Here is a 56,636-nt window from a genome sequence, read left to right on the forward strand (position 1 = left end):
CCACCGTGAGGATCTGCCAGGGCTGGTACCAGGCCGGGCGGAAGGCGAGCACGAGCTCACCGCGGGCGCCGTCGGGGATCGAGAACGCCTGCTGCCAGCCGGAGTCCACCGCGCGCAGCGCCGTGCCGCCCAGCCATGCGCGCCACGAGGGGTCGCTGCGTTCGGCGAGGACGACGGTGCGGCCGGTGCCCTCAGCATCGAGGGTGTCGCGGATCTGACCGTCGGTGCCGCTCACGTTGGCCACGAGGGCGCCGCCGGAGTCGCGGATCTGCGCGCGGGCGATGTCGGCATCGCTCGACTCCTCAGAGGTCCGTACCCGCCAGATCACCCCGGACTCGTTCTCGGTGACCCGGTCCAGTCCGACCACCGAGTCCAGCAGCGGGATCAACCGGGTGCGGGCCGCAGCGTCCAGCGGGGCACGCGTGACGTCGGAGGTGGCCGGGACGACGATCACCGAGATCGCATGGCCGGCGAACGTCTCCGCGACCTCGGTGGCGGTGCCCTGGGTGAGCCGGGCGACCACGGCCGCCAGTTCCTGCGCCGCCGGATCGGAGGTGCCCCCGGCCGTCTGCTGCCACTGCCGCAGCGCTGCGACCGTCGAGCTCTCGGTCAGCTGCGGGCCCGGTCCACGCCAGATCTGGGCGTCGACGCCCTCACCGGTGGCGGTCAGGGCGAGCACCCGGGCCTGCTGTTCCGACCCCTGCAGCTCCTCGGCGAGAGCCGGCACAGGGGGTGCGCCGCGGTCGTGCAGCAGCATCGCCTGGGCATCGAGGCCGCCGTCGCGCTCTGAGACCACGCGGGCACCGTGGGTCAGGCCCGTGGTCAGCAGCGCCAGCGTGATGGCGAGGGTCCCGACGGCCACGCCCAGCTGCCGCCACCCGAAGCTGGCACCCGAGAGCGCGCCCCGCAATCCGTCCACGCCGCTGGCCGCGGCGATCAGCAGCCCGGCCAGTGCCAGCGAGGCGCCGGGGCCCGCCCATCCGGTCACCGCGGCGATCTCGCCACCGGCCTCACGCCCCAGCCCGACGACGACCCGGCCCGAGAGCTCGGCCGTCACCACGCCCAGGCTCACCAGCAGCCAGCCGAGCCGGACCGCGCGGGAGCGTCCTGCGCCGCGCAGCAATGCCAGCAGCGCGATGATCACCAGCACCCCCGAGGCCGCCAGCGGCAGGTAGGCCCCAGCACCGCCATCCATCACCACGCCGCCCTCCCAGGCCGGCGGTTGCGGCCAGCCGAGCAGCCGCAGCCAGGCGGGACCGTGATCGATGGCCAGGCCCGCGCCGGGGTCGGCGAGCAGCGCCCGCCAGCCGTCCGTGGTAGCCAGGGCATGCACCCCGAGCGGCAACATCACCACCACCGCCGGCACCAGCACCAGCACCAGGCGCCCGCGGCCCACCGGCAGCCGGCGGCGCCGGCCCAGACCGGCAGCGAGGATGAGGATGGCCGGCACGGCGGCTGCGAGCAGCACCGGCGCCCCCGCCACCACCACGGCGAAGGCGAGTCCGGCCGCGGCGGCGGCGCCGAGCGAGCCGGCGCGGGAGATGCGCGAGACCACCGAGGCGCGGGGCGTCTCCTCCTCCGGCGCCGGGCGGCTGCGGGGAGTGCGCGGCGTGCGCGGAGTGCGCTGCGGCACCTCCTCGGCCTTGGCCTCCTCCGACCCGACCTCGGCCAGGGCGGCGAGCCGGGCCCGCTTGGCCTCACGTGCGGAGACACCCTTGGCCACGCGCGCCCGGGGCAGGCGCTGGGCTCCGACCATGCCGGAGACGATGACATCGCGCCGGTCCAGGCCCAGAGAGCGCACCACCCCGAGCAGCACCAGCGGCAGCAGCAGATGGGCGAGCACGCCGCCCACCCGGCCGGCGCCCAGGCCCAGCAGCAACGACGGCCCGAGCGCCCACGTCAGGGCCACCCACGCACGCACCAGCACCGAGCGGGTGGCAGCCCCGGCGGCGAACCAGGCGGAGAGGGCCGCCAGCGGTACCGCCAGCACGAGCAGCAGCGAGATCGAGGTGTGCAGGGGCACCCCCCACAGTCCGCCGGTGAGCAGCGAGAGCGCGCCGAGCACCAGCAGGAACGGGTCCGGCGGCCCGGGCTGGCCGTCACCCGCGGCGATCCACGCGGAGGTGGCCGCGTGCCAGACACCGGCGAAGTCGGCGTCAGCCGGCAGCAGCGCCCCGCCGATCAGCGGTCCGGTCAAGACCGTGGGCAGGATCGTGACGGCGGCCAGCGCCGAGGACAGTAGAAGCACCCCGGCCAGGGCGAGGCGCCGCCGTCGGGCGACGGAGGCCCGCTCGGCCATCTCCAGCTCGCTCGGCGTGCGGGCGGCCCGGCGGGCGGCGGCGCGCAGCAGCCGGCGGTCGCGCCGCAATCGCCACACGTCCCGCCAGCTCGCCTGCAGTGGCCGTAACCGGCGCCGGGGCAGCCGCCGGGTGCGGCCGGCGTGCCGGCGTGCCCGCGCGATCGCCCCCGGCCGGGCCAGCACCGCCAGCGGTGCGAGGAGCTCCTGCACCGTCAGGGCCAGCTCCTTGGTGCTCACGCGCCACAGCGCACGCACCACCCCGACGACGACGGCGGCTACCGCAAGCACGGGCACGAGCGGCGCGGGGGCGCTGACCAGTCGCAGGTGCAGTGCCGCCCTGCGGCGCTCACGGAAGGAGCGGCGCGGGTCAGGCCGCCGGTGCCCGTCCTCGCGCAGGCCCCGGTAGGAGAGCCGGGCGTGGCGGATCACCGCGGTGGGCGCCACCACCACGCGGTGGCCGGCGAGGCGGGCGCGCTGGCACAGGTCACGGCCGTCCTCGAACGGTCCCAGGGCGGCGTCGGGGCCGCCAAGGAGGTCCCACAACTCGGTGGCGATCAGCATCCCGGCGGTACCGACGGCCAGGACGTCCTCGCGCCCGTCGTGCTGGCCCTGGTCGATCTCCCGGTCCTCGATGCCGGTGAAGCGCAGTCCCCCGGGGGTGGCGCGCACCCCGACGGAGATCAGCCGCTCGGGGCGGTCCCAGTCGACCTGCTTGCAGCCCACCACGGTGATCGCCCGGGAGGCCTCCACCGTGTGCAGGAGCTCGGCGGCCGCCTCCGGTGCGGGGGCGGAATCGTCGTGCAGGAGCCACAGCCACTGCGGTTCCTGGCCGGACACCGGGCTCGATCCAGGGCCTGACCCGGGGCCGGGCGTCCCGTCCGCCTTCTGCTCCGCCTTCTGGGCCGCCGCGAGCGCGCGGCGCACGGCCGAGCCGAAGGTGTCGGCATCGGGCACCGGGACCACGCGGACGCGGCTGCGGTCGAGCCCGGCGTCGGCGACCAGCCGTTCCCACTCCTGCGAGGTGGCGGCGCGGCCCGTGCCGAGCGCCGCGATCAGCACCTCATCCACCGGCCGGGTCTGGGCCGCCAGGGCCGCCAGGGTGTGCGGGAGGTAGCGAGAGGCCACCGGTGCGACGACGACGGCGCGCAGGCGGACCTCGCTGGTGGTCATGAAGGCATCGTGAGTCCGGGTGCGATCAGATGGCGCGGCGCTTCAGCTTGCGCCGCTCCCGCTCGGAGAGCCCGCCCCAGATACCGAACCGCTCATCGTGGGCCAGCGCATACTCCAGGCACTCCGACCTCACGTCACAGGAGACGCACACGCGCTTGGCCTCGCGGGTCGATCCGCCCTTCTCGGGGAAGAACGCCTCCGGGTCCGTCTGCGCGCACAGGGCCCGCTCCTGCCACGACAGTGCACCTTCGTCCTCGAAGGGCTCACCGAATGTGAGGGGATGCTCAGGCCGCGGCGCGGGTTGCGGCACACCGGAGGTCAGCGGCCCCTCGCCTAGGATGTTCCACACAGCTGCCCCAATCGTCCGACATGCAGTGCGCGGGGCCGGTGAGCCCGCACTGACTGCTTGACCTAAATTACACGCGTGTCATCCGTGGAAAGTCAAGCCCGGAGGTGATATCCAGCGAGATCGGCCCGGGCCGCGTATCCTTCCCGGATGCCAGGAATCGCAACGCTTCTCGATCAGTGGACCAGCGAGCCGGGGCAGCCCCGGCTGACCTGGTACGGACCCGATGGGGAACGCGTGGAGCTCACCGGCCGGGTCATGGCGAACTGGGTGGCCAAGGCCACGAACCTGCTCGCCGAGGAGGCAGACCTGCAGGCCGCGGGCCATCTCGAGCTCGACCTGCCGGTGCACTGGCGCACCGCCGTCTGGGCCCTGGCCGCCTGGACCTGCGGGGCGAGCGCGGGCACCGGCCCGGGCGGGGCTCCCGAGGCCCTCGTGACCACGGTGGATCGGCTCGGCGGGCCTCCCCCGGCGGAGGTCACGATCGTGATCGCGCTGCCGGCGCTGGCGATGTCGGTCGACGACGCCCCGCCCGGCACCCTCGATGGCGCGGCGGAATTGATGAGCCAGCCGGACGTCCTGATCCACCCGGTGCCCGCCCCCGGCACCGGTCCCGCCGCGGGCTGGCGCACCGACGGCGAGACGGTGGATCTGCTGGCCGGCACGGCCGGCAGCAGCCGGGTGCTCCTCGACGCCACCACCGTGAGCGTGACGGAGTTCCTCGCCTCCGCGGTGCGGGCGTGGGGCGGCGGTGGCTCGGTGGTCCTGGTGGGCGACCCGGAGGCCGACCTCGAGCGGATCGCCCAGCAGGAGGGCACCGACGGCGGCCCACCGGCAGGGTGAGTCCGCGCGCCTGGCGGCGTGCCGGGTTTGCCTCAGGGCACCCCGGCCTGCACCAGGCGCCCGGTACCGGACAGGCGCACCAGTGCCTCCTCGGCGCTGAGGAACAGCGCCTCGCCCTGGCTGAGCGCGTGGGCGGACCCGGCGGTCTCGACCGTCAGCTCGCCCGCCAGGCCCACCAGGATGCGCGGACCGCGACCGCGGAGGGCGCGGCCGTCGGTGCGGTCGACGGTGGCGACCGAGAGCTCGAAGTCGTCGACCGGGGCGTAGAAGACCTCCGTCCCGGCGCCGTCGGTCTCGGCGGCGATGCGGATCGGCGGGGCGGCCACGGGGTCGACGGTGGCGAGCAGCTCGTCGACGTCGATGCGCTTGGCCGTCAGGCCGGCGCGCAGCACGTTGTCGGAGTTGGCCATCAGCTCCACGCCGAACCCGCTGAGGTAGGAGTGCACGCACCCGGCCGGGACGAACATCGCCTCCCCCGGCTGAAGCGTGACAGGGTTGAGGAGCAGCGCGGCCACGGCGCCCGGGTCGCCCGGGTGCTGCTCGTCCAGGAGGCCCACCAGGCGGTCGGCACGGGGCGAGGGCGAGCGGCCTGAGGCCAGGCGCTGCCGGCATCGCTGAGCCAGGGCACTGACCTCGGTGTCGCAGCTGCCGGAGAGGACCCGGGTGAACACGGCGTGCACCCCCGGCGCGGCCGGGGCCGAGCGCAGCACGGCCGCCAGCTCCTGGGCGAGCGGGGCGTCGAGGCCCTCGAGCAGCTCGGCCACCCGACGCGGTGCGCGGAAGCCGCACACCGCCTCGAACGTGGTCAGCGCGTAGACGAGCTCGGGTTTGTGATTGGCGTCGGGATAGTTGCGCTGCCCGGCGGGCACGCCGGCGCGCTCCTCGCGCGCGAACCCGGCTCTGGCCTGGTCGAGGTTGGGGTGGACCTGCAGGGAGAGCGGACGCTCCGGGGCGATCAGCTTGAGCAGATAGGGCAGCCGGCGGCCGAACCGGGCGATCACGTCCGCGCCGAGCAGGCGCTCGGGGTCGCGCTCCAGCAGGGCGGCCAGGTCGGAGCCCGCTCGCAGCGGGGTCGGAGCGCTGGGGTGCGCACCGAACCACAGCTCGGCCACCGGATCGGCCCCCGGGGGGCCACCGAGGAACTCGGGGATGACGCGGGTCGAGCCCCAGGGGTAGGTCCGGGGTGCGGGCAGCAGCGGGTACACGGTCAGCGCGAGACCTCGGCCGGGGGCAGGTGGATCACCGGCGCCGCGTCACGGCCCTCGCGCAGGTACCAGGTGACCATCTGCTCGATGCCGTCGGGCAGGCTGACGGCGGGGGTGAAGCCGGCTTCCCGGATCCGGTCCGCGGCGAAGGCGGTCTCGGCGTCGGAGAGCTTGCGCACCCGGGCGGAGGTGATCGGCAGGTCCTTGCCCGTCACCTTCCCCACCAGGTCGAACGGGCGGGCCGCGAGCAGCACGGGCGCGAGCGGGAGCCGCAACCGTGGCTCGGTGCGGCCCAGGGCGCGGTAGACGGTCGAGACGGTCTCGCGGGAGGTCAGGTCCGGCTTGTCCGCGTAGTTGTAGACCTCCGCCGTGCCCGCGGCCAGGCGGGAGGGGGCGCTCCACAGGTAGCCGATGGCCTGCACCAGGTTCGTCACGAAGCACATGCTCTTGCGGTTGCGTCCCGGGCCCACCGGGAGGAACCGGCGGGTGTCGATCTGGTGGATCAGCTTGTAGAGGTTGGCGAAGTTGCGCGGTCCGAACACCACGGCCGGGCGCACGATCAGCGCCCGGCGCTCGGCCGGGGCGGCGGCCTCCCACTCCCGGTAGACGGCCTCGGCGGCGAGCTTGGTGCGGCCGTAGTCGTTCACCGGTGCCGGGGCGGTCGTCTCATCCGGCGGCTCGGTGTGCTCGCCGTAGACCGCCACCGAGGAGTAGAAGCACAGGTTGGTGATGCCGTGGTGCTCCATCGCGGCCACCACCGCCCGCGCCCCGCCGACGTTGACCGACTCGAAGGTGGCGGTGGCGATCCCGAAGTCGTGGTGGGCGGCGGCCAGGTTGAGCACGGCGGTGCAGCCGGTCATCGCCCGGGTCAGCGCCTCCACGTCGCGCACGTCACCGAGGATCGTCTCGTCGCGGCCGGCGGGGTCGGGGTGCAGGTCGAAGCGGACCAGCTCGGCACCGAGGGCGGTGAGGACTGCCTCGAGGTGGGAGCCGACGAAGCCGGAGCTGCCGATGACCAGGATCTTCGACCCCGGACCGATCGTGTTGGCCACCCCTGTCTCCTTCCGACTGGCACTGGCGTTGGACTGGCACTGGGCGCCCTCACGCTACCGTGGCTGCAGGCCGGTCCCGAGCAGGAGGGGCCGCGCTTGTCGCTGATGGAGGAACGAGGTCCGATGCCCCTGGTCTCAGTGATCATGCCGGTCCACGACGCCGTGGCGACCGTGGGCGCCGCGATCCGGTCGGTGCAGGAGCAGTCCCACACCGACTGGGAGCTGCTGATCACCGACGACGCCTCCACCGACGGCAGCTGGGATCTGGTGCAGCGCCTCGCCGAGGAGGACTCGCGGATCAAGCCGGCGCGTGCCGAGGTCTCGGGCGGGGCGGCGCGGGCACGCAATGCCGCGATCGACCGGGCAGCCGGCTCGTATGTCGCCTTCCTCGACGCCGACGACCAGTGGCTTCCGCGCAAGCTGGCGCGCCAGCTCGCCTTCGCCGCGGACACGGCCGCCCCGCTGACGTTCACCGCCTACTACAAGGTGGCCGCCGACTTCGAGGGCGAGGCCGGGCAGTTCGCGCCCAACGACCGGGTCGTGCACGCCCCGCCGCAGCTCGACTACCGGGCGATGCTGCGCCAGAACCACATCGGCTGCCTGACGGCGATGTACGACGTCGGCGCCCTGGGGCTGCGCCGGATGCCGGACCTGCGCAAGCGCCAGGACTACGGGCTATGGCTGTCGATCCTGCGCGAGGGCGGCAGCGCCCACGGGCTGGACGAGCCGCTGGCCCTCTATCGGGAGGCACGCCCGGGCTCACTCTCGGGTGGCAGCCGATTGCGGCTGGTGCGCTACAACTGGCAGCTCTACCGCGAGATCGAAGGCCTCTCGCTGCCCCGGTCGGTGTGGGCACTGGGGCAGGTGACCATCAACTCGACGCTCAAGCGCCGGGTCTGAGGCTCTACGCCCGGAAGCGTTCGCTGCGTTCGACCACCCGCGGCCCGCCCTCGCCCGGGACGAGCACCGGCGTGCCGCCGATGATCACCTGCTCCACCCGGGACTCGAGTTCGAGCGGGTCACCGGACCAGAGCACGACGTCGCCGTCGCGGCCGGGCTCGAGAGCGCCCACCCGGTCGTCGAGGCCGAGGATGGCGGCGGGGTTGCGGGTCAGGGCGGCCAGCGCGGTCTCGCGCGGCAGGCCCTCCTTCACGGCGAAGGTGGCCTGGTGGACGAGGAAGTTGATCGGCACCACGGGGTGGTCGGTGGTGATGGCGACCTGCACCCCGGCCCGGTCGAGGGCGACGAGGTTGGCGATGTCGCGCTCGCGCACCTCCACCTTCACCCGGGAGGTGAACATGGGGCCGTAGATGACCGGGATCTGCTTCTCGGCCAGCACATCGGCGATCTTGTGGCCCTCGGTGCCGTGGTTGACCACGAGGCGGTAGCCGAACTCCTCGGAGATGCGGATCGCGGTGGCGATGTCGTCGTGGCGGTGGCAGTGCTGGTCCCAGGCGAGGGTGCCCTCGAGGACGTCGGCGAGGGTTTCCTTGGTGAGGTCGCGGGCGAACGGCTTGCCGTCGGCGGCGGCCGCGGCGCGCTCCTCGGCGTAGGTGCGGGCAGCCACGAACGCCTCCCTGAGCACGGCCGCCACGCCGAGGCGGGTGGAGGGGGTGGTCTTCTTCTCGCCATAGACGCGCTTGGGGTTCTCCCCCAGCGCCGACTTCACGGACACGTCGGCGCTGAGCACCTGCTCGTCGACGGTGCGCCCACCCCAGGTCTTGATGGCCACGGTGCGCCCACCGATGGGGTTTCCCGAGCCGGGCTTGATGACGGCGGTGGTCACCCCGCCGTGCAGGGCGTCGCGGAAGCCGAGCTCCTCGATGTCGATCCCGTCGATCGCGCGGAAGCGAGCGCCGTTGGGATCGGTCATCTCGTTGGTGTCGTTGCCCGACCAGCCCTCGCCGTCCTCGTGGACGCCCAGGTGGCCGTGGGCCTCGACGAACCCGGGCAGCACCCAGGAGCCGGTCGCGTCGATCACGCGGGCGCCCTCGGGCACCGCCGTGTCCGATCCGCCGACGGCGGTGATGACGCCGTCACTGACCACGACCGTGCCGCAGTCGATGGCGGGGCCGCTGACGGGGACGACGTGGCCGCCGGTGATGGCGAGGACGGAGGGGGCGCTGGTGCTCATGCCCCCAGGGTAGGCATGCCCGGGCCTCAGCTGGGCGTGCCCACTCCGACGGTCAGGTGCTGCACGCCGGGCCAGCTCGCGGCCGCGGTGATGCGGCGGCCGTCGACCATCACCTGCACTCCCGGCAGGTCGGCGGGGGTGAGGCCGGCGTAGTCGCGGTGGTCGGCCTGGACGATCGCGGCGTCCACGGGCTCGCCCAGGTGGTAGGCGGTGAAGCCGTAGCCGGCCAGCTCCTCGTCGGAGTACATCGGGTCGTGCACCAGGACCTCGGCGCCGGCCTCGCGCAGGGCGTCGACGGCGGGGAAGACCCCGGAGAAGGCGGTCTCCTTCACCCCGCCCCGGTAGGAGGCCCCCAGCACGACGACCCGCTTGCCCTCGAGCCCGCCGAGGGCGCCGGCCGCCAGGCCGACGGTGTAGGCGGGCATCTGCATGTTCGCCTGCCGGGCGGTGCGCACCACGGTGGCATCCGGATCGGTCCACAGGTACAGGCGCGGGTAGACCGGGATGCAGTGGCCCCCGACGGCGATGCCCGGCCGGTGGATGTGGGAGTAGGGCTGAGAGTTCGAGGCGTCGATCACCTGGTGGACGTCGATACCGTTCGCGGCGGCGAAGCGGCCGAACTCGTTCGCCAGGGCGATGTTGACGTCGCGGTAGGTGGTCTCGGCGAGCTTGGCCATCTCGGCCGCCTCGGCGCTGCCCAGGTCCCAGACGCCGTTTGCGCGCTCGAGGTCGGGCCGGTCGTCGAAGCTGAGCACCGCCTCGTAGAACTCGCGGGCACGCGCCGCGCCGGCCTCGGAGAGGCCGCCGATGAGCTTGGGGTACTTACGCAGATCGGCGAAGACGCGCCCGGTGAGCACCCGCTCCGGCGAGAAGACGACGTGGAAGTCCTCACCCTCGCGCAGGCCGGAGATCTCCTCGAGCATCGGCTTCCAGCGGGTGCGGGTGGTGCCCACCGGCAGGGTCGTCTCGTAGGAGACCAGGGTGCCCGGGGTCAGGTGCTCGGCCAGGGAGCGGGTGGCGGAGTCCATCCAGCCGAAGTCCGGCTCCCAGCTGGCGTCGTCGACGAAGAGCGGCACCACGAGCACCACGGCGTCGCTGCCCGGCACGGCGTCGGCGTAGTCGGTCGTGGCGCGAAGCCGGCCGGCCGGAACGAGTTCGGCCAGCCGGTCGGCGAGCTCGGCCTCGCCGGGGAACGGCTCGGTGCCGGCGTTGACGAGGTCGACCACGCGTGGTGAGACGTCGAGACCGATGACATCGTGCCCGGCACCCGCGAACTGGACCGCCAGCGGTAGACCGATCTTGCCGAGACCCACGACGGTGATCTGCATGATTCTCCTCGCACGTTGGGGAACCGGTTCGGCCCGGGCCCTCACGATAGTAGTCAGCGCCGGCGGGGCGCCTCACCGGTTCAGCAGCGACGCCCCCATCACCCGCGCCGGCGCCTCCCGGGCGAGCAGCTGGGCCGGGTCCCGGGTGAGCAGCGTGCGGGGGCGGCCATGTTTGCGCCGCGCCACCGCGAGCGCCAGCATCCGCTCGGTGGGCGCGCCCTCGATAATCGCGTCCAGCAGATCGCGATCCGCCATCGACAGGACCGACTCCGCTCCTGGCGCCGCGCGCAACAGCCGGGTGGCGGTCTTGGCCAGGGCCTGGCGCTCCTCCTCGGTCCAGAACTGCGGGTCCTGCCTGTTCCACACCGCTCCGAAGAGGTGGATGCGCAGGTACTTCACCACCGCCGAGCGGCGCTGCAGGAGGCTGAGGCGCTCGAACCACGAGGCCTCGACGATGGTGCGCAGGAAACGCAGCTCGACGGCGATCGGCCGGGGCGCGTAGGTGACCCGATCGGTGGCGTCCTCCCCGATCACGTAGGCCGGGCCGGTGCGGTCGTAGGCGATCCGGCCGAGGAACCACAACCGGGTCACGAAGCCGACGTCGCCGCCGACCGGTGCCCCCTCCTCCAGGCGCAGGCCGAGGCGTTCGATCGCCTCCTTCGACACCACGCCCAGCGGAGCGCTGCGGTAGCAGAGCCGGTCGGCCACGCCGTCGAGGTTCGTGCGCCGCAGCGGCCGGGTGGGTGGGGTGGGCACGATCACGCGGCCATCGCCCCGCTCCAGCCGGGCGATCACGGCGTCGGCGCCGGAACGCTTGGCCAGCCAGTACCAGGAGGCCACCGCGCCGGGGGCGAGGACGTCGTCGGAGCCCATGATCGAGACGTATTCACCGGTGGCGGCAGCGATCCCGGCGTTGAACGGTCCCGAGGCGCTGCGATGGGAGTCGCGGTGCTCGAGGAAGTGCACCTGCTCGCGGTGGGCCGGGTCCAGCAGCGGGCGGATCTGGTCGGGTGAGATGTTGTGGCAGACGATGGTCAGCCGCGCGCCCCCGCCGTTGTGGTCGAGCACCGAACGCACCGCGCGGGCGATGGGGCGCTGGGTTGAGTGGACGGCGATGACCACGTCAACCCCGGGCCGGAGCGGAGGCTGCGGCTCGGTCGACTCCTGCTGCGGCGCAGTGGGCTCCTCAGGGCCGGGCACGCCGGTAGGCCTCGAGGTAGCCGTCGGTGACCCGAGCTGCGGAGAACCGCTCGGCCACGGTGGCAGCCACGTCACTGGCGTTCAGGTGCAGCGTGCTGTGCTCGAGGTCGATCACCGCATCAGCGTACGCGCCGGCGTCCTGCACGTGCACGAGCGAGCCGACCCGCGGGTCGATGTACTCCCCCTGCCCGCCGGTGGCTCCGACCACCACGGGGCGGCCCTCCACCAGCGCCTCGGCGGCGGAGACGCAGAAGTTGTCCCCCCGGGTGGGCAGGAAGAACAGGTCCGCATCGGCCAGGGCGGACCGGACGCCGTCGGAGTCCTGCGCCCCGCGCAGCCGGACGAGGTGCTCCACCCCGCGCTTGCGGGCGCGGCGCTCGACCTTGGTGCGCAGCGGGCCCGAGCCGATCCAGGTCAGGCGGGCCGGGTGACCGCGCCGGTCCAGCTCGGCCACGGTGTCCACGGCCAGCAGCGGGTCCTTGCGTTCCACCAACCCCCCGACGGCGACCAGCCGCATGGGAGTGCGGGGCCGCATCGGGCGATCCTGCAGATGGTCCGGGGAGGGCACGATGCAGGGCACCACGGTGGTCGGTGCACTCCGGCGCGCGCGGATCGGGGTGGCGAGGTAGTTGCAGACGGCGGTGACGACGTCCGGTCGCCGGACCAGCGGCCACAGCAGCGGCAGGGCCGCCCTCCACAGTAGCGGCAAGGTGCTGGGGGTGGTCAGGCCAGACCAGTGCTCGGTGTGCACCCACGGCACCCGGGGGCGCCACCACGCCATCGGCAGCAGCGCCGGGAAGGCCATGCTGTGGACGACGTCGGCGCCCTTGACGGCCGCGCGCAGCGCGCGCCCGGCCCGCAGCACCGACAGCGGCGAGCGGGGGTTCATGGGGATGCGGCGCACCCGGACGCCGTCGTGGGTGAGGGCCTGCTCGCCGTCGTCCTGGGCCGGCGGGACCAGGTGCACCACCTGGATCTGGGTGACCTCCGGGCGGTCGGCCAGGGCGGCTACGTCCCGGGCGACGAAGCTGCCCATGGTGGGGGCGTCGTCGGTGGGGAACCAAGGGGTGACGGCCAGGACCTTCATGCGTGTGCTCCCCTGCCGATCGCCACCTGTTTCATCCGCACCCCTCGAGTATGGCGCAGGCCGGGTGGCGGTTCGACTCGGGCCACGGTGACGGCGGCCACACGCCTCCGCGTGCCAGACTCGCCATGTGCGCATCGTCAGTGTGGTCGGGGCCCGGCCCCAGTTCGTCAAACTCGCCCCGGTGGCGGCTGCCTGCCGCGCGGCCGGGGTGGAGCACGTGATCGTGCACACCGGGCAGCACTACGACGCGCTGCTCTCGGACGTGTTCTTCAGCGCGCTGCACATCCCCGAGCCGGACGTGCAGCTGGGGATCGGATCGGGCGGTCACGGGGAGCAGACCGGGGCGATGCTCGCGGCGCTGGCGCCGGTGCTGAGCGCGCAGGACCCGGACTGGGTGCTGGTCTACGGGGACACGAACTCCACGCTCGCCGCCGCGCTGGCGGCGGTGAAGCTGCACCTGCCCGTGGCGCACCTGGAGGCGGGACTGCGCTCGTTCAACCGGCGCATGCCCGAGGAGCACAACCGGGTGCTGACCGACCACGCGGCCGACCTGCTGCTGGCGCCGACGGAGGTGGCGGCCTCGCACCTGGCGCGCGAGGGGCTGGCCGAGCGGACCGTGGTGGTCGGGGATGTGATGACCGATGTGGTGCATCAGGTCGCGGCGAACGTGGCCGATGCCGGGGAGCGGCTGCTCGGGCAGCTCGGGGTGAGGGCCGGCGAGTTCAGCGTGGCGACCCTGCACCGGGCGGAGAACACCGACGACGCCGCTCGGCTGGCAGGGATCGTGGCCGGGCTGGGCGCGGTCGATCATCCGGTGCTGCTGCTGGCCCATCCACGGCTGCGGGCCAAGGCCGGCGAGCACGGGGTGCCGCTGGAGTCGGGCGCGGTGCGGGTGCTCGATCCGCTCGGCTACCCGGACCTGGTGGCGCTGGTCTCCCGGGCCCGTGGGGTGATCACCGACTCCGGCGGGCTGCAGAAGGAGGCCTTCGAGCTGCGCGTGCCGTGCACCACCGTGCGGACGGAGACCGAGTGGGTCGAGACCGTGGAGCTGGGGTGGAACGTGCTGGCCGGCCCCGGGGAGATCGCGGCGGCTGCGACGCGGGAGCGGCCGGAGGAGACCGATGCGGCGCCGTACGGGGACGGGCATGCGGCGGAGCGGGTGGTCGAGGTGCTGGTGAACGAGACCGGACGCACGGCCTGACCGGACTCGCAGCCGTCGCATCCTCATGCTAATGGTCGACATAGCGACCTTTAGACGACATAATGGTTGCTACACCGACCCTTAGGAGCAACCATGGCTACGCGGCCTCTCCCTGTTGCGGTCCGGCGCGCCGCCGAGGAGCTCGGCGAGAACTTGACGGCGTGGCGCAAGCTCCAGGGGCTGACCGCGCAGCAGGTCGCCGAACGTGCAGGCATCACCCGGAGCACCCTGCGTCGCCTCGAGCAGGGCGACCCGGGCGTGGGCATGGGCTCCTTTCTCTCCGTCGCGCGAGCGCTGGGACAGCTGCCCAGGGTCGCCGAGGCGGTCGACCCGTACGAGACCGACTTCGGACGTGCCCGCTCTGACCAGCTGCTCCCTCAACGCGTGCGCTCATGAGGGCGCCGTCACGCGAGTTCGCGGTGCACGTCGAACTCGGGGTCGGCACGGTCCACGCCGGCACGGCGTACGTCACCCAGGGCCGCGGCACCGTCACCACCGCGTTCACCTACAGCACCGGCTACCTCCGGACACCAGGCGCATACGCGCTGGGTCCTGACCTTCCGCTCGACCAGCGCAGTCACGCCATCTCCGGCCTTCCAGGCGCTCTCTCGGACACCGCACCCGACCGGTGGGGCCGCACCCTCATCGCCAAACGACTCCGTGCACTCGACCGGGGCGCCGAACGAACGACGCGTACCGTTTCCGAGGTCGACTACCTGCTCGGAGTGAGCGACTACACCCGGCAGGGCGCGCTGCGGTACTCCTCGAACGGCGACGCCCCATTCCTGGCCGACGACCACGAGGTTCCACCGCTGATCGAGCTGCCGGCACTCATGCACGCTGCCGATGCCATCAGTAGGGACGACGATGACCACGCAGCGGTGAAAGCCCTGCTGCGAGCCGGGACCGGCTCGCTCGGCGGCGCCCGCCCCAAAGCCTCGGTGCGCGACGGCGACCAGCTTCTGATCGCCAAGTTCTCCCACCCGAACGACGACTGGGATGTCATGGCATGGGAGAAGACAGCGCTCGACCTGGCGGAGACAGCCGGGATCGAGGTACCTGCGCGGCGACTGGTCACGATCGACGCTCGTCACGCTCTCCTACTCACCAGGTTCGATCGAGCGCAGCGACGCCGCATCCCCTACATCAGCGCGATGACCCTCCTCGGCGCGGACGACGGCGAGCCCCGGGACTACTTGGAAATCGCCGAGGCGCTGGCCGAGCACTCATCGGCTCCCAGCGCCGACCTCCGGCAGCTGTGGCGCCGCGCGGTATTCTCCTGCGCAGTCAACAACACCGACGACCACCTGCGGAACCTGGGGTTCCTTCGCAGCGGCGCGGGCTGGGCGCTGTCGCCCGCCTTCGACATCAACCCCAACCCGGACCCGGCCGCCGGCCATGCCACGACGGCCGGCTGGGCACCTGCGCAGTCAGCAGCGACGTACGACTCGTTGATGCAGAACCGAGCCGAGTTCGGTCTCGACACCCGACAGGCCGAGGCGATCGCCAACCAAGTGATCGCTGCCACGGCGAACTGGACGGAGGTCGCCACCAGGAACGAGGTGCCCGAGCGACAGCTCGAAAGATTCCGCCGCAGCTTCGCGCGCCTCGCGTGACCCCGCCGCCCCGCATGTCGGCACCTTCCGCAGCTGACGGGCGTGGACGGCATCGGACTCGGCGTCGCGGAGAAGTGGAGCTCCTGCCCTCACATCCCAGGTGCGCACGCGTTCGGGAAGTCGCGTCTTCGGCGTAGCCGGCTTCGGCATCGGCATGGGCATCGACGGGCATCAGCTGGCCGAACCGACCGGACGGAGCACGATCCGCGAGGCAGCCGCACGCAGGGGTCCGAAAATCAGGGTGACCCAGGTGAAAGGGTCAAATATTCGGCCCGGGGGGCGGGGCGAGCGCGCGGACGGCGTCCACCCATCCCCCCGACCGGCGCTCGGCCGAGACCTGCGGCGCCAGCGCGTGCGCGGCCGCCTTCCACCCGGCCACGACCTCCGGGTCGAGACCCTCCAGCGCCTGGGTGAGGGACGCCGTCGTGAAGTCCTCGGTGACCTGCCCGAGGCCGTGCTCGCGCACGAGCGAGGCCATCTCCGGGGAGGGCCCCACGATGATGCCCAGGCGCGCCTGCACGAAGTCGAAGAACTTGTTCGGCAGCGTCCACCGGTAGTTGAACGTCAGCGGCGGCAGCACGAACACCCCGACGTCGTAAGCCACTAGGGTCCGCACCAGCTCGGCGTAGGGCACCGGATCGAGCACCCGGACGCGCTCGCCGTCGGCACGCTCCTTCAGCTCGGCCAGGTACGCCGGGTCGTTCGGCATCAGGTACAGGTCCAGCGTCACGTCCGCGCTGGTGGCTGCCACCGCGTCGATCATCAGTTCCAGAGTGCGGTTGCGCCGGGCGTTGCCCGAGTGCACCAGCCGGATCGGGGATCCGACCGCCCCCGGCTCAGTCTCATGGAAGGCCGTGGCGTTCTCCACCACCCCCGTCTCGATACCGAATTCGCGCCGGTACTCCGCCGCCAGGCCCTGCCCGACCGTGGTCACCGACGCCGCCCGCGCGACGTACCGGCGCACGATCCACCGGTAGTACGGGGCCACGAACAGCCGCCACCGCCAGGACTCCTCGTTCTCGCGCGGGGCGTACTCGTGCAGGTCCGCGTGCACCCCGCGCCGGGGCTGAAGGGCGAACGCCAGCGGCACCGTGTCGGCGTCGTTGGCCACCACCACGTCCGCCTCACCGACCGGCAGGGTGGCGCGCAGGTGCGCGATCACCGCGTTGTGCGCCTGCACCCGGGAGTACCGGCGCAGGATCAGACTCAGGCGATCCTTGTGCCAGGCCACCAGCTCAGCGGGGATCTCGTGGTGGGCCACCGCCTCGGCCGGGGCGGGCCCGTAGCCGACCGTGGTCACCTCGTGCTCGGCCGCCAGCACCCGCACCTGCTTGAGCACGCGCGCATCCTCGGTGATGGTCGAGAACGAGACCACCCAGACCTTCACTGCAGTACCCGCTCGTACTCGCCCAGCAGTACCTCCGCCTCGCCCTCCCAGGTCAGCTCGCGCGCCGCGGCCTGCGCCGCCTTGCGGAACGGCTGCGGATCGGCCAGCACCCGCTCGATCGCCGCGGCCAGATCGGCCGCTCCCCCGGTCACGCTGAACACCGCGCCGACGCCGTACCCGGTCACCACGGCCTCGGTGTCGGGCAGGTCGGCGGCCACGATCGGCAGCCCGGCGTGGATCGACTCGAACAACTTGTTGGGCAGCGAGAACCGATAGCTCAGGCAGGTGGGGCGCACGTAGACCACCGACACGTCCGCGTCCGCGAGCGCCGTGGCCACCTCGTGCGAGGCCACCGCTCCCACCAGGTGCACCCGCGCGCTCACGCCCGCCTCCGCTGCCCGACGGCGCACCACGGCCAGGTAGTCCTCTTCGCCGTAGCCCAGCAGCACCAGATGCACGTGGGCCGGCAGGTGCACCAGTGCGTCGATCGTCTCCTCGATGCCGCGGCTGGTGGTCAGGCGCCCGCCGTAGGCGATCACCTGGTCACCGGCGGCCAGGCCGGCGCGCTCGCGCAGCACCCCGGTGGCCGGGTCGGGCACGGGGGCCGCGGGCGGAATGTTGCGCACCAGCTGCGGGCGGCGGGGCAGCCGGTAGGTGCGGTGCAACCAGCCGGCGATGCTCGGCGAGACGGTGAGCACCGAGGCGGCCCGGGCGATGCCGAGGCGCTCGAGCAGGTGTTCCACGTGCGGGGCCACCGGCCGGGGCCGGACGTTGCGGTGGCGCCAGAGCTCGTGGGCGTCGTAGACGATCGCGGCACCGGTGTGGCGGGCGATGCGCAGGGCCGGGGCGAGGGTGTTGCCGTCGTTGGCGTGGATGACATCGGGATGGAAGGCGATGCCGTCGGCGATCGCGGCCCGCCAGTAGATGGCCAGGCTGACGGTGCGGTAGGTGCGCAGCCACACATCCAGCAGGGCCCCGACCGGCTTGGCCGCGGCGGCCGGCGCCGGACCGGCGGGCTCGGCGGCCGGGGCAGTGGACTCGGCAGCCGGGGCAGTGGCCGGCGCAGTGGCCGGTGAGGCCGCGGCATCACTGGAGCCGGCCACCCGCCGCATCCGGGCCAGCACCCACCGGTAGGCGCCGGCCAGCCACGGCGCCGAGCGCGCCAGCTGGAACTCCGGCAGCCGCACGATCTGCACCCCGTTCGGCAACGTCTCGCTACCCTCGGGGTAGCCGGCCCGCTCACGCGCGACGGCGAGGATGCGCACCTCGCAGCCGGCCTCGCGCAACGTGGCGGCGGTCTTGAGCACCCGGGAGTCGGCGTGGGCATCGTTGTAGACACAGATCGCCACCCGCGGGGTGTGCCCGCCCCGGCTCCGCAGCAGCGGGGCGGCGACCTCGCCGGGGTCGGCGTCGCCGTCGGGGATCTGCTCGGGCGGGACAGTCTCGGGCTCGGTCACGCTGATCCGTTCTCGTCACGGGGTTCATCGGCACGGTGTTCGTCGGCACGGGGGTCATCGAGCAGCCCGGCCAGGGCCGCCTGCTGGGCGAAGTCGGGTTCGGCGGCCACCACCTGCGCGAAGCTGCCGTGCGCCACCAGCTCACCATCGCGCATGAAGCACACGGTGTCGCTGTGGCGGATCGTGGCCAGGCGGTGGGCCACCACCACGATCGTCACCTCACCGGCCAGGTCGTTGATCGCGGAGGTCACCGCGGCCTCGGTGGAGGTGTCCAGCGCCGAGGTGGCCTCATCCATCACCAGCACCAGCGGGTCGGTGTACAGCGCCCGCGCGATCCCCAGCCGCTGCCGCTGCCCGCCCGAGAGGGCCAGCCCACGCTCGCCGACCCGGGCGTGGATGCCCCCCTCACGTGCCTCGATCATGTGCAGCAGCTGTGCCCGCTCCAGCGCCCGGCGCACCCGGTCCTCGTCCACCTGGGCGGGATCCCAGGTCAGCGCCACGTTCTGAGCCACCGTGGAGTCGAAGAGCGAGACCTCCTGCGGCACATAGCCCACCCGGGAGCGCCAGTCGGCGAGCACCTCGGCCATCGGCGCCTCCCCCACCAGCAGCCGCCCGGCCGTGGGCTGCAGCAACCCCAGCAGCAGGTCCACCAGGGTGGACTTGCCCGATCCCGAGGCCCCCACGAGCGCGAGGGAGCGCCCGAACGGCAGGTCGAAGCTCACCTCGTGCACCGCATCGACGTCACTGCCGGGATAGCGGAAGGTGACCTCGCGCACGGCAAGCGAGCGGGCGCCGTCGGGAATCGTGCGGCCCTGCGCCGGGGGCGTGGCCTCCCGGCGGGAGGCGGCCGCGCGGATCTCGTCCAGCACCTGCTGCGCGAACGGCATCGAGGCCCCGGTCTGGGCCATGATCGACTGGAACCTCGTCAGGGAGGGCACGATCCGGAAGCCGGCGACGGCGAACAGCGCCACCGCGCTCAAGGCGCCCTGGATGGCCGCATCCGTTCCGCCCCCGCCGTTCTGCAGATAGCCCACGCCGGCCCCCAGGGCCAGGCCCCCGATCAGACCCGCCTCGAGCACGTAGCGCGGGACCACCCCGAGGAAGGACATGTTCGCCCGGGCGCGGGAGGATATGACGCGTTCGGCGCGCACGACCTTCGCCACCTCCGGGCCCTTGCCGCGCAGGGTGATCTCCTTGAGGGAGTGCACCATCTCGCTGACCAGGCGCACCGAGCGGGTGGAGTGCTCGCGGTTGCGGCGCCCGGCGGCCACGGCCTTGCGCAGCACCCACAGGTAGAGCACGGCACCGATCAGACCGAAGTAGGCGATCGCCACCAGCGCCATCACCGGCTGGGCCACCAGGAGCACGCCGAGGACCGCGACGAAGGTGACCAGCTCGCCGGAGAGCATCGCGGCGGGGATGAGCACCCCGGTCACCGTGGTCGCCACGCCCACGTCGGTGGCGCGCACCAGGTCGGTGGAGTTGCGCCCGAGCCGGTCGGTCCACGGGGCGTCGAAGAAGGAGTCGAGCAGCTGGGCGCCGAGGTCCTGCTCGAACCGGGCGAAGCGGCGGGTGGCCAGCCACTGCAGCGTGATCGCGAAGACGCTCTTGGTCACGATCAGCACGCCGACCGCGCCGAGGAGCCACGGCAGCTGGGTGTTGGAGATCTCCAGGCCGACCACCGGGACAGTGACGCTGGTGCCCGAGAGCAGCGGGGTCAGCGTCAGGGCGAGCAGACCGAGCGCGAGCACGTCCAGGATCGCCAGCGCGGAGGAGGCGATCGCGAAGGCGACGATGAAGCGGGTGCTGCCGGCGGGCAGCACGGTGAGGAGCTCACGAACGGTGCGCCACAGCGCGCCCATCGGTGCTCACCTCCCTCTCGCCGGACTGGGACGAGCCTAAACGGTGCGGAGGTGAGAACCGGCAGGCGCAAGGACCGGGGGGCCACCCTGCCTAGAGCTGGAGGCGGCCTTCCACGACGTCGTCGGCAACCTCGCGCACCTTGCGACCGTTGTTGCGCGCGTTGCGCCGGAGCAACTCGTACGCCTCGGTGAGCGTGAGGGCGTGCGTCTGGGTCAGGACGCCCTTGGCCTGTTCGATCAGCACCCGGGAGTCCAACGCGTGCTGCAGCTGGTCCGAGAGCTGGTTCTGCTGGCTCAGCGTGGAGGAGTGGATGAGGTAGGCGGTCGCCATGTTGCTCAGGGCACGGGCGGCGAGCAGGTCACTGTCGTCCCAGATGTGCGGCTCAGCGTGGTACATGTTCAGGGCACCCACCGCGTTGCCCGCGAGCTTCATCGGCATACCCGCGACCGCCCGCACACCGACATCGGCAGCGATCGTGCGATAGCCGGGCCACCGCGTCTCCTCCCTCAGATCGGAGACGGCAACCACCTCGCCGGTGTGGTAAGCGCTGACGCACGGACCCTCCTGGTGCTGCTCCTGATAGTGCTCCAGGGCTGCCAGGTGCGGCGGCACGGCCGTGGCCGCCCGCAGCCGCTCCTCCAGACCGAGGGTCACGCCGCTGCCGGCGAGAGCGAGGAGATCGGTGAGATTCTCGGCGAGCGTCCGCAGTGCCTCGTCGACGTCATAGGGCGCGACCAGCTTCTCGGTGAACGCGGCAGTGAGCTGGACGAACTTCTGCTCGTCGTACATGGCGGTGGTTCCTCGGATCGGCGCTGGGGCATGGAACTCACCGACGTTTCGTGGACCGACGGTCGGGATCCAGCTGATATCACCAGCCTACGCGGGTGAGCAACAGTATGGACGCGCCCCGGCCGAGCGCAGTGAGCAGGGTGATCTTAATAGTCCACGAGCGGAACCGGCGTCTGGTCCGGATACCAACCGTCCCGGCCGGTGAGCGGACACGTGTGGCTGGTGCAGACCGGCGGGTCACCCTGGACCGGCCAGCCACACCGCGGGCACACCATCTGCTGGCCGTCCGAGCCCAACTCGGCGAAGGAGTCCATCAACTGGTTCCAGCGCTCGGCGCACGGCCCGGTCGCGGCGCCGTCGGACAGGGTGTGCTCGACCCTGACCACCGTCTCGTCCCCGTCCTCCTCATTCACGGCGAAGGTCACCGTCACCAGGCCCTCCGGCGCCGGGCCGTGCTCGTCGAGCCACCGCCAGCGCAGCACGAGCCGCCGCGGGCGGTCCACCGTGACGAACCGTCCCCGGGCGCCGAGACCCCGTCCCGCGGAGTAGATCCGGCAACCGGCACCGACGTGCGGATCGATCGTGCAGGTGAAGTCCTCGTCGTGGGTCCACCACCAGGACCGCAGCCCGCCGGGGGTGGTCCAGGCGTCCCACGCCTCATCGCGCGAGATGGCGACGGCGCGGACCGTGCACACCGTCGGTTCGCGGGTCGGTGCCGCGGCGGGCCGATCGATCAGGTCAGTCATGGTCAACTCCTTCTTCTCGGAGCTGCCGGGGGCAAGGGCAACCGGTGTTCTGGTGTGGTTACAGCGGTTCCGGGACGGCGTCGTCGGAGACGAACGTCACCAGGTCATGCAGGTGGGTCACCTCGAGCAGGAAGCGCACCGTGTCCGGGGCGCCGAAGATGGTCAAGGGCGCAGGCGTGCGCGCCGCCAGGCGAGCCACGGCGCTGATGCCGGTCGAGTCGAGTGAGACCAGGCCGCAGGCGTCCACCTGCACCGGCGCAGCAGCTGCTTCGGCCTTGTCGATCGCCCGATAGAGCTCGTCGGTGACAGTGGCGTCGAGGTCTCCTTTGAGGATGACGATGGTGCGCGCGCCGCCGCTGAACACCCACACCTTGCCGCGGGTCACCGCGGGGCGCCCACTTCCCGGGCCTCCTCCTCGGCACGGTGCAGCAACGACGCCACCGACTCGTCGCCCTCAGCGATCACGACACCGATCCGCGCGGCGAACGCCGGGACATCCCCCGCCTCGGACAGGCACCGCACGTGCCACCCGAGTTCGTCCGCCACGTGCATCACCTGACTGAGTGATCCCGTGTACCGGAGGAAGAATGAGGCGGGCCCGCGCCCCCCCACTCGTGTGCCGGGGAACGTCTCGTCGACGAAGACGGCGATCCGCTCAGCGGCCACGGGGGTCGCACTCTGTTCGTCGCCCGGGTCGCGGCTCTCGATGCCGATCCAGATGGCTGCCTCGCACGTCATCGGCCCACGGACGCGGCGGGGAGGACGATCTGCTACGACCTCGCGGTGACCAGCGGGCGCACCAGGGCTGACCGGCTCAGGTTCGCGTACTCCAGTGCTGACTCCCACGACACTCCTTCTACAGACGGAGTCGCCGGGGGCAGGGGCAACGATCGCAGCAAGCGGAACGGCTCGCTGCTATGAAACGAGTGTACGCATCAGCCGGCGCTTGCGTCCACCGACGGTGGCGAGCGCCGGCTGATGCGCCCGAATCGGCGATGGAGCAGGTACAGCACGAACCCGACCATGATCAGCCCACCACCCAGCGCCCAGGCCTGCCAGCTCTGCTGGGAGAGCAGCGCCACGCAACTGATCAGAGCAGCCACCGGAACGGCGGTCGCGACCCGGAAGTGCTCGTGGCCGGGGTCGTCCCGACGCAGCACCAGCACGGCGACGTTGGTGGAGATGAAGACGAAGAGCAACAGCAGCACCACGGTCTCGGCCAGTAATGCCAACGTGCCCACCGCCGCCAGCAGCGCCGAGAGCGCGGTGGTGACCAGGATGGCCACCCACGGGGTCCTCCGAGCGGGGAGCAACCGGCCGAAGATCCCCGGCAACAGGCCCTCCTCGGCCATGCCGTAGGTCAGCCGCGAACTCATCACCGAGGTGAGCAACGCGCCGTTGGCAACCGCCACCAGAGCCACCGCGCTGAACGCCCAGCCCGGCACAGCCACGCCGCTCGCGGCCACGACCTCGAGCAGCGGCCCACTGGAGCCGGCGAGATCGTCGGCGGGCAGCATGGCCGAGGATGCGAGCGCCACCAGCAGATACACCACGCCCGCGGCTGCGAGCGCACCGAAGAGGGCACGAGGGTAGACCCGCGTGACCCCGCGCACCTCCTCGGCCACGTTCGCGGACGTCTCGAACCCGACGAAGCTGTAGAAGGCCAGCAGGGCGGCCCCGAACAGGGCCCAGGCGGCGCCGGCCTCCGGCGGCTGCAGCACGCGCCCGGGCTCGCCCTGACCATCGGCGAGGGCCAGGCCCACCACGATGAGCACGAGCACCAGACCGCTCACCTCGATGACCGTCATCACCAGGTTGGAGCGCACCGATTCCTTGATGCCGCGCAGGTTGATCAGCGCCAGTACCGCCAGGAAGATCGGGGCTGCCACGGCGACGGGCACCGTGAAGAACGTCCCGAGGTAGTCACCGCTGAAGGCCACGGCCAGGCCCGCCACGCTGACGATGCCGGCGCACAGCATGCAGAACCCGACGAGGAAGGAGATCAGCGGGTGCTTGAATGCCCGTTTCGCGAAGACGGCCGAACCGCCCGCCCGGGGATACTTGGTGACGAGCTCGGCGTAGGACCCTGCGGTCAGCAGCGCCATGGCCAGCGCGATCGCAATGGGAAGCCAGGTCATCCCGCCGGCCTGACCGGCCAGCTCGCCGGTCAGCGCATAGACGCCGGCGCCCAGGACGTCGCCGAGGATGAACGCGAACAGCAGGCCACCGCCCATGCCCTGCCGCAGCCGGGACTCCCCGGTGGGCCGGCTCATGCCAGGCCCAGGCGGGCCGATGACATCCCGGTGGTGGCCGGACCCTCCCGCAGCTCGCCCGTCGCCGTGGACCGCGAGCCGTGCAGGGAGCAGTCCCAGGTGCACTCGGCGTCGTTCCACGACAGGACGCCCCCCAGATGGGGGCAGGAGGCGGACACTTCGTGCGTGCGGCCCCCCACGCGGGCGCGCGCCACGAGCATGGCCCCCTCCCGCCCGACGACGCCGGAGCCCTCCTCCGGATCGCCGGCCGGGCGGGCGTAGCCCTCGGCCCGCGGGCCTACGACGTTTGCGGCGGCATGCAGGTTGTGCGAGAGCCCCTTCGGGGCGCCTGCGGCCTCGTGTGCGCTCCCGCTGGTGAACGCCCCGACCCGGTTGCCGGCTACGTACTGGGCCACCGTCTCGGCCGGATGCCGGGAGACGATGGCCGACAGCCGCGTGCCCTGCAGCAGGCTGATCTTGGCGGTGGATCCTCCCGTGGTCCCGGCCCCCACCTCGCGGGCCTCCAGGACGATCACCCGGGCGCCGTGGCGCGCCGGCATCACGGCCGTGCTCAGGCCCATCAGGCCTGCACCCACGACGGCGACGTCGTAGTGGCGCGTCAGGGGCGCCAGGTCGGTAATCGGTCCGGCTTCCTCAGCGCGCCACGGTGACGGCATCGCTCAGACCCTCGGGTCCAGGACAACCTTGATGCACCCGTCGTCCTTCTTCTGGAACATCTCGTACGCGGCGGGCGCCTCCTCCAGGGAGACCCGGTGCGTGCGCAGGTCGAGCACGCCGAGCGGGTCGGCGGAGTCGGTGACCAGCGGGAGCAGGTCGGGAACCCAGCGGTGCACGTTGGCCTGGCCCATGCGCACGGTGAGTTGCTTGTCGAACATCTCCAGCAGCGGCATCGGGTCGGCGGCGCCGCCGTAGACGCCGGACAACGAGACCGTGCCGCCGCGCCGGACGGTGGAGATGGCGGTGTGCAGTGCGGCGAGCCGGTCGACGCCGGCATGCTTCATCATCGGCTGGGCGACGGCGTCGGGCATCCGGTCGGCCAGCTTCTGGATGCCCTCGGCCACCGGCGAGCCGTGCGCCTCCATCCCGACGGCGTCGATCACGGCGTCCGGGCCGCGCCCGCCGGTCAGCTCCCGCATCGCCTCGGGAAGATCGTCGACCTGACGCAGGTCGATGGTGCGGATCCCGTGGCGGCGCGCCACCTCCAGGCGCTCCGGGACGCGGTCTGCGGCGAACACCTGCTCCGCCCCGCGATGGGCGGCGACCCGCGCGCTCATCTGACCGACCGGCCCGAGTCCGAGCACGAGCACCGTGGCGTTCTCCGGCACGCCGGCGTACTCGACGGCCTGCCACGCGGTGGGCAGCACGTCGGAGAGGTACAGGTAGCGCTCGTCCGGCTCCCCGTCGTCGGGAACCAGGATCGGGCCGTACTGGGCCTGCGGCACCCGCAGGTACTGCGCCTGCCCGCCCGGGATTTGCCCGTAGAGCTTGGTGTAGCCGAACAGTGCGGCGCCCTTGCCCTGCGCCCGGGTCTGTGTGGTCTCGCACTGGGTCTGCAGTCCGCGCGAGCACATCCAGCACGCGCCGCAGGCGATCGGGAACGGGACGACCACCCGGTCACCGGGGCTGATGTGGTGCACATCCGCACCGACCTCACGGACCACGCCCATCGTCTCGTGGCCGAGCACATCACCGGGATCGAGGAAAGCACCCAGCACCGAGTACAGGTGCAGGTCGGAGCCGCAGATGGCGGTGGAGGTCACCTCGATGACCGCATCCGTCGGCTCCTGGATCCGCGGGTCCGGGACGTCCTCGATCGAGACCTTCTCGTGTCCTTGCCAGGTCAGTGCGCGCATGAGTGCCTCTCGTCCGTGCTCGTCCGTGCCTCGGTTGATGACGCGTCGTGCGCTCCCAACGCTAGGTTCGCCTGGACCGTGCGCAACTCGAACGCGTTTACGATGTGCTCACGCCGGACGGAAGGGTGGGATGGGCAACCAGGACAAGCAGCACATGCAGATCGGTGCCGTGGCGGAGCGCACCGGGCTGTCCCTGCGCACCATCCGCTACTACGAGGAGATCGGGCTGGTGAGCCCGTCGGCACGCACCGGCGGCGGCTTCCGGCTCTACACCGACGCCGACGTCGCCCGGCTACGGGTGGCGATGGGGATGAAGCCGCTGGGCTTCAGCCTCGAGGAGATGCGCGAGCTGCTCGAGGCACGCGACGCCGTCGCGAGCAGCGCGGTGACCGCCCACGAGCGCGAGCGCGCGCTGGCTCGCCTGGCCGCCTTCCAGGCCGATGCCGAGACCCGGTGCGCGACGATGCGCCGCCGGCTCACGAACGCCGAGGCGTTCACGCGGACCCTGGCCGCCGAGCTCGATCCAGCCCGACCCTGACCCAGCGCAGGGCGGCGTCCAGGGAGCGAGACAGGGGTGCAACCCTCCCCGAACGTGAGAGTATGCTCATTCCGGCGCCAGCGGCTGCCGTCCGCCCGCCCGTCCCCGCCCCTCGTACGCAGCGTCGCGTGCACCGTACCCGTCCCAACCTGCCCACGGTGCCGGCGCACGCCGGTGCCACGGGGCCCTGCTGCCCCGCGACTCTCTGAAGGAACTGCTGCGTGTCCGACGACACCCCCGCCCACCTGTCCGATCCCGCCCCTGAGCCACGACCGGTGCCGGCCCCGCCCGAGGCCGACGAGTCCTACTCCGTGCTCGCGGCGCTGAAGTCCCCGCGGCGGCTGCGTACCGAGGTGCTGGCCGGACTCGTGGTGGCCCTCGCCCTCATTCCCGAGGCCATCTCCTTCTCGATCCTCGCCGGGGTGGATCCGCGGCTGGGGCTGTTCGCCTCGTTCACGATGGCGGTCACCATCGCCTTCGTCGGCGGGCGCCCGGCGATGATCAGCGCGGCGACCGGTGCCATCGCGCTCGTCATCGCGCCGGTCGTTCGCGATCATGGCATCGACTACTTCATCGCCACGGTCATTCTCGCCGGCGTCCTGCAGGTGCTGTTCGGGGTTCTGGGCGTGGCCAAGTTGATGCGGTTCATCCCCCGGATGGTGATGGTCGGGTTCGTCAACGCGTTGGCGATCCTGATCTTCATGGCCCAGCTCGAGCACCTCATCGGGGTGCCGTGGGCGGTCTACCCACTGGTCACCGTCGGGGTGGCAATCATCGTGCTGCTGCCGCGGTGGTCGAAGGTGGTGCCCGCACCGCTGGTGGCCATCGTGGCGATCACCGGCGCCGTGGTGCTCGCCGCGATCAACGTGCCCACGGTCGGCGACCAGGGCGAACTGCCCGAGTCGCTGCCCGAGCTGTTCTTTCCGGACGTCCCGCTGACCCTGGAGACGCTGCAGATCATCGCCCCGTACGCCGTCGCGATGGCGCTGGTGGGCATCCTGGAGTCGCTGATGACAGCCAAGCTGGTCGATGACATCACCGACACCCACTCCAACAAGACCCGCGAGACCTGGGGTCAGGGCGTGGCGAACATCGTCACCGGGTTCTTCGGCGGTATGGGTGGCTGCGCCATGATCGGGCAGACCATGATCAACGTGAAGGCCTCCGGGGCCCGGACCCGCATCTCGACCTTCCTGGCCGGGGTGTTCCTGCTGATCATGGTGGTGGCACTCGGTGACATCGTCGCGATCATCCCGATGGCGGCGCTGGTGGCCGTGATGATCATGGTCTCGGTGGCCACCTTCGACTGGCACTCCATCAAGCCGAACACCCTCAAGCGACTGCCCAAGACCGAGATCGTGGTGATGGTGGCGACCGTGGTGGTGACGGTGTGGAGCCACAACCTCGCCTACGGCGTGCTCGCCGGTGTGGTGATCGCGGTGATCGGCGTGGCCCACCGGGTGGCGCACTTCACCACGGTGACCCGCCTGGACGCCAGCGACAGCGAAGATCCTGCCGACACCGCCGTGTATTCCGTGACCGGGGAGCTGTTCTTCGCCTCCTCGAACGACCTGTACTACCAGTTCGACTACACCGGGGACCCGACGAACATCATCATCGACGTCTCCGAGGCCCACATCTGGGACGCCTCCTCGGTGGCGGCCCTGGATGCGATCACCACCAAGTACGAGGCCCGCGGGAAGAACGTCCGGATCGTCGGGATGAACGAGGACAGCGCCCGCCGGCACGAGCTGCTCGCCGGGCACCTGGGCGGGGACCACTGAGGACCCACTGACCGGACCGACACGGCTGCGCCGGTCTGCAGAACGACCCTGCCGCAGATCCACACAGCCGTGTCGCTCCCGTCAGCGCTCGCGGCTCACCACGCCCAGCACCGCCGCGGCAGCGCGCTCCCCCACCGCCGCCAGGGACCGGTGCTCGCGCACCCAGGCCACGCGGCGCTCCGGCTCGCCGGGCTCATCCGGAGCCTGCAGCGCGGCGATCATGGCCTGCGCCACCTCGGCGGGGTCTTGGTCGGTGACCCACCCGAGCCGTTCATCCTCGACCAGCCGGGCCGCGGGGCTCTGGGCAGGTCCGGCGAAGAGCACCGGCGTCCCGCACGCGAGCGCCGCGAACATCTTCGTCGGCATCGCGAAGTCGTACCCGATCCCCGGGCGCAGGCTCACCAGCGCGGCACTCGCCCGCTGCTGCCAGATCGCCGACTCGGCGGCGCTGACCGGGTCACGCAGCGTCACCGCTGCCTCGGGCAGACCGGCGGCCAGCAGGCTGAGCCGGTCCCACGAGCTGCCCTGCCCGAGGAAGACCACCTGCGCGCTGGGCACCTCCTCGAGCACGCGGGGCATCGCCTCTGCGAACACCTCCGCGCCCTGCCATTCCGAGGCCGTGCCCGCGTACAGCAGGAACGGGCCATCGGGGATCTGGGACCCTCGTCGGAATCCACCTTCGCCGTCGGAATCCGCTTCTGCACGCCCGGAACTGGATTCCGATGACGAAGGTGGATTCGCATGCGTGGGGCTCGGCGTGAACACCTCGGTGTCCACCCCGTTGCCGACCGTCACCACGTGCCGCGCCCCCAGCGCCTCGACCCGCTCGGTGACCCCCTCGTTCACCGAGAGCACCACCGCGGCCCCGCGCAGGACCCAGGACTCCAGCGCCCGCACCAGCCGCACCACCACATCCGGAGCACCGGTTGAGGCCGAGGCATCACTCCAGACGTCGGCCGCGTAGTAGACATAGGGCACGCGCCGCAGCGCCGAGATCACCCGGACCACCGCGCCGGTGGTCGGGGGCGGCTCCACCACGTAGACGTCCGGGCACCGGCCGCGCAGCAGCCGCCACAGCAGCGGCACGTCGAAACTCAGATAGGGCAGATACCCGCGCACATAGCCCGACGCATCGCGCAGCACCGGGGCCCGGCGTATCCGAGCGGGGATGTCACCGGGCCGGCCCGCCGGCGAGTGGGCGCCGTCGGGGGCCTGCGCGGTGACCACCTCGAGGCGGGCGCCCTCCCCCGCCAGCGCGCGCACGAGCGCGCCGAGCCGGAACGTGGCCGCGGAGGGCTCGGGGGCGAAGATCCGCGAGACCAGGGTGACGCGGGCCCTCACCACGCTGCGCGCCTCACAGCGTCACCGTCGTCCCCGTCCGGGCGGACTCGAGCACCGCCTCGGCCACGGCCACCGTGTTCAGGCCCTGCGCCATCGTGACGATGTCGGCGGGCTTGCCGAGCACGGCATCCCGGAAGGCCTCGTGCTCGGTGCGCAACGGCTCCGGCTTGTCGATCGCGTACCTGACCATGTCCCCCTCGGAGACACCCCGGAACTGGGCCACATCGTCCCAGCGGGTCTGGATCAGCCCGTTCGCGTGGAAGGTGAGATCGGCCAGCAGCGTGTCCGCCACGAACGCCCCCTTCTCCCCCGTGACCACCGTGACGCGTTCCTTCATCGGCGAGAGCCAGTTCACCAGGTGGTTGGTCACCAGGCCGCCGCTGAGCATGCCGGTCACCGCCACCAGGTCCTCGTGCTCGCGGCCGGACTTGAACGCGGTCCGTGCGGAGACGCTCGCGAACTCCTGCTGCGCCACCCAGGCGGTGAGGTCGATGTCGTGCGTGCCGAGGTCCTTGACCACGCCGACGTCGGCGATCCGCGACGGGAACGGACCCTGCCGGCGGGTGGCGATCTGGTAGACATCCCCGAGCTCACCGTGCTCGAGCCGCGCGCGCAGCGACTGCAGCGCCGGGTTGTACCGCTCGATGTGCCCGACGGCGCCCACCAGCCCGGCGGCCTCGAAGGCCTCGGCGAGCCGGCGTGCCCCCGCGCTGTCGGTGGCGAGCGGCTTCTCCACCAGGGCGTGCACCCCCGCCTCGGCCAGCGCCAGCCCGGTCTCGGTGTGGAACCGGGTGGGCACGGCCACCATCGCGTAGTCGATGCCGGCCTCGATCAGCGCGTGCACGTCCGGCAGCACGGGAAGGTCTCCGGCCACCCCATGCGGGTCGCCGCCCGGGTCGGCCACGGCCACCAGGTCCACGCCGTCGAGCTGGCGCAGCACCCGCGCGTGGTGACGCCCCATCATGCCCAGGCCGATCAGGCCCGCCCGCAGGTTCGTCATGCCCCACCCCCGACGGCGTCCGCGACCCCGGCCACGATCCGCTCCAGGTCCGCCTCGCTCAGGCTGGGATGGACCGGCAGCGAGATGACCTCGCGCGCCGCCTGCTCGGTGACCGGCAGCTCCAGGTCCGGGGCGTACGCGGCGAGTGAGGGCAGCCGGTGGTTGGGGATCGGGTAGTAGACCCCGCACCCCACGCCCTGCTCGCGCAGGCGGGCCACGACGGCGTCCCGCTCCTTCCCCGAGGCACCGTCCAGCCGGATCGTGTACTGGTGGTAGACGTGCGTGGCCCCGGGCTTGACGGTGGGCGTGACCACGCCGGGGATGCCGGCCAGGCCCTCGTCCAGGGCGGCGGCGTTGGCCTGCCGGGTGGTGGTCCAGCCCGCGAGCTTGGCCAGCTGCGCCCGGCCGATGGCGGCGTGCACATCGGTCATCCGGGCATTGAAGCCGATGATCTCGTTCTCGTAGGGCCGGTCCATCCCCTGGGTGCGCAGGAGCCGCAGGTACCGTGCGATCTCCTCAGTGGCCACCGAGACCATCCCGCCCTCACCGGAGGTCATGTTCTTGGTGGGGTAGAGCGAGAACATGGCGAAGTCACCGAAGGTGCCCACCGGGTCCCCGTGCAGGGAGGCGCCGTGCGCCTGAGCGGCGTCCTCGAAGACGCGCAGCCCATAGGAGTCCGCCACCGCCTGCAGACCGGCCATGTCGGCCGGGTGGCCGTACAGGTGGACCGGCATGATCGCCGTCGTCCGCTCCGTGACGGCCTCGGCCACGGCGCTGGGGTCGAGGCAGAAGGTCTCGAGGTCGATGTCGGCGAAGACGGGGGTGGCGCCGGCCAGGGCCACCGAGTTGCCGGTGGCGGCGAAGGTGAAGGAGGGCACGATCACCTCATCGCCGGGCTTGACGCCGGCGGCGAGCAGCCCCAGGTGCAGGCCGGAGGTGCCGGAGCTGACGGCCACGCAGGTGCGTCCACCGAGCAGAGCGTCGGAGAACTCCTGCTCGAAGGTGGCCACCTCCGGGCCCTGGGCGAGCATGCCCGAACGCAGCACCCGGTCGACGGCGGCGCGCTCCTCCTCACCGATGAGCGGCTTGGCAGCGGGGATCGGCTCAGTCACGGTACTCCTGGTGCTCCGGGGGCGGCTGCTGTCTCGCGCAGGCGGGCTGCGCCGTCGGGGGTGGTGTACTCCTCGTAGCGCTCACCGGTGCGCGGGCACGTCCACTCGTCGGGGGCGGATTCGGTGAGCGGGACGCCGGCGCGCCCCACCCATCGGATGCGGCGGGCGGGCACCCCGGCGACGAGCGCGAAGTCGGGGACGTCGGTGGTGACCACGGCGCCGGCGGCCACGGTGGCCCAGCGGCCCACGGTGACCGGGGCGATGCACACGGCGCGGGCTCCGATCGAGCAGCCCTCGCGCAGCGTGACACCCACCGGCTCCCAGTCGGTGCCGGACTTGCGGGTGCCGTCGGGGTTGATCGCGCGGGGGAACTGGTCGTTGGTGAGCACGGCGGCGGGGCCGACGAAGACGCCGTCCTCCAGGTGCGCCGGCTCGTAGACGAGGGCGTGGTTCTGCACCTTGCAGTTGGCGCCGAGGTGCACGCCGGTGCCGATATAAGCACCACGGCCGATGATGCAGCCCGGTCCGAGGCGGGCGTTCTCGCGCACCTGGGCGAGCTGCCAGATGCTCGTGCCCTCGCCGACCTCGGCGCTGGGATCCACCTCGGCGGACTCGACGATCATGCCTCGCACACTACTTGGTGGACGGCTCCTCGCCCACGCCCTGCACCCGCCCCGGCCGCACGCTGGGGCGCCGCACCTGCCAGAATGGCGGTCATGCCCACCGCCGACGACACCTGGCTCGTGGTGCCGCTGTACAACGAGGCACGCGTGGTGGGTGAGGTGATCGCCGGGGCACTGCCCACCTTCGGCCACATCGTCTGCATCGACGACGGGTCCACCGACGACTCCGCCGCCGCGGCCCGTGCCGCCGGCGCCACGGTGATCCGGCACGCGACCAACCTGGGCCAGGGGGCGGCCCTGCAGACCGGGATCGATTTCGTGCTCAGCCAGACCGGGGCGCGCTACCTGATCACCTTCGACGCCGACGGTCAGCACCAGGTCTCCGACGCCGCGAGCATGCTCCAGCGGGCGCGCGAGGAGGACCTCGCGGTGGTGTTCGGCTCCCGCTTCCTGGACAACCGCACCAAGGCCGGCCTGCTGAAGCGGATCGTGCTGAAGACGGCGGTCTGGGTGACCAACCAGTCCACCGGGCTGCGCCTGACCGACGCCCACAACGGCCTGCGGGTGATCCGCCGCGACGCCGCGCAGGGGGTGCGCCTGCGCCAGGACCGGATGGCGCACGCCTCCGAGATCGTGCTGCAGCTGGGCCGCACCCGGCTACCGTGGGCCGAGCACCCGGTGCACGTGCTCTACACCGACTACTCCAAGGGCAAGGGCCAGTCCTTGTGGAACGCGGTGAACATCCTCGTGGAGCTGATGTTCAAATGACCGATCAGATCTGGATCCAGCTGCTGCTCCTGCTCGGCGTGGCGGTGGTGACGGTGCTGCTCACCCGTTCCACCGCCGACGCCCGCCACCAGGCGATCCGCCGGGTGCTGCTGGTGCTGTTCGTGCTGGTCACCGCGAGCGCCGTGCTCTACCCCACCTGGCTCTCGCAGCTGGCGGCGCTGGTAGGCGTGGGCCGAGGCACCGACCTGCTGCTGTACGGCCTGGTGATCGCGTTCCTGTCCTTCATCGCCACCAGCTACCGGCGGATGAAGCAGCAGGACCGGCGTATCACCGAACTCACCCGCACCATCGCGCTGACCCAGGTGCGCCAGCAGCGCGCCGGGCTGCCGACGTCCGATTCGGCCACCGGCCGCGACGAGGAGCCGGACCGGCCCTCATGATCGTGCTGACCGTGCTGTGGGCGATCGCGGCCTTCGCCTTCGGCGCGCTGCTGCTGTACGCGCCCGGCACCCTGACGCTGCGGCTGGTGGGTGTGCGGGGCCTGTCGTTGTTCGCCGCGGCGCCCGCCGTGACCTTCGCGATCTACGGGGTGGTCGCGGTGGCCGCCGGCGTGCTCGGCCTGGACTGGGGGCTGCTCGCGGCCGCCGGCGGGTCGATCGCGGCGATCGCGGTGGCCCTGGGCATGCGCGCGCTCAACGCGATCCTGCCCCGCACCGACGCCCCTCAGCCCGGCCGCATCGGGGTGACCGTATGGGCCGCGATACTGGCCGGGGTGCTGCTCGCGCTCATCCCGGTGTGGGTCGGGGCCGGGAGCCCGGAGCACGTGCTGCAGCGCTGGGACGCGGTCTTCCACCTCGGGGCCCTGCAGCTGATCGAGGAGACCGGCTCGGCCTCCTCCCTCACCGTCGGTGCCCTCTCCTACGGTTCCGGCGAGGCCGCGGTCTACCCGGCCGCCTGGCACGCCTTCGCCGCGCTCATCCCCGCCTCCGCCCCGACGGCGGTGCTCACCGTCTGCGCCTCGCTCACCGCGGCGATGACGTGGGTGGTGGGCATGGTCGCGCTGGTGCGCGAGCTGCGGCCGGGCAGCGGAGCTGCGATGGCGGGGGTGGCCGTCGCGGCCGGGTTGGTGACGGCGTCACCGATGAGCCTGTGGGTGGGGTGGGGGCACGTGCCCAACGCGGCGGCGCTGGCGATGGTGCCCGGCGTGCTCGCGCTGGCGCTGCGATGGCTGGTACGGGACCGGCCTCGTTCGACGAGCTCGGCGGCGGGCGCGCTGGTGGTGCTGCTGGCCGCGGCTGCGGGACTCGGTCTGGCGCACCCGAACGCCACCCTGGCGCTGGTGGCGCTGCTGGCCCCGGCCGCGGTGTGGGTGCTCGGGCGAGGCGTACGGCACTGGTGGCGGCAGGGGCGGCGAGCGGTCGCCGTCGGGGGTCCGGTGGCGATGGTGGTGCTGGGTGGCGCCGCGGCGGTGGGACTCTCGCGCTCGCCGCTGGCGGCGATGGTGGCCGGCTACGAGGGGCTCGCGGCCGATCCGGCAGGCGTGGCTCTCGCCGAGGCGGTCACGGGCTGGTACGACCTGTGGGCCCACCCGGTCACCGCGGTGCTGCTGATCGGCGCGCCGGTGGGGGCCTGGCTCATGCGGCGGCGCCCGTGGGTGGCCGGGATGCTCCTGGTGGCGTGGGCGCTGTACCTGGATGCGGCGCTGGGCGGGCCGCTGGGGATCTCCGGGCTCTGGTACACGAGCACCGCGCGACTGAGTGTGGTCACGGCGATGGTCGCCATGCCGCTCGGGGTGGTGGCGCTGCTCGCCGGGGCGGGCCGGGTGCGGAGGCTAGTACAGGGCCGGCGGGGCGCGGCGCTGCTCGCGGCCGGGATGGTGCTCGTGCTCGTGGCGGTGATGGTGGTGGCCTCCTCGGTGCACACCGCGCGGCGCACGGCCGACGTGTACGGGCTCGAGGCGGGCGTCCACCCCCGGTTCGTCACCACCGAGGAGCTGAGGATGCAGCAGCAGGTGGGGGCCAGGCTCGGCCCGGGCGCGGTGCTGGCCAACCCGTTCTCCGGTGCGCCGCTGCTGTATTCGATGCACGGGGTGGACGTGGTCTTCCCGGTGGCCGGGCAGGTGCTGACCGACGATCAGGAGACGGTGCTGGAGGGGGTCGCCGCGATCACGCAGGGCGCGGCGTGGGGCGATGCAGCGGGTCCGGGCTTCTGCGAGGCGCTGGATCGCCTCGACGTGGCATACCTGTATCAGGACTCCGAGCCCTACCAGGTGGACCGTCGCTTCCAGGTGCTCGACCAGGTGGAGGTGCCGGGCGCCGACGTCGTCGGCGAGGGGAGCACGGCTCGGATTCTCGAGCTTCCGGAGTGCTGAGAGGTACGTCTGCACACAACCTCCCCAGATCGATTGCGACCTGTTCGCCCAGGTGGGCGCGTCATTGCTTACGATCGTGGGGATGGCTACCACCGAGAACCGAGCCGCACGGGGGCCGCGGCACAGCAGGCGAGCACCGGGCGCTCATCGCGCGCTGCGCGTGACGCTCGTGGCGGCGCTGTTTTTGGTGACCTTCACCGGCACCGGCGCCGCACTCGCCTACCAGAACCTGCAGGGCGGGATCGATCGGCACGACTTCGACGACGTGCTCGGCACCGACCGCCCGACCATGGACTCCGGTGAGGCGCCGAACCCGGACGACTCCATGGAAGGCCGGGCCGTCAACCTGCTGGTGATGGGGACCGACTCCCGCGCCGGGGACGACAACCAGGATCTCGGCGGCGGCGACGTCGACGGGATGCGCTCGGACACCACGCTGCTGATGCACATCTCCGCCGACCGCTCCCGGGTGGACGTGGTCTCCATCCCGCGTGACCTGCTGGTGACGATCCCCAGCTGCCCACGGCCGGACGGGACCTCCACCTACGAGCAGTACGACGCGATGTTCAACGCCGCTTTCGCCCTCGGGGGCGGCAGTGGTGACGTCGGCTATGCCGCCGCCTGCACCATCAAGACCGTCGAGACCATGACCGACATCCGCATCGACGACTTCGTGGTGGTCGACATGTCCGGGTTCAAGGACATGGTTGACGCCATCGGCGGAGTGGACATGTGCTTCGAGCAGGACCTGTACTCCGAGCAGGCCAAACTCGACATCACCGCCGGCTGCCACACCCTCGATGGCGAGACCGCCCTCGCCGTGGCTCGGGCGCGCAAGGGCGTGGGCCTGGGCGACGGCTCCGACATCGGCCGCATCGACCGCCAGCAGGAGCTGCTGAGCAACATGGCCGAACAGGTGCTGGACCGCAACGTCATGACCGAGACCACCGAGCTCTACCAGTTCCTGCAGGCGGCGACGTCCTCGCTGACCACGAGCGAGCGGATCGGCAACCTCACCACCATGGCCGGCCTGGCCTACTCCCTGCGCAACATCGAGCTGGACGAGGTCAGCTTCGCGACCATGCCCTTCGACTGGGCCGGCAACCGGGTGCGCCCCAACTACCTCTCCGAGGAGCTGTGGGCCTCCATCCGTGCCGACGAGCCGATGGCCCTGCCGGAGGATCCGGAGGCCTCGGAGGAGGCCTCGGGCGGGGCGGACATGGGCGAGACCGCGGACGAGCTCGCGTCCTCGGACGCCACCGGATAACTGCGGCCTCGGCAGCGACCAGCGCGCCACGGCCCCGCACCCAGCCCGGCCCGCTACTCTCGTGCTGCCGCGGGACGGGAACGATCGAGGAGCTGACCCACGATGACTGACGATCCGTTCGCCGACGAACCCCGGCGCGCCCCCGGGCGGCGGCCTCGCACCGGCGGCAGCCGGGCCCGCGACGGCGGCTCGGCCCGTCCGGTGAATGGCTCGCCCCAGCGCGAGACCCCCGCGGATGCCCCGCAGGTGCGCCGCACCTCCGCCCGGCCCCCCAGTTTCGCCCCGGGAGGGCAACCCCACGACGGCGGAGCCCGCCCGCCGGTGGACCGCACCCGGGTGATGCCCGCTGGGCAGGCGCCCCCGCCCGCCCGGCCGGTCCACCGTCCTACCTCCGGCGGTGGGCAGGCTCCCCCGCCCGGCGGGCCCGGCGGCACCGGTGGCCCGCCCTCCGGCGGCAGCCCCCGACGACGCCGCGTGGCGCGCCGGCGCGTCCTGACCGTCCTCGCCGTGCTGCTGATCCTCGCCCTCGCCTGGCCGGTCGGGCTGCTGATCTGGGCGAATGGGCAGATCACGCACGTCGCCGCCACCAACGACGATCTGAGCACCGAGGGGACCACCTACCTGCTCGCCGGCTCGGACTCGCGTGACAACTCCGGCCTGACCGGGGACACCACCGGCGGGGAGCGCACCGACACGATCATCCTGCTCACCGCACCCCCGAGCGGCACCGCATCGCTGATCTCCATCCCCCGAGACACGTTCGTGGACATCCCGGGCTTCGGCCCGAACAAGATCAATGCCGCCTACGCCTACGGCGGGCCCGAGCTGCTCGTGGACTCGGTGCAGAGCCTGACCGGGATCGAGGTGGACCACTACGTCGAGATCGGGATGGGCGGCGTGGCCGATGTGGTCGACGCCGTCGGCGGTGTGGAGCTGTGCCTGGACTACGACGTCGACGACGCCGACTCCGACCTGGTCTGGGACGCCGGCTGCCACATGGCCGATGGCGACACCGCACTGGCCTTCGCGCGGATGCGCAAGGCGGACCCGCTCGGGGACATCGGCCGGACGCAGCGCCAGCAGCAGGTCATCAGCGCCGTCTCCGACGCCGTCGTGGAGCCCTCCCTGGCAGTGCGGCCCGCCGACCAGGTCCAGCTGATCGACGCCGGGCTCGGCGCCCTGCTGGTCTCCGAGGGCACCGGCATCATCGACCTCGGGCAGATGGCGCTCGCGTTCCGGTCCGCCACGGGGTCCGACGGCGTCCGCGGCACTCCCCCGGTGGCCGACCTGAACTACCGGCCCGGCGGGGTGGGCTCCACGGTGCTGCTCGACCCGGACCTCGCACCGGCGTTCTTCGAGGCCGTCGCCGACGGCACCGTCACCGAGGGCGATCTGCAGGAGTACTGAGCCTGCCGACCCAGGTTCCACGCACGGACCGAGGGTGCGGGCATCGACCGGGCTTGCACCGTCGGTCCGTGCCGGGAACCTGGGTCCGCCTGGGACGGTCGCGGGAATCGACCGGACCACCGGCGGCGTTGCACCGGCATGAGCACCCACACCAATGACCCGGCCACGATCGAACGGCTCCTGCGCACCCCCGGCCGGTGGGCCGTCGTCGGACTCTCGGACAACCCCGCCCGGACGGCGTATCGCATCGCCAGCTACGTGCAGGGGCTGGGTCACGAGATCGTGCCCGTGCACCCCAAGGCCGAGACCGTGCACGGGGCCACCGGCTACGCGAGCCTCGCCGAGGTGCCCGGTGAGATCGACGTCGTCGACGTCTTCGTCAACTCCGACCTCGCCGGCGGCGTGGTCGACGAGGCGATCACCCGCGGGGCGAAGGCCGTCTGGCTGCAGCTGGGCGTCATCGACGAGGCCGCGGCGGCGCGGGCCCGCGAGGCCGGGCTGGACGTGGTGATGGACACCTGCCCGGCGATCGAGGGACCGCGCCTCGGCCTGGGCTGACTCAGAAGCGGTTGTCCCCGCCGAGCAGGTTCCCGAACCCGCCCAGCACCGACCCCTCACCCCGGTCGCGGCCGCCGGTCTGCGGCGCGGCGGCGAGCATCCGGCCGGCCATCCGGGAGAACGGCAGCGACTGCAGCCACACCTTGCCCGGGCCGGTCAGGGTCGCGAGGAACACGCCCTCCCCGCCGAAGAACATCGACTTCACCCCGCCGACCGGGCGCACGTCCATGTCGACGGTGTCGTGGTAGGCCATGACGCAGCCGGTGTCGACGTCGATGCGCTCCCCGACCGCCAGCTCGCGCTCGATGATGGTGCCGCCGCCGTGCACGAAGACCCAGCCGTCGCCCTCGAGCTTCTGCATGATGAAGCCCTCGCCACCGAACAGGCCGGTCATCACCTTGCGCTGGAAGTGGATCCCGATCGAGACCCCGCGCGCTCCGGCGAGGAAGCTGTCCTTCTGGCAGATGAGCCGGCCGCCGTGGTCGGAGAGCTTGATGGGCAGCACGGTGCCGGGGAACGGTGCGGCGAAGGAGACGTGCGCCTTGCCCTGGCCCTCGTGGGTGAACATCGTGGTGAACAGCGACTCCCCGGTCACCACCCGCTTACCGGCGGAGAGGACCTTGTCCATGAAGCCGCCGCCGGCACCCTCGGCCGCGGACCCGTCGCCGAAGACGGTGTCCATCCGCACGCTCGCGTCCTTCATCATCAGCGCACCGGCTTCGGAGATCGCGGTCTCACCCGGGTCGAGCTCGATCTCGACGAACTGCATGTCCTCGCCGATGATCCGGAAGTCGATCTCGTCCGAACGGCGCCCGGCCTGGGCCGGCGCCGGTGGCGGCGGGGGCGAGCCGGCCGATCCGAGCTCGGCGATCGACTGGATCGGCAGCCACTCGGCGAAGCCCTCCCGCCAGGCGTGCCCGTTCGGGTTCGCCGCCGCCTGCGCGCGGGCCTGCTCGTCCTCGAACGGCCCGGTCCGCTCCCCCTGATAGGTGAAGTACCACTGACTCATCGATGCTCTCCCTGATCGCTCCCACGGCGCCCGTCGCGACGCTCCGCGCGCAGCCTATCGACACCGGCAACCGGCGCACCGGCCGCCGGCGGCTCCCCCAGCAGCCGCAGCACCCCGTGCTTCATGCGCGGCGCCAGCGGCCGCTCCACGCAGCGATGCACCAGCCAGGCGAGCGTCAGCGACAGCGCCGTCGCTGCCACCACGCTCACCACCGGGCCCACGCTCTCGCGGAGCCCGGCGATCACCCACCACCCCCAGTACTGGTGCAGCAGGTACACCGGATAGGTCAGCGCCCCCACGGTGGTCAGCCACCGCCAGTCGATCTGCGCGGCCGGGGTCAGCGAGATCAGTCCCACCGCCACGAAGCACGCGGTCACCAGCGAGCCCAGCAGCCACGGGTTCAGGGCGTACGGGGTGTTCTGCTCCACCTGCTCGCTCAGGCCCGGCACCGTGTGCCACACCGCGAGCGCCGCATTCCCGAGCAGCACCAGCCACCGCCAGGGCGTGTGCCCGCGTGAGTAGAGCAGGTACAGCACCATCCCGCCGGCGAAGAAGGGCGCGTGCCGGTAGATCAGCCAGTCCCAGAACCACTCCACCCCGGATTCGGCCAGCGCCCACCCGGCCAGCGGCCACAGCACGGCCAGCCACATCACCCGGCGGGTGGTGACGCCCCAGAGCACGAGCAACCCCATGAGCAGGTAGAACTTCAGCTCCACCCACAGCGTCCAGTAGACGCCGTCGACGTGGGGGACCTCGAAGGCGGCCTGCACCATCGTCAGGTTCACGGCCACCTGCTCCAGGCTGGGCGCCCGGCCGGGGTTCCACATGAGGATCAGCAGCGCACTGGTGAGCAGCACCGCCGTCCAGTAGCCCGGATAGAGACGGCTGATCCGGGAGGCCACGAAGTAGCGCCAGCCCCGCCCCTGCGCCGTCATGAGGATCACGAACCCGCTGATGACGAAGAACAGGTAGGGCGCCAGCGCCCCGTACCCGAACCACACCCCCACCCGGGCGGTGGCGTCCTCGATCGGCTCCCCCCACACGGGGCCCTCGACCTGGTCGAAGGCGGCGTAGTGGTAGCCCAGGACCGCGACCGCGGCGAAGAACCGCAGTCCGTCCAGCAAGCGCAGCCGCCCGCGCGGCACCGCCCTCAGTCCTTGCTGCTCAGTCACCCGCGGAACCTTAGCGGTTCCGCCAGTAGGGGCTGCCGTCGCGAGCGGTGTATCCAGTGCGTACATCGCAAGGCGGAGGAGGAAGGTGTGGCGGAGCCACGTCGACCGACGACAACGCAGCGAGGTGCGCGCTGGGGCATCGCGTAGCAGGCATCGACCTACTGGCGGAACCGCTGAGCCGGATCGGCTGGGCCGGCGACGTATCCTGAGCCGATGACCGCACGGATCCGACTGCTGCTCGTGGCGCTGCTCGCCATGACGCTGCCGGTCTCCGGCTGCCAGTTCGTCCAGGACCAGGCCGGGGACGTGGTCGAGCACGCGATCGAGGAGGCCGTGGCCGGACTCGACCTGACCGACGGCGTGCCCGAGTCGTTCCCGAGCGGTGTCCCGCTGGTGGAGGGGCCCGCGCGCGGGGCCAGCCGCTCCACCGACACCGGCACCGAGTGGGTGGTCCTCATCGAGGCGGACGATCAGGGCGAGGCCGCCCAGGAGGCTGTGGAGGGCGCCGGGTTCGAGGAGAAGCACGCCGTCTCCACCGAGGCCGGCCTGATGGCCGAGTACTCCGACGGCGCCCATCACCTCACGCTGATCGCCTCCGGCACCCGCGTCGTATACGTGATCCGCGGGGTCTGAGTCCGGCCGGGTACCGAACTGACGCCCCTCACGGCACCGGTGCCATTTCTGGCACGGACCTCGCCCCAGCCGTCAGTTCCGGCCCGCCTCAGCGACCGAAGCCGGTGCGCTGGCTCCGTGAGGAGCGCAGCCGGGCGCCCTTCGCCTGGGCGCTCTCACGCAACCCCTGCTGGAACTGACGCATCGTCTCCCGCAGCTGGGCTGCGCCGTCGTCGGCTCCGGCGCCGAGGATGCGGGCGGCGAGCAGGCCGGCGTTACGCGCCCCGCCCACCGAGACGGTGGCCACCGGTACGCCCGCGGGCATCTGGACGATGGAGAACAGCGAGTCCATCCCGTCCAGATGCTGCAGCGGCACCGGCACGCCGATCACCGGCAGCGGCGTGACCGAGGCGAGCATGCCGGGCAGGTGGGCGGCTCCTCCGGCGCCGGCGATGATCACCCGCAGCCCACGATCGGCGGCCTGCTCTCCGTAGGCGATCATCTCGTGCGGCATACGGTGCGCGGAGACCACATCCACCTCGACCTCGACGCCGAACTCGGCGAGTGCCTCCACGGCGCCGGTCATCACCGGCCAGTCCGAGTCCGACCCCATCACCACACCGACCACTGCGCTCATCTCAGCGTCCTCCCAGCAGCGCTGCTGCCTCTTGGGCCCGACGGCGCACCGTGGGCAGATCCGACCCGGCCACGGTCACGTGGCCGAGCTTGCGTCCGGGGCGCACCGACTTGCCGTACAGGTGCACCTTGGCGTCGGGGTACTCGGCCATCAGGCGCGGGTAGGCGCTCGAGGGGTCCTCCAGCGCGGAGCCGAGCAGGTTCACCATGACGGCGACCTCGGAGGTCATCGCGGTCTCCCCCAGCGGCAGGTCCAGGACCGCCCGCAGGTGCTGCTCGAACTGGCTGGTCACCGAGGCGTCGATGCTGAAATGACCGCTGTTGTGGGGCCGCATCGCGAGCTCGTTGACGAGGATCACGCCGTCGTGGGCCTCGAACATCTCCACGGCCAGCACACCGGTCACTCCGAGCCCGGCGGAGATCTTCTCGGCCACGTCCACCGCGTCCTGGGCGACGTGATCGGGGATCTCCGGCGCGGGGGCGACGACCTCGGCGCACACCCCGCCGGTCTGGATGGTCTCCACCACCGGCCACGAGCGCACCTCGCCGGAGGGACGGCGGGCCACCAGCACGGCGAGCTCGCGACGAAAATCGACCTTCTCCTCCAGCAGCACCTCACCGCGCGGGTGGTCGAACCAGGTGGCCACGCGCTCGGCGTCGGCCGGGGACTCGAGGACCTGCACCCCCTTGCCGTCGTAACCGCCCACCGGGGTCTTGGCCACCAGCGGCCAGGCCACGACGTCCTGCTCGCGCAGCTCGGCCACCGAGGAGACGGCCGTCCAGCGCGGGCACGGCACCCCGAGCTCGGTCATCCGGCGGCGCATGACGATCTTGTCCTGGGCGTGACGCAGCGCCTGCGGCCCGGGCTGGACGTTGACCCCGCGGGAGACCAGCTCGGCCAGCACCGGCTGCGGGACGTGCTCGTGCTCGAAGGTGAGGACGTCGGCGCCGTCGGCGATCTGCGCCACGGCGGAGGCGTCGTCGGCCCTGCCCACCCGGGCGTGCGGGACCACCTGGGCGGTCGCGCCGTCGCCGGCCTCCACCAGCGCCTGCAGCCGGATCTGCAGCGCTCCGGCGGGCTCGGCCATCATCCGGGCGAGCTGTCCGCCCCCTACCACGGCTACGACTGGTCCCATGGGGGCTCACCCTACCGACTCCGCGCCGGCCGTCGGCGAGGTCGGCCGGCCGGATCGACACGGATGCGCAGGTCTGCGACAACTGGCGGGCGCAGAGGTGCGCAGCCGTGTCGATCCGGTCAGCGGCCCGGGATGGACCGGGCCGTTATCCTGACCCGATGGCCACCCCCACCTCCCCCGACGGCGTCACCTGGCGCGCCCGGGTGGCCGACCGCCGGCGCCGGCTGACCGCCTGGCTCGGTGAGCTGCTCCGGTTCGGGACCGTGGGGCTGATCGCGTTCGTCGTGGACACGGGGCTGATGAACCTGCTGCGGTTCGGGCCCGGTGAGCTGCTCGGGCACAAGCCGCTGACCGCGAAGGTGATCTCGGTGAGCGTGGCCGTGCTCGTCGCCTGGCTGGGCAACCGGTACTGGGCCTTCGCCGCCAAACGCAGCGAGGAGACCCCGACGGCGCGCAGCAAGGAGCTCGTGCAGTTCGCCGCCGTCAATGTGGTGGGGATGGCGATCGCCGTCGGCTGCCTGGCCGTGTCCCACTACCTGCTCGGGTTCACCTCCCCGCTCGCCGACAACATCTCCGCCAACGGGGTCGGGCTCGTGCTCGGGACGGCGTTCCGGTACCTCGGCTACCGGTACTGGGTGTTCACGGGGGCACCACCTCCATCGAATCCATATCCGTCATCGGAATCCGTTTCTGCACGTTCGGACGTGGATTCCAACGACAGAAGTGGATTCCGATAGGTCCCCGCCCCGACGCCCCCACATCCCCAGCCCCACCCCGTGGCGGCACGCTCCCGGGAGCGCCTGTGCTGAGGTGCGGCCCATGGACATCTCGAACTCGTCTCACCCGGGCCCAGCGAATCGGCCTGCGGACCGGCTGATCCGGTTCGGTGACGCCGCTGCTACCGGCCAGGGCGGCACGCTCCGCAAGGCGCACCGGGAAGGTCGGGTGCGTCGGGTGACCCGGGGCATCTATGCACCGGTTCAGCCGGAGAAGGACCTCTCGGCAGCGCAGATCACCGCCGCGCGCTATCGCGAGCGGGTTCTCGCGATCGCATGCCGCCGCCGGGAACCCATATTCACCGGCCCCTCGGCACTGGCGCTCCTCGAGCTTCCGATCATCGGGCCCTGGCCCAGTGACGTGTTCGTGGTCTCCGCCACGCGGCAGGGACGACGACGATCCGGTGTGGCGGAGATCGCGCGCCGGTTCGAGGTGACGACGACGATGGCGAACGGCTGCGTGATCACGTCCGTCGAGCTGACGCTGATCCAGGCAGCTCGTCGGCTACCGCTGCTCGGCAGCCTCGTGGCGGCCGATGCTGCCTGCCGCGTGCCGCGATCCGGGCCGGACGGGCCGCTGACCACCCCGGGTGCGCTGTGGACGGTTCACGATCGCTTGATGCCGTATCAGGGGTCCGCGCGGGTGGTCGCGATGCTCGAGCGGGTCTCGACCGGTTCCGAGTCCCCGCTGGAGACGCTGAGTGGCCTCATCATCGAGTCGCTCGGCTTCCAGGCGCCCCGCCAGCAGGTCCGCTTCCAGCTCTCGTCCCACGCGGAGGCGTTCGTCGACTTCTACTGGGAGGGAGTCAATGCCGCCGGGGAAGCCGACGGCGACCTCAAGTACCGCGCCATCGGCGAGGGCCCCGGAGCCGCCGAGCGCGTGATCGCCGAGAAGCGTCGGGAGGATGAGCTGCGCGAGCAGCTCAGCGCGCTCACACGCTGGGGATGGAGCGACTGCTGGCAGCGCGTGCGCGGAAGCGACGGCCGCATCCGTGGTGCTCCCCGGCTCGATCGCCTCGGAGCGAAGCTGCTGCGCGCCGGCGTTCCGCAGACCCGCCTACGACGGCGCCTCCTCTGAGCCCAGCCCGTGTGCGCGTAGGAATCCACGTCGGGCATAGGAATCCGCTTCTGCGCTCCCAGAAGTGGACTCCGATGACGGAGGTGGATTCCCAGGGGTCAGCACGCCGGCGGACGTGGACGCCCGCTCAGCGGCGCCGTCGCCGGCGCCCCACCACCACCAGCGAGCCCGGCGGCAGCACCTTGTCCGGGTCGAGGCGCTTGGGCACCGCGTTGAGGAAGATCGCGAAGACCGGGGGCCGGCGTTGGGCCAGCTCCAGCCGGCCGCCGTCGGCCGTGACCAGGTCGCGCGCCAGGCCCAACCCCAGCCCGGTGCCCTTGCCCGAGGTGACATGGCGCTCGAAGATCCGCGGGGCCAACTCGTCCGGCACTCCGGGGCCCTCGTCGGCCACCTCGATCACCACCCCGGTGTCGGCGCCGGACTTCGAGGGCCGCACGTGGACCGAGGTGGTGCCCTCGCCGTACTTGAGGGAGTTCTCCAGCAGGGTGGCCAGCACCTGGGCGAGCGCACCCGGAGTCGCCAGCACCGAGACGTCGACGGCGTCACCGACGACCAGCTCCCGCCCCGCCCGGGCGTAGGTGCGAACCCACTCCTCGCGCTGCTGGTCGAAGACCTCCTCCAGGTGCAGCGCCTCGGTGGTCCCGCCCTCGGTCTTACGGGAGGTCTTGAGCAGGTCGTCGACCACGTGCACCAGCCGCTCCACCTGCTCCAGCGAGATGCGGGCCTCCTCGCGGACCTCCTCGTCCTCGCTGAGCAGCTGGATCTCCTCCAGCCGCATCGACAGCGCCGTCAGCGGGGTGCGCAACTGGTGGGAGACGTTGGCGGCGAACTGCCGCTCCGCCGCGATCCGGCCGGCCAGCCGGTCGGAGGTGCGGGCCAGCTCGGCGGCGACCAGGTCGATCTCCTCCACCCCGGAGGGCTCCAGCCGGGGACGCACCTGCCCGGAGCCGATCTGCTCGGCACTGGCGGCCAGATAGATCAGCGGTGCCGCGAGCCGGCGCGCCAGGCGCAGTGCCACCATCGCGGCCACCCCGAAGGCCAGCACGCTCAGCCCGGTCACGGCCAGCACCACCTGCGCACTACGCCAGAACAGCAGCGATCCGCTCACCTCCAGCAGCACCAGGGCGCCGGAGGGGGACGTGCTGGAGGCCACGAAGGCCTCCTCGGGCGGGCCCACGTCCGGGCCGGCCACCACCTCGGTGCCGCTGGGAAGCCGCACCGTGATGCGCGCCGGCGTCCCGGACTCCTCGTCCACCCAGCGGTCCAGGTAGTCCTGGTCCACCGGGAGATTCAGCCCGAGGCGCCCCTCCACCGAGCGGGTCACCGACTCGGTGCGCACCTGCAGGTTCTGCTGCACGCTCTCCTGCACCATGAGCGCCCCGAAGATCCCCATCGGCAGGCCGAGGAAGATGACGGCGACGGTCACGGCCACCACCGCGACCGTCAGGACGCGTCGGCGCAGGTCAGCTCACCCCGTCCTCGAACCGGAAACCCATGCCACGCACGGTCGAGATGTAGCGGGGGGCGTTCGCGTCGTCGCCGAGCTTGCGCCGCAGCCAGGACACGTGCATGTCGAGCGTCTTGGTCGACCCGGTCGGGTCAGAGGCCCACACCTCGCGCATCAGTCCCTCGCGGGAGACCACGGACCCGGCCTCGCGCACCAGCACCCGCAGCAGCTCGAACTCCTTGGCGGTCAGCTGCAGCTCCCGCTCCCCCTGGAAGGCGCGGTGGGCGGCGGCGTCCACGCGCACGTCCTGGGCGGCGATCTCCTCCGACTCCACCCCGTCGGAGCCGGCGCGGCGCAGCAGCGCCCGCACCCGGGCGAGCAGCTCGGCCAGCCGGAACGGCTTGGTCACGTAGTCATCGGCCCCCGCGTCCAGCCCGACGACGAGGTCGACCTCGTCGGCGCGGGCAGTCAGGACGAGGATCGGCGTGGTCATCCCCTGGTTGCGGATCCACCGGGCGACGTCGAGGCCGTCCATGTCCGGCAGGCCCAGATCGAGCACGAACAGGTCTGCCTGGGTGGCCTCGTCGATCGCCCCACGGCCGGTGCCGTGCACCGACACCTCATACCCCTCGCGCGTCAACGCCCGGGCCAACGGCTCGGCAATGGCCGGGTCATCTTCTGCTAATAGAACTCGGGTCACAGTGCCATGCTAATGCCACGATCTGACCGCGAGGCCAGATCCGAGCCAGATCGATCTTCCCGCCTGCGGCGTGAGGGCGCAGCGTCGGGGAAAAACCTCAGTCCTGACGGCGCACGACCACCGGATGCACCTCGCCCAGGCCCGGCACGGCGCGCACGTCCATCGGGTCGAGCACCACCCCATGGGCGCTCAGGTCCCCCTCCAGCAACGCGGCGGAGACGTCGTCCATCAGCACGGTGCCGGGCTCGGCGATGTCGGTCAGGCGCGAGGCGAGGTTGACCACGGGTCCGAAGATGTCCCCGGAGCGGGAGAGCACGCGGCCCCAGACCACCGACCCGCGCACCGGCAGGTCCCCCGCACCCATCGCGGCCACGAGGCCGGTCGCCGTGCGTACACCGGTGAGCAGGTCGTCGGCCACGAAGAGCACGGCGTCGCCGATGGTCTTGACCACCCGGCCGCCGTGCTGGGCCACGACGTCACGCGCGATCGTCTCGAAGTCCTGCACCAGGCTCGTCAGCGCCGCCCGGTCCAGGTCGGCCGCGCGGGTGGTGTAGGAGACGATGTCGATGAACCCGACGGCCCGCTCCAGGGGCAGCTGGCCCGGGTCGGGCGCCTCGTTGCCCAGCCGTGCGACGTCCTTGTCGATGCGCCCCAGCAGGGCCACGAGCTGGCGCCGCCAGGCGTAGTCCAGCTGGTCGCGCAGCAGCGGGCTGAGCTCGACCAGCCGGTCCAGCACCACCAGCCGCGCGCTCACGTCGTCCAGGGAGTAGCGAACCGTGGCGTCCTGGACCAGGGCCTCCACCTGCCACAGCACCAGCCGGTCCATGGAGTGCCCGAGCGCCCGGACCAGGTCCTGCGCGGTGGTCAGGCTCATCCCCCCGTCGGTGACGACGTCGACCAGGTCACGCAGCGCGGCCACGTCGGCGTCGGTGAACGGGTGCGCCTCGGCCGGCACGTCGGCGAAGCCGAGCGCGCGCCAGTAGCTGTGCACCAGATGCTCGGGGACCTCGGCAGCGTCCGCGAACTGCGCCACTGTCATGGTTCCGGGGCCGCCGAGCAGACGCTCCTCGTGACGGCGGAGGGTCGACGGCGCAGCCTCACGGCTCGGGTCGGTCTCCTCGCTCACACCGCCGAGGGTAACGGGTCCGCCCGGGCGCCGGCCGGGACCTCGGTCCCGCGCCGCCACGCGCCCGCAGCGAGGCTCAGGTCGTGGCCAGCTTCCCGCGCAGGCGCCGCACGGCGTCGTCCAGGTGTGCGCTCACGACGGCGTCCATCGCCTCGGGCGTGCCGGTACGGACGGTCTCGCGCCACTCCTCGTGCTCGCGGACCTGCTCGGCCAGGTCCGGGTAGGTGGTCTGCAGCTCGCCGAGGCAGATGCGGGTCTCCACCAGCAGCGTGCGCATCGCCCGGGCCAGGCGCGGGCTGTCGGCCGCGCGGACGAAGACGTCGTGGAAGAGCTGGTCGGCGTTGGAGACGGCCGTGGCGTCCCCGCGCTCGGCGGCGCGGGTCATCACCTGCAGCGGACGGCCCAGCGCGCGCCACGCCGCCTCCCGGCCACCGGCGAGGACCAGCCGGCCGGCCCCGCGTTCGATCGCCGCCCGGGTGCGGTAGACGTCGACCATGTCGGTGAGCGTCAGCTCGGGGACGAAGATGCCGCGGTGGCGCACGCTGATGGCGATGCCCTCGGAGACCAGCCGCTGCAGCGCCTCCCGCACCGGCCCGCGGGAGACCTCGAAGCGGGCGGCGATCTCGGCCTCGCCGAGCTGCTCGCCCGGCGCGAGGGTGCCGGTGAGGATCGCCGAGCGCAGCTGCTCGGCGATGAGCTCGGCCGTGGACATCCGGTGGGCGGGCGAGGGGTCAGGCAGCACGAGGACCTCCTCCGAACAGCGAGCCGAGCGCGGGCGCGTGGGCCTGCCGGCCCACCAGCCGCAGCGCCTCCCAGATGGTGACCTGGTTGGCGGTGAGGACCCGCTTACCCAGGCGCTCCTCCAGCCGGGGCAGCTCGCGCAGGGTGTGCATCGCGGTGTCGGGGATGAGCAGGGCCTCGGCGTCGGGATGGTCGTTCGCCTCCGCCAGTGCCAGCACCTGCTCCCCGGTCAGGCGACCCACCTCGGCGGCGGTGTCGATACCGGCGCTGCTGGTGGCCACCACCTCCACCCCTGCGGCGCCGAGGAACTCGGTGAACAGCGAGGCGACGTCGTCGGGATAGCTGGCCGCCACGGCCACCGTGCGCACGCCGAGCGCCTCACAGGCGCGGGTGAAGGCGAAGCTGGTGCTGGAGGCGGGCACTCCCGCGGCCTCGGCGAGGCGCTGCACCTGCTGGGCTGCGCCGTCGGGGCGGTAGACGAAGCTGCCGGAGGTGCAGGCCCACACCACCGCCTGCGGGGCCGCGGCCGCGAGCTGGCGGGCGCCGACAGCCAGGCGCTCCGGGCTGCCGAGATCGAGCAGCTCGGGCACGGCGTGCAGATCAGTGCCGTAGATGTGGGTGACCTCCAGGCGCAGCCCGAGCAGCTCGGCGGCGTAGGGGTAGTCGTCCTCGGCGGCGTGGTCGGGGTAGATGAATCCGAGTGTGGTGCTCATGAGCGGACGTCCTGTGCGGGGGCGGTGGTCTCGGGAACGGGGCCGAAGACGGAGCCCAGCCATCGGCCCGGCCCCATCATCGGCAGGCCCATCCGGGCCAGGCAGGCCCAGATCGTGAGCTGGTTGGCGGTCAGGACCGGTTTGCCGAGGCGCTGCTCCAGCGGGTCGATCACGTCGTAGGTGGGCAGGTTCGTGCAGGAGACGAAGACGGCCTGCGCCTGGGGATCATCGGCGGCCATGATCCGCTCGGCCACGGTGCGGTAGTTCACCTTCCAGATCCCGCCGCCCAGGCCCAGGTGGTTGGAACGGATCACCTCGACGCCGAGCTCGGCGAGGTAGGCGTGCAGGCGCAGCGTGAGCGGTTCGTCGTAGGGGGTGATCACGCTGATCCTGGTCAGCCCGAGCGTGCGGATCGCCTCGGCGAGAGCACCGGAGGTCGTCAGGGCGGTCGGTGCGCCCGCCTCCAGGATGGCCTCGACCAGCCCACGCTCGTAGTCGACGCCGTGGATGAAGCTTCCGGAGTTGCAGAGGTAGGCCACCACCTCCGGCTCGGTGCCGAGCACGTCCTGGGTGGCCCGGCGCAGATGCGCACGGTCGGAGACGAGCTCGGCCATCTGCAGGCTCACCGGCACCGGTTCGAAGGGCGTGCGTGCCAGGTGCAGGCTCACCTCGAGCGGGCACCACCGCCACAGTTCACGCTCGAGCGCCAGGTCGAACGGCGCAATGATCCCGATGCCACGCTGAGCCAGCGGACCCTCGAACTCCGCGCCGTCCAGTTCCAATACCGGCCTCCCGAGAACACGAACCCAGACCGGATTCGGATTGTTGACAATAGTACGACCCGCTCCTACGTTGTCAACGTGCCTGAGCCAGCCCGCGTCCTTGTCCTGCACGACGGATCCGCGACCAGTTCGCCCGGCCTGGATGCTGTGGCGGAGCAGGCGCCCCTCACCTTCACCGACGAGGCAGGGCTGGCCGAGGCACTGCCCGGGGCGGACGTGCTCTACCTGCACCACTTCCTCAGTCACGCCCTGCGCGAGGCATGGCCGGCAGCCGATGCGCTGCAGTGGGTGCACGTCGCCGCCGCGGGTGTGGACCCGGTGCTCTTCGAGGAGCTCATCGGCAGCGACGTGACCGTCACCAACTCCCGCGGCGTATTCGATGACGCGATCGCCGAGTACGTCCTCGGGCAGATCATCGCCGGCGCGAAGGGGTTCCGGGCCGCCTGGCGGTCCCAGGCCGAGCACCGCTGGCAGCACCGCGAGTCCGACCGGGTGGCCGGCCAGCGGGTGCTGGTGGTGGGCACCGGGGCCATCGGGCGCTCCATCGCACGGTTGCTGCGGGCAGTGGGGCTCGAGGTGCGCGGGGCCGGGCGCCGGGTGATCGAGCAGGACCCTGACTTCGGGCACGTCACCGACGACCTGCTCGGCGCCCTGCCCGAGTTCGACTGGGTCGTGGCCGTGGCGCCGCTGACCGAGAGCACGCGCGGGATGTTCGGCACCAAGGAGTTCGCCGCCATGCCCGCCCACGCCCGGCTGATCAACGTCGGCCGCGGGGAGCTGGTGGACACCGACGCGCTGGTCGAGGCGCTGGAACGGGGCGCCATCGCCGGAGCGGTGCTCGACGTGGTCGATCCCGAGCCGCTGCCGGCCGGCCACCCGCTGTGGGACCTGCCCGGCGTGAGCCTGACCGCGCACCAATCGGGGGACGTGCGCGGGTGGCGCGAGGAGCTCGACGCGCTGTTCGCCGACAATCTCGGCCGGTGGCGCCGCGGCGAGGAGCTGCGCAACGTCGTCGACACCGAACTCGGTTACGTGCCCACCACGAGGAGCCAGACGTGAACCCGAACGAGATGACCGCCGTCGAGCTGGCCAGCGCCTACGGCAGCGGGCAGCTGAGCCCGGTGGAGGCCACCCAGGCTGCGCTCTCGGCGATCGAGGCGCGCAACGACGAGCTGAACGCGTTCTGCCTCGTCGACGCCGAGGGCGCCCTGGCGCAGGCGCGCGAGTCCGAGCAGCGGTGGCACTCGGGCCACGTGCAGGGCCTGCTCGACGGCGTCCCCATCTCCATCAAGGACATCTTCCTCACGAAGGGCTGGCCCACGCGGCGCGGCTCGGCCGCGGTGAACCCCGACCAGCCGTGGGAGGTGGACTCCCCCGTGACGGCGCGCCTGCGCGAGGACGGGATGGTCTTCCTCGGCAAGACCACCATGCCCGAGCTGGCGTGGAAGGCGACCACGGACTCCCCCGCGTTCGGGATCACCCGCAACCCGGTGGACCCCACGCTGACGGCGGGAGGATCCTCGGGCGGGTCGGGAGCCGCCGTGGCGGCGGGCATGGGGCCGGTCTCGGTGGGGACCGACGGCGGCGGCTCGGTGCGCATCCCGGCCTCCTTCTGCGGGCTCGTGGCCCTCAAGCCCACCCACGGGCGCATCCCGCTGTTCCCGGCGAGCCCGTTCGGCCCACTCGCGCACGCCGGCCCGATGACCAGGACCGTGGACGATGCGGCGCTGCTGATGGACATCCTGGTGCTGCCCGACCACCGCGACCCGACGGCACTGGCTCCCACGAGCTCGACCTACCGCGGCGAGGTGACCCGGGAGGTGACCGGGCTGGGCGTGGCGTACTCGAAGGACCTCGGCTTCGCCTCCGTCGATCCCGAGGTCGCGGCCGTGGTCGAGCGGGCGGTGCGGGCCCTGGATGCCGCCGGACTGGTGGTGACCGAGGCCGACCCGCCGATCGAGGATCCGATCGAGGCGTTCGAGCTGCTGTGGGCGACCGGGGCGGCGACGTTGCTGAACTCGATGTCCGGGGCCCGCGAGACCATCGACCCCGGCCTGGGCAAGGTCTGGGACGCCGGACTGACACCGAGTGCGGTGGAGTACCTGCAGGCGCGTGCGGTCGCGGCCGAGCTGGGCATCCGGATGGGCGCCTTCCACCGCACCCACGATCTGCTGATCACCCCGACCATGCCGATCACGGCCTTCGAGGCCGGGCACGACGTCCCCCCGGGCAGCGATCTGACGAGCTGGCCGCAGTGGACGCCGTTCACCTACCCCTTCAACATGACCCAGCAGCCGGCGATCTCGATCCCGTGCGGACGGACGGCGGCCGGTCTGCCGGTGGGCCTGCAGATCGTGGGCCCGCGTCATTCCGACGATCTGGTGCTGGCCGTGGCGCGATTCGCCGAGCGGGTGCTCGCGGCCTGAGGTACCGGCCGGAGCCTCCCGCCCTCACGCCCGGGCGAAGCTGAGCGTCTCCCCCTCGACCCCGCGCAGCCACAGGTCGTTGCAGGCGGCGGCGATCTCCTCCAGGCCCTCGGTGATGGTGGCGAAGACGTTGCCCGGCACCCAGCCCATGTCACCGTTGATGAGCAGGTTGTTGCGGCCGTAGAAGATCGCCAGGTCGGTGGCGCCCTGCTCGGCGTGCGCGGCCGATCCCGCCTCGTATCCGTACGCCGGATTTCCGATCTCCCACGGTTCGAAGTCGAACAGGCACACGTCCCCCGGGATCGGGGTGACGGTCGGGTTCTCCCGGTGCGGGGCCGCCGTCAGCCGGGGCACGAGGGTGTACACCTCGTTCCGGGCGTACTTGGCGTGCAGCGCGGCGCCGGACTGCGGCAGCGCGGCCCAGACGGCGGCACAGGTGCCGGGCGCCTCTTCCTCGAGCAGGCGGGCGCGGCAGGTCACCCCGCGCGAGTCGAGAGTGATGGTCAGGTAGCGGGCCACGGTGGCTCCTTCACAGTCAGCGGGATCGGATGCCCGGACGTAATCGAGAGTGGACCTACACCTCGGCGAGCACCTCGCGCCAGATGGCCAGGGCATCCTCGACCTGCTCGGAGGTGACCACCAGCGGCGGGATCATCCGCACCACGTTCATGTACGCACCGCAGGTGAGCAGCAGCAGACCCTTCTCGCCGGCGAGCTTCTGTGCGGCCGCGGCGCGGGCGGTGTCGGGCTTGCCGTCGGTGGTGAACTCCGAGCCGACCAGCAGGCCGAGGCCGCGCACGTCCCCGACGGCGTCGGTGGCAGCACCGCGCGCTCCCTCGAGCAACTGGACGCCCCGTTCGGCGGCGTTGCCCACCAGGTTCTCGTTCTCGATGACCTCCAGCGTGGCCACCGCGGCCGCGCAGGCGACGGCGTTGCCGCCGTAGGTGCCGCCCTGGGACCCGGGCCACGCCTTGGACATCAGCTCCCGGGAGGCGGCGATCCCGGAGATCGGGAACCCGCTGGCCAGGCCCTTGGCCATGGTCATCACGTCCGGGCGCACGTCGAAGTGCTGGTGGCCGAAGTAGGCGCCGGTGCGTCCGAAGCCGGTCTGGATCTCGTCCATCACCAGCAGGATCCCGTGCTGATCGGCGCGCTCACGCAGACCACGGAAGAAGCGGGTGTTGCCGGGGATGTAGCCGCCCTCCCCCAGCACCGGCTCGACCATGAAGGCCGCGGTCTCGGCCGGGGAGGTGAGGGTGGCGAAGATGTAGTCCAGCTCGGCCAAGGCGAAGTCGGTGGCCTCCTCCTCGCTCCAGCCGTACCGGTACGCCGTCGGGAAGGGGGCCACGTGCACCCCGCCCATGAGCGGGGAGAAGCCGGCGGAGAAGCGGGTGCCGGAGGTGGTCATGGTGGCCGCGGCCACGGTGCGGCCGTGGAAGCCGCCGTGGAAGACGATCACGTTCGGCCGGCCGGTGGCCTGGCGCACCAGGCGCAGCGAGGCCTCGATCGCCTCGCTGCCGGAGTTGGAGTAGAAGACCGAGTCCAAGCCCTCGGGAAGCACCGATCCGAGCTTCTCGGTCAGGGCCAGCATCGGCTTGTGCATCACGGTCGTGTACTGGCCGTGGATGAGGGAACCGACCTGCGCCTGCGCGGCGGCGACCACGTGCGGGTGGCAGTGGCCGGTGCTCGTGACGCCGATCCCGGCGGTGAAGTCGAGGAAGCGGCGGCCGTCGGTGTCGTAGAGGTAGGACCCCTCGCCGTGGTCGACGAGCACCGGGGTGGCCTGCTTGAGCAGGGGCGAGAGCGTGGTCTGGTGGGTCACAGGTCCTCCTCGGGGCGTCGAGCACCCGATCGGCATTGTCGGATTGTCTACAATTGGTAGCATGCCTGAGTCAGGATTCCTACCCCTCGGGCCGGACGAGTCCGCCCTCGTCGATCGAAAGCCGCAGCGATGACACCCACCGAAGCGATCGCCTCCGTCCCCACCGACCTGTTCGTCGCCGGCTCGTGGCGCGCCACCGCGCGCACCATGCCGGTCGAGAACCCCGCCACCGGCGAGATCCTCACCCACGTCGCCGATGCCGATGCCGATGAGGCGATGACCGCCCTCGACGCCGCAGCCACCGCCCAGCCGGACTGGGCGCGCACACCGGCCCGCGAGCGCAGCGAGATCCTCTACCGCGCCTTCGAGCTGCTGCACGCCGAGGTCGACCGGCTGGCCACGATCATGACCCTGGAGATGGGCAAGCCGCTGGCCGAGTCCAAGGGCGAGATCGCCTACGCCGCGGAGTTCTTCCGCTGGTTCGCCGAGGAGGCCGTGCGCATCGACGGCGGGCACATGCGCGCACCGGCCGGCGGCGCGCGGTTCCTCGTCTCCAAGCAGCCGGTGGGCCCGTGCGTGCTCATCACGCCGTGGAACTTCCCGATGGCGATGGGCACCCGCAAGATTGGCCCGGCGATCGCGGCCGGGTGCACCAGCGTCATCAAGCCCGCCGAGGCGACCCCGCTGAGCACCCTCGCCCTGGCCGACATCCTGCAGCGCGCCGGCCTGCCCGACGGCGTCGTGAACGTGGTCACCACCTCGCGGGCGGGCGAGGTGATGGAGCCGCTGCTGCTCGATGACCGCTCCCGCAAGCTCTCCTTCACCGGCTCCACCGCGGTGGGCAAGAAGTTGCTGGCCCAGGCGGCGCAGACGGTGATGCGCACCTCGATGGAGCTCGGCGGCAACGCACCGCTGATCGTCTTCGACGACGCCGATATGGACACCGCGATCGCCGGCACCATCGCGGCCAAACTGCGCAACATCGGCCAGGCCTGCACTGCGGCCAACCGCATCTTCGTGCACACCTCGGTGGCGGAGGAGTTCACCCGCCGCCTCACCGAGGAGATGGCCGCACGCCGCATGGGTCCCGGTCTGGAAGAGGGCGTCACGATCGGCCCGCTCATCGACGACACGGCCGTGCAGAAGGTCGCCTCGCTCGTGCGTTCGGCCGCCGACGGCGGAGCGAAGGTGCTGCTCGGGGGTGTGCCCGACACGGGTCCTGGCCACTTCTTCCCGGCCACGGTGGTCACCGACGTGCCCGCCGGCGCCGAGCTCGGCAGCACCGAGATCTTCGGCCCGGTCGCCGCGGTCAGCACCTTCACCGACGAGGACGAGGTGATCGCCCGCGCGAACGCCACCCCGCACGGCCTGGTCTCCTACGTCTTCACCGAGTCGCTGCGGCGCGGGCTGCGGGTCAGCGACGCCCTCGAGGCGGGAATGGTCGGCCTGAACCAGGGGGTCGTCTCCAACCCGGCGGCGCCGTTCGGTGGCGTGAAGGAGTCCGGGCTCGGCCGGGAGGGCGGTTTCGTGGGGATCGAGGAGTTCCTCGACACCAAGTACATCGGGATCCCCGACTGACCGTTCCTCCGAACTCCCACCGCGGCGCCGGCCCGGGTTCTCACTCGGCGCGCGCCCGGCACAGGGGTGTGCCTATGGTGGCGAGGCAGTACTTCCGAGGAGAAGAAGGAGCACATCATGGCTGAACTGACCGGTAAGACCGTGGCCTTCCTGCTGACCGACGGCTTCGAGGACAGCGAGCTGACGAGCCCGTGGGAGGCGGTCACCGCCGCCGGAGCGGACGCTGTGCTGGTCTCCCCCGGTACCGGTGAGGTCTCCGGCAAGAACGGGCACTCCCAGTCAGTGGACGTGGTGGCCGCCGAG

At 72.1% G+C, this 56,636-nt stretch carries 54 protein-coding genes (2 of these 54 cut by a window edge); 20 read left to right on the forward strand and 34 right to left on the reverse strand.

Annotated features, from left to right (window positions below; genetic code table 11):
* On the reverse strand, positions 1–3,469 hold the 5' portion of the coding sequence (locus tag LQF12_RS11970; RefSeq protein WP_231053161.1) for a glycosyltransferase. 65 nt of this gene lie to the left of the window's left edge; the window shows 3,469 of its 3,534 coding nt (coding positions 1–3,469); the start codon lies at positions 3,467–3,469; its stop codon lies off the left edge, out of view.
* A 25-nt stretch (positions 3,470–3,494) separates the two neighbouring features.
* The gene (locus LQF12_RS11975; RefSeq protein WP_435531186.1) at positions 3,495–3,818 is read right to left on the reverse strand and encodes a WhiB family transcriptional regulator; all 324 of its coding nucleotides are present in this window, start codon (positions 3,816–3,818) and stop codon (positions 3,495–3,497) included.
* Between the two features lie 147 nt (positions 3,819–3,965).
* On the opposite strand from LQF12_RS11975, the gene LQF12_RS11980 reads away from it, so the two are divergent.
* Positions 3,966–4,658, forward strand: a complete 693-nt coding sequence (locus LQF12_RS11980) for a TIGR03089 family protein (RefSeq protein WP_231053162.1) — start codon at positions 3,966–3,968, stop codon at positions 4,656–4,658.
* A 32-nt stretch (positions 4,659–4,690) separates the two neighbouring features.
* Here LQF12_RS11980 and manA read toward each other — a convergent pair whose 3' ends face one another.
* Together manA and LQF12_RS11990 are read right to left on the reverse strand one after the other, a co-directional pair.
* Positions 4,691–5,863, reverse strand: coding sequence for a mannose-6-phosphate isomerase, class I (gene manA / locus LQF12_RS11985; RefSeq protein ID WP_231053163.1), 1,173 nt, complete (start codon positions 5,861–5,863; stop codon positions 4,691–4,693).
* Between the two features lie 2 nt (positions 5,864–5,865).
* The gene (locus tag LQF12_RS11990) at positions 5,866–6,915 is read right to left on the reverse strand and encodes an NAD-dependent epimerase/dehydratase family protein (RefSeq protein WP_231053164.1); all 1,050 of its coding nucleotides are present in this window, start codon (positions 6,913–6,915) and stop codon (positions 5,866–5,868) included.
* A gap of 123 nt (positions 6,916–7,038) precedes the next feature.
* Here LQF12_RS11990 and LQF12_RS11995 point away from each other — a divergent pair, with 123 nt between their 5' ends.
* Positions 7,039–7,815, forward strand: coding sequence for a glycosyltransferase family 2 protein (locus tag LQF12_RS11995; protein WP_231053165.1), 777 nt, complete (start codon positions 7,039–7,041; stop codon positions 7,813–7,815).
* A gap of 4 nt (positions 7,816–7,819) precedes the next feature.
* Here the strand turns inward: LQF12_RS11995 and LQF12_RS12000 are convergent, their stop codons facing one another.
* The 4 genes from LQF12_RS12000 to LQF12_RS12015 all read right to left on the reverse strand — a co-directional run bounded on the left by LQF12_RS12000 (position 7,820) and on the right by LQF12_RS12015 (position 12,664).
* Positions 7,820–9,049 (reverse strand): amidohydrolase, encoded by a 1,230-nt coding sequence (locus LQF12_RS12000; RefSeq protein WP_231053166.1) that lies wholly within the window; start codon positions 9,047–9,049, stop codon positions 7,820–7,822.
* Positions 9,050–9,075: 26 nt separating this feature from the next.
* Positions 9,076–10,377, reverse strand: coding sequence for a nucleotide sugar dehydrogenase (locus LQF12_RS12005; protein WP_231053167.1), 1,302 nt, complete (start codon positions 10,375–10,377; stop codon positions 9,076–9,078).
* A 72-nt stretch (positions 10,378–10,449) separates the two neighbouring features.
* Positions 10,450–11,577, reverse strand: a complete 1,128-nt coding sequence (locus LQF12_RS12010) for a glycosyltransferase family 2 protein (protein WP_231053168.1) — start codon at positions 11,575–11,577, stop codon at positions 10,450–10,452.
* A complete protein-coding gene (locus LQF12_RS12015; RefSeq protein WP_231053169.1) occupies positions 11,564–12,664 on the reverse strand; it encodes a glycosyltransferase in 1,101 nt (366 codons plus the stop codon). Before LQF12_RS12015 ends, LQF12_RS12010 begins: the two co-directional genes overlap by 14 nt.
* Positions 12,665–12,791: 127 nt before the next feature.
* Between LQF12_RS12015 and wecB the strand changes: the two genes are divergently transcribed.
* From wecB to LQF12_RS12030, 3 genes are all read left to right on the forward strand, one after another.
* Complete coding sequence (wecB, locus tag LQF12_RS12020) at positions 12,792–13,865, forward strand: non-hydrolyzing UDP-N-acetylglucosamine 2-epimerase (protein WP_231053170.1); 1,074 nt, start codon at positions 12,792–12,794, stop codon at positions 13,863–13,865.
* Between the two features lie 93 nt (positions 13,866–13,958).
* Positions 13,959–14,261, forward strand: coding sequence for a helix-turn-helix domain-containing protein (locus tag LQF12_RS12025; RefSeq protein ID WP_231053171.1), 303 nt, complete (start codon positions 13,959–13,961; stop codon positions 14,259–14,261).
* Complete coding sequence (locus LQF12_RS12030; protein WP_231053172.1) at positions 14,258–15,481, forward strand: type II toxin-antitoxin system HipA family toxin; 1,224 nt, start codon at positions 14,258–14,260, stop codon at positions 15,479–15,481. Before LQF12_RS12025 ends, LQF12_RS12030 begins: the two co-directional genes overlap by 4 nt.
* A gap of 259 nt (positions 15,482–15,740) precedes the next feature.
* On the opposite strand, the gene LQF12_RS12035 is transcribed toward LQF12_RS12030, so the two are convergent.
* The 10 genes from LQF12_RS12035 to LQF12_RS12085 all read right to left on the reverse strand — a co-directional run bounded on the left by LQF12_RS12035 (position 15,741) and on the right by LQF12_RS12085 (position 25,849).
* Entirely contained in the window at positions 15,741–16,868 is a 1,128-nt protein-coding gene (locus LQF12_RS12035) for a glycosyltransferase (RefSeq protein ID WP_231053173.1), read from the reverse strand.
* Complete coding sequence (locus LQF12_RS12040; protein WP_231053174.1) at positions 16,865–18,325, reverse strand: glycosyltransferase; 1,461 nt, start codon at positions 18,323–18,325, stop codon at positions 16,865–16,867. The genes LQF12_RS12035 and LQF12_RS12040 overlap by 4 nt, the downstream gene beginning before the upstream one ends.
* Entirely contained in the window at positions 18,322–20,187 is a 1,866-nt protein-coding gene (locus LQF12_RS12045) for an ABC transporter ATP-binding protein (RefSeq protein ID WP_231053175.1), read from the reverse strand. Before LQF12_RS12045 ends, LQF12_RS12040 begins: the two co-directional genes overlap by 4 nt.
* Before the next feature lie 91 nt (positions 20,188–20,278).
* Positions 20,279–20,977, reverse strand: a complete 699-nt coding sequence (locus LQF12_RS12050; RefSeq protein ID WP_231053176.1) for a GAF and ANTAR domain-containing protein — start codon at positions 20,975–20,977, stop codon at positions 20,279–20,281.
* 146 nt (positions 20,978–21,123) lie between these two features.
* A complete protein-coding gene (locus tag LQF12_RS12055; protein ID WP_231053177.1) occupies positions 21,124–21,723 on the reverse strand; it encodes an SRPBCC family protein in 600 nt (199 codons plus the stop codon).
* Positions 21,724–21,781: 58 nt separating this feature from the next.
* Entirely contained in the window at positions 21,782–22,108 is a 327-nt protein-coding gene (locus tag LQF12_RS12060) for an STAS domain-containing protein (protein ID WP_231053178.1), read from the reverse strand.
* Positions 22,105–22,461: a hypothetical protein gene (locus LQF12_RS12065; RefSeq protein WP_231053179.1), complete on the reverse strand. Its 357-nt coding sequence runs from the start codon at positions 22,459–22,461 to the stop codon at positions 22,105–22,107. The genes LQF12_RS12060 and LQF12_RS12065 overlap by 4 nt, the downstream gene beginning before the upstream one ends.
* Before the next feature lie 197 nt (positions 22,462–22,658).
* Positions 22,659–23,996: an APC family permease gene (locus tag LQF12_RS12070; RefSeq protein ID WP_231053180.1), complete on the reverse strand. Its 1,338-nt coding sequence runs from the start codon at positions 23,994–23,996 to the stop codon at positions 22,659–22,661.
* Positions 23,993–24,652, reverse strand: a complete 660-nt coding sequence (locus LQF12_RS16545) for an FAD-dependent oxidoreductase (protein ID WP_435531187.1) — start codon at positions 24,650–24,652, stop codon at positions 23,993–23,995. Before LQF12_RS16545 ends, LQF12_RS12070 begins: the two co-directional genes overlap by 4 nt.
* A gap of 3 nt (positions 24,653–24,655) precedes the next feature.
* Complete coding sequence (locus LQF12_RS12085; RefSeq protein WP_231053181.1) at positions 24,656–25,849, reverse strand: zinc-dependent alcohol dehydrogenase; 1,194 nt, start codon at positions 25,847–25,849, stop codon at positions 24,656–24,658.
* A 130-nt stretch (positions 25,850–25,979) separates the two neighbouring features.
* Between LQF12_RS12085 and LQF12_RS12090 the strand changes: the two genes are divergently transcribed.
* A complete protein-coding gene (locus LQF12_RS12090; RefSeq protein WP_231053182.1) occupies positions 25,980–26,387 on the forward strand; it encodes a MerR family transcriptional regulator in 408 nt (135 codons plus the stop codon).
* 221 nt (positions 26,388–26,608) lie between these two features.
* Positions 26,609–28,171 carry a SulP family inorganic anion transporter gene (locus LQF12_RS12095; RefSeq protein ID WP_435531188.1) on the forward strand — a complete coding sequence of 521 codons (1,563 nt, stop codon included), beginning with the start codon at positions 26,609–26,611 and terminating at the stop codon, positions 28,169–28,171.
* Between the two features lie 81 nt (positions 28,172–28,252).
* On the opposite strand, the gene LQF12_RS12100 is transcribed toward LQF12_RS12095, so the two are convergent.
* Genes LQF12_RS12100 through LQF12_RS12115 form a run of 4 tightly spaced genes read right to left on the reverse strand, consistent with a single transcriptional unit; the run spans position 28,253 to position 32,247 of the window.
* A complete protein-coding gene (locus LQF12_RS12100; protein WP_231053183.1) occupies positions 28,253–29,515 on the reverse strand; it encodes a glycosyltransferase family 4 protein in 1,263 nt (420 codons plus the stop codon).
* A 10-nt stretch (positions 29,516–29,525) separates the two neighbouring features.
* Positions 29,526–30,512, reverse strand: a complete 987-nt coding sequence (locus tag LQF12_RS12105) for a Gfo/Idh/MocA family protein (RefSeq protein WP_231053184.1) — start codon at positions 30,510–30,512, stop codon at positions 29,526–29,528.
* Positions 30,509–31,624: a DegT/DnrJ/EryC1/StrS family aminotransferase gene (locus LQF12_RS12110; protein WP_231053185.1), complete on the reverse strand. Its 1,116-nt coding sequence runs from the start codon at positions 31,622–31,624 to the stop codon at positions 30,509–30,511. The genes LQF12_RS12105 and LQF12_RS12110 overlap by 4 nt, the downstream gene beginning before the upstream one ends.
* Positions 31,621–32,247 (reverse strand): acyltransferase, encoded by a 627-nt coding sequence (locus LQF12_RS12115; protein ID WP_231053186.1) that lies wholly within the window; start codon positions 32,245–32,247, stop codon positions 31,621–31,623. Before LQF12_RS12115 ends, LQF12_RS12110 begins: the two co-directional genes overlap by 4 nt.
* Before the next feature lie 84 nt (positions 32,248–32,331).
* Between LQF12_RS12115 and LQF12_RS12120 the strand changes: the two genes are divergently transcribed.
* The 6 genes from LQF12_RS12120 (at position 32,332) to LQF12_RS12145 (ending at position 38,579) form a co-directional block, all read left to right on the forward strand.
* A complete protein-coding gene (locus LQF12_RS12120; RefSeq protein ID WP_231053187.1) occupies positions 32,332–33,015 on the forward strand; it encodes a glycosyltransferase family 2 protein in 684 nt (227 codons plus the stop codon).
* Positions 33,012–33,416 (forward strand): DUF2304 domain-containing protein, encoded by a 405-nt coding sequence (locus LQF12_RS12125; protein ID WP_231053188.1) that lies wholly within the window; start codon positions 33,012–33,014, stop codon positions 33,414–33,416. The genes LQF12_RS12120 and LQF12_RS12125 overlap by 4 nt, the downstream gene beginning before the upstream one ends.
* Positions 33,413–35,347 (forward strand): DUF6541 family protein, encoded by a 1,935-nt coding sequence (locus tag LQF12_RS12130; RefSeq protein ID WP_231053189.1) that lies wholly within the window; start codon positions 33,413–33,415, stop codon positions 35,345–35,347. Before LQF12_RS12125 ends, LQF12_RS12130 begins: the two co-directional genes overlap by 4 nt.
* 82 nt (positions 35,348–35,429) lie before the next feature.
* The gene (locus LQF12_RS12135; RefSeq protein ID WP_231053190.1) at positions 35,430–36,614 is read left to right on the forward strand and encodes an LCP family protein; all 1,185 of its coding nucleotides are present in this window, start codon (positions 35,430–35,432) and stop codon (positions 36,612–36,614) included.
* Positions 36,615–36,716: 102 nt separating this feature from the next.
* The gene (locus tag LQF12_RS12140; protein WP_231053191.1) at positions 36,717–38,021 is read left to right on the forward strand and encodes an LCP family protein; all 1,305 of its coding nucleotides are present in this window, start codon (positions 36,717–36,719) and stop codon (positions 38,019–38,021) included.
* Between the two features lie 138 nt (positions 38,022–38,159).
* Positions 38,160–38,579, forward strand: coding sequence for a CoA-binding protein (locus LQF12_RS12145; RefSeq protein WP_231053192.1), 420 nt, complete (start codon positions 38,160–38,162; stop codon positions 38,577–38,579).
* Between the two features lies 1 nt (position 38,580).
* On the opposite strand, the gene LQF12_RS12150 is transcribed toward LQF12_RS12145, so the two are convergent.
* Both LQF12_RS12150 and LQF12_RS12155 read right to left on the reverse strand, forming a co-directional pair.
* Complete coding sequence (locus LQF12_RS12150; RefSeq protein ID WP_231053193.1) at positions 38,581–39,588, reverse strand: TIGR00266 family protein; 1,008 nt, start codon at positions 39,586–39,588, stop codon at positions 38,581–38,583.
* A complete protein-coding gene (locus LQF12_RS12155) occupies positions 39,585–40,760 on the reverse strand; it encodes an acyltransferase family protein (RefSeq protein WP_231053194.1) in 1,176 nt (391 codons plus the stop codon). Before LQF12_RS12155 ends, LQF12_RS12150 begins: the two co-directional genes overlap by 4 nt.
* Before the next feature lie 213 nt (positions 40,761–40,973).
* Here LQF12_RS12155 and LQF12_RS12160 point away from each other — a divergent pair, with 213 nt between their 5' ends.
* Positions 40,974–41,393, forward strand: a complete 420-nt coding sequence (locus LQF12_RS12160) for a hypothetical protein (RefSeq protein WP_231053195.1) — start codon at positions 40,974–40,976, stop codon at positions 41,391–41,393.
* Between the two features lie 88 nt (positions 41,394–41,481).
* Here the strand turns inward: LQF12_RS12160 and purE are convergent, their stop codons facing one another.
* Both purE and LQF12_RS12170 read right to left on the reverse strand, forming a co-directional pair.
* Positions 41,482–42,009, reverse strand: a complete 528-nt coding sequence (gene purE / locus LQF12_RS12165; RefSeq protein WP_231053196.1) for a 5-(carboxyamino)imidazole ribonucleotide mutase — start codon at positions 42,007–42,009, stop codon at positions 41,482–41,484.
* A 1-nt stretch (position 42,010) separates the two neighbouring features.
* Positions 42,011–43,144, reverse strand: a complete 1,134-nt coding sequence (locus tag LQF12_RS12170; RefSeq protein ID WP_231053197.1) for a 5-(carboxyamino)imidazole ribonucleotide synthase — start codon at positions 43,142–43,144, stop codon at positions 42,011–42,013.
* Positions 43,145–43,302: 158 nt separating this feature from the next.
* On the opposite strand from LQF12_RS12170, the gene LQF12_RS12175 reads away from it, so the two are divergent.
* Positions 43,303–43,881 (forward strand): GtrA family protein, encoded by a 579-nt coding sequence (locus LQF12_RS12175; protein WP_231053198.1) that lies wholly within the window; start codon positions 43,303–43,305, stop codon positions 43,879–43,881.
* Between the two features lie 217 nt (positions 43,882–44,098).
* Positions 44,099–44,998, forward strand: a complete 900-nt coding sequence (locus LQF12_RS12180; RefSeq protein WP_231053199.1) for a hypothetical protein — start codon at positions 44,099–44,101, stop codon at positions 44,996–44,998.
* Positions 44,999–45,125: 127 nt separating this feature from the next.
* On the opposite strand, the gene LQF12_RS12185 is transcribed toward LQF12_RS12180, so the two are convergent.
* The 6 genes from LQF12_RS12185 to LQF12_RS12210 form a co-directional block, all read right to left on the reverse strand.
* On the reverse strand, positions 45,126–46,430 hold the full coding sequence (locus LQF12_RS12185; RefSeq protein ID WP_354004672.1) for an ATP-binding protein: 1,305 nt from the start codon (positions 46,428–46,430) through the stop codon (positions 45,126–45,128).
* A 31-nt stretch (positions 46,431–46,461) separates the two neighbouring features.
* The gene (locus LQF12_RS12190) at positions 46,462–47,145 is read right to left on the reverse strand and encodes a response regulator transcription factor (RefSeq protein ID WP_231053200.1); all 684 of its coding nucleotides are present in this window, start codon (positions 47,143–47,145) and stop codon (positions 46,462–46,464) included.
* 97 nt (positions 47,146–47,242) lie between these two features.
* On the reverse strand, positions 47,243–48,271 hold the full coding sequence (locus LQF12_RS12195; RefSeq protein ID WP_231053201.1) for an adenylate/guanylate cyclase domain-containing protein: 1,029 nt from the start codon (positions 48,269–48,271) through the stop codon (positions 47,243–47,245).
* A 76-nt stretch (positions 48,272–48,347) separates the two neighbouring features.
* Positions 48,348–49,013, reverse strand: coding sequence for a GntR family transcriptional regulator (locus LQF12_RS12200; RefSeq protein ID WP_231053202.1), 666 nt, complete (start codon positions 49,011–49,013; stop codon positions 48,348–48,350).
* A complete protein-coding gene (locus tag LQF12_RS12205; protein ID WP_231053203.1) occupies positions 49,003–49,725 on the reverse strand; it encodes a maleate cis-trans isomerase family protein in 723 nt (240 codons plus the stop codon). Before LQF12_RS12205 ends, LQF12_RS12200 begins: the two co-directional genes overlap by 11 nt.
* The gene (locus LQF12_RS12210; protein WP_231053204.1) at positions 49,722–50,507 is read right to left on the reverse strand and encodes a maleate cis-trans isomerase family protein; all 786 of its coding nucleotides are present in this window, start codon (positions 50,505–50,507) and stop codon (positions 49,722–49,724) included. The genes LQF12_RS12205 and LQF12_RS12210 overlap by 4 nt, the downstream gene beginning before the upstream one ends.
* A gap of 78 nt (positions 50,508–50,585) precedes the next feature.
* Between LQF12_RS12210 and LQF12_RS12215 the strand changes: the two genes are divergently transcribed.
* Both LQF12_RS12215 and LQF12_RS12220 read left to right on the forward strand, forming a co-directional pair.
* Positions 50,586–51,566: a D-2-hydroxyacid dehydrogenase gene (locus LQF12_RS12215; RefSeq protein ID WP_231053205.1), complete on the forward strand. Its 981-nt coding sequence runs from the start codon at positions 50,586–50,588 to the stop codon at positions 51,564–51,566.
* The gene (locus LQF12_RS12220; RefSeq protein WP_231053206.1) at positions 51,563–52,933 is read left to right on the forward strand and encodes an amidase; all 1,371 of its coding nucleotides are present in this window, start codon (positions 51,563–51,565) and stop codon (positions 52,931–52,933) included. Before LQF12_RS12215 ends, LQF12_RS12220 begins: the two co-directional genes overlap by 4 nt.
* Before the next feature lie 24 nt (positions 52,934–52,957).
* Here the strand turns inward: LQF12_RS12220 and LQF12_RS12225 are convergent, their stop codons facing one another.
* Together LQF12_RS12225 and LQF12_RS12230 are read right to left on the reverse strand one after the other, a co-directional pair.
* Positions 52,958–53,452, reverse strand: a complete 495-nt coding sequence (locus LQF12_RS12225) for a DUF3830 family protein (RefSeq protein WP_231053207.1) — start codon at positions 53,450–53,452, stop codon at positions 52,958–52,960.
* A gap of 55 nt (positions 53,453–53,507) precedes the next feature.
* Entirely contained in the window at positions 53,508–54,755 is a 1,248-nt protein-coding gene (locus LQF12_RS12230; RefSeq protein WP_231053208.1) for an aspartate aminotransferase family protein, read from the reverse strand.
* 129 nt (positions 54,756–54,884) lie between these two features.
* Here LQF12_RS12230 and LQF12_RS12235 point away from each other — a divergent pair, with 129 nt between their 5' ends.
* Positions 54,885–56,333, forward strand: coding sequence for an NAD-dependent succinate-semialdehyde dehydrogenase (locus tag LQF12_RS12235; protein WP_231053209.1), 1,449 nt, complete (start codon positions 54,885–54,887; stop codon positions 56,331–56,333).
* Between the two features lie 117 nt (positions 56,334–56,450).
* On the forward strand, positions 56,451–56,636 hold the beginning of the coding sequence (locus LQF12_RS12240) for a type 1 glutamine amidotransferase domain-containing protein (protein ID WP_231053210.1). 363 nt of this gene lie beyond the right edge of the window; 186 of the gene's 549 nt are visible here — the first part of the coding sequence; its start codon is at positions 56,451–56,453; its stop codon lies beyond the right edge, outside the window.

Origin of the sequence: Ruania suaedae, assembly GCF_021049265.1 — a bacterium.
Lineage (GTDB): Bacteria > Actinomycetota > Actinomycetes > Actinomycetales > Beutenbergiaceae > Ruania > Ruania suaedae.

Bases quoted from the DNA above. Each gene is read 5' to 3' on its own strand.
- LQF12_RS11980 (WP_231053162.1), top strand. From the start codon at position 3,966: ATGCCAGGAATCGCAACGCTTCTCGATCAGTGGACCAGCGAGCCGGGG.
- LQF12_RS11995 (WP_231053165.1), top strand. From the start codon at position 7,039: ATGCCCCTGGTCTCAGTGATCATGCCGGTCCACGACGCCGTGGCGACC.
- LQF12_RS12000 (WP_231053166.1), bottom strand. From the start codon at position 9,049: ATGAGCACCAGCGCCCCCTCCGTCCTCGCCATCACCGGCGGCCACGTC.
- LQF12_RS12005 (WP_231053167.1), bottom strand. From the start codon at position 10,377: ATGCAGATCACCGTCGTGGGTCTCGGCAAGATCGGTCTACCGCTGGCG.
- LQF12_RS12015 (WP_231053169.1), bottom strand. From the start codon at position 12,664: ATGAAGGTCCTGGCCGTCACCCCTTGGTTCCCCACCGACGACGCCCCC.
- LQF12_RS12025 (WP_231053171.1), top strand. From the start codon at position 13,959: ATGGCTACGCGGCCTCTCCCTGTTGCGGTCCGGCGCGCCGCCGAGGAG.
- LQF12_RS12030 (WP_231053172.1), top strand. From the start codon at position 14,258: ATGAGGGCGCCGTCACGCGAGTTCGCGGTGCACGTCGAACTCGGGGTC.
- LQF12_RS12045 (WP_231053175.1), bottom strand. From the start codon at position 20,187: ATGGGCGCGCTGTGGCGCACCGTTCGTGAGCTCCTCACCGTGCTGCCC.
- LQF12_RS12050 (WP_231053176.1), bottom strand. From the start codon at position 20,977: ATGTACGACGAGCAGAAGTTCGTCCAGCTCACTGCCGCGTTCACCGAG.
- LQF12_RS12055 (WP_231053177.1), bottom strand. From the start codon at position 21,723: ATGACTGACCTGATCGATCGGCCCGCCGCGGCACCGACCCGCGAACCG.
- LQF12_RS12065 (WP_231053179.1), bottom strand. From the start codon at position 22,461: ATGACGTGCGAGGCAGCCATCTGGATCGGCATCGAGAGCCGCGACCCG.
- LQF12_RS12070 (WP_231053180.1), bottom strand. From the start codon at position 23,996: ATGAGCCGGCCCACCGGGGAGTCCCGGCTGCGGCAGGGCATGGGCGGT.
- LQF12_RS16545 (WP_435531187.1), bottom strand. From the start codon at position 24,652: ATGCCGTCACCGTGGCGCGCTGAGGAAGCCGGACCGATTACCGACCTG.
- LQF12_RS12085 (WP_231053181.1), bottom strand. From the start codon at position 25,849: ATGCGCGCACTGACCTGGCAAGGACACGAGAAGGTCTCGATCGAGGAC.
- LQF12_RS12090 (WP_231053182.1), top strand. From the start codon at position 25,980: ATGGGCAACCAGGACAAGCAGCACATGCAGATCGGTGCCGTGGCGGAG.
- LQF12_RS12105 (WP_231053184.1), bottom strand. From the start codon at position 30,512: ATGACGAACCTGCGGGCGGGCCTGATCGGCCTGGGCATGATGGGGCGT.
- LQF12_RS12115 (WP_231053186.1), bottom strand. From the start codon at position 32,247: ATGATCGTCGAGTCCGCCGAGGTGGATCCCAGCGCCGAGGTCGGCGAG.
- LQF12_RS12120 (WP_231053187.1), top strand. From the start codon at position 32,332: ATGGCGGTCATGCCCACCGCCGACGACACCTGGCTCGTGGTGCCGCTG.
- LQF12_RS12125 (WP_231053188.1), top strand. From the start codon at position 33,012: ATGACCGATCAGATCTGGATCCAGCTGCTGCTCCTGCTCGGCGTGGCG.
- LQF12_RS12130 (WP_231053189.1), top strand. From the start codon at position 33,413: ATGATCGTGCTGACCGTGCTGTGGGCGATCGCGGCCTTCGCCTTCGGC.
- LQF12_RS12135 (WP_231053190.1), top strand. From the start codon at position 35,430: ATGGCTACCACCGAGAACCGAGCCGCACGGGGGCCGCGGCACAGCAGG.
- LQF12_RS12140 (WP_231053191.1), top strand. From the start codon at position 36,717: ATGACTGACGATCCGTTCGCCGACGAACCCCGGCGCGCCCCCGGGCGG.
- LQF12_RS12145 (WP_231053192.1), top strand. From the start codon at position 38,160: ATGAGCACCCACACCAATGACCCGGCCACGATCGAACGGCTCCTGCGC.
- LQF12_RS12150 (WP_231053193.1), bottom strand. From the start codon at position 39,588: ATGAGTCAGTGGTACTTCACCTATCAGGGGGAGCGGACCGGGCCGTTC.
- LQF12_RS12160 (WP_231053195.1), top strand. From the start codon at position 40,974: ATGACCGCACGGATCCGACTGCTGCTCGTGGCGCTGCTCGCCATGACG.
- purE (WP_231053196.1), bottom strand. From the start codon at position 42,009: ATGAGCGCAGTGGTCGGTGTGGTGATGGGGTCGGACTCGGACTGGCCG.
- LQF12_RS12170 (WP_231053197.1), bottom strand. From the start codon at position 43,144: ATGGGACCAGTCGTAGCCGTGGTAGGGGGCGGACAGCTCGCCCGGATG.
- LQF12_RS12175 (WP_231053198.1), top strand. From the start codon at position 43,303: ATGGCCACCCCCACCTCCCCCGACGGCGTCACCTGGCGCGCCCGGGTG.
- LQF12_RS12205 (WP_231053203.1), bottom strand. From the start codon at position 49,725: ATGAGCACCACACTCGGATTCATCTACCCCGACCACGCCGCCGAGGAC.
- LQF12_RS12235 (WP_231053209.1), top strand. From the start codon at position 54,885: ATGACACCCACCGAAGCGATCGCCTCCGTCCCCACCGACCTGTTCGTC.